This window comes from Massilia orientalis (assembly GCF_030411975.2).
GTDB lineage: Bacteria > Pseudomonadota > Gammaproteobacteria > Burkholderiales > Burkholderiaceae_D > Telluria > Telluria orientalis.
Genome location: NZ_JASNRB020000009.1, coordinates 1 through 57,136 on the forward strand (window position 1 = coordinate 1; position 57,136 = coordinate 57,136).

50 protein-coding genes (1 of these 50 cut by a window edge) are annotated in these 57,136 nt (G+C 66.5%); 36 read left to right on the forward strand and 14 right to left on the reverse strand.

The genetic code is table 11. The annotated features are described in order from the left end of the window. Positions 1-352: 352 nt before the first annotated feature. The 4 genes from QPK29_RS15565 to QPK29_RS15580 all read right to left on the reverse strand — a co-directional run bounded on the left by QPK29_RS15565 (position 353) and on the right by QPK29_RS15580 (position 6,108). On the reverse strand, positions 353-1,765 hold the full coding sequence (locus QPK29_RS15565) for an OmpP1/FadL family transporter (RefSeq protein WP_371767997.1): 1,413 nt from the start codon (positions 1,763-1,765) through the stop codon (positions 353-355). 123 nt (positions 1,766-1,888) lie between these two features. Continuing rightward, entirely contained in the window at positions 1,889-3,085 is a 1,197-nt protein-coding gene (locus QPK29_RS33540) for an SGNH/GDSL hydrolase family protein (protein WP_449820407.1), read from the reverse strand. 70 nt (positions 3,086-3,155) lie between these two features. Beyond that, on the reverse strand, positions 3,156-4,391 hold the full coding sequence (locus QPK29_RS15575) for a chemotaxis protein CheW (protein WP_371767998.1): 1,236 nt from the start codon (positions 4,389-4,391) through the stop codon (positions 3,156-3,158). Between the two features lies 1 nt (position 4,392). Continuing rightward, positions 4,393-6,108 (reverse strand): methyl-accepting chemotaxis protein, encoded by a 1,716-nt coding sequence (locus tag QPK29_RS15580; protein WP_371767999.1) that lies wholly within the window; start codon positions 6,106-6,108, stop codon positions 4,393-4,395. A 214-nt stretch (positions 6,109-6,322) separates the two neighbouring features. On the opposite strand from QPK29_RS15580, the gene QPK29_RS15585 reads away from it, so the two are divergent. Next, positions 6,323-7,753, forward strand: coding sequence for a carboxylesterase/lipase family protein (locus QPK29_RS15585; RefSeq protein ID WP_371768000.1), 1,431 nt, complete (start codon positions 6,323-6,325; stop codon positions 7,751-7,753). On the opposite strand, the gene QPK29_RS15590 is transcribed toward QPK29_RS15585, so the two are convergent. From QPK29_RS15590 to QPK29_RS15610, 5 genes are read right to left on the reverse strand one after another with little or no spacing between them, the layout of a single operon-like run. After that, the gene (locus QPK29_RS15590; RefSeq protein WP_371768001.1) at positions 7,747-9,084 is read right to left on the reverse strand and encodes a sulfite reductase subunit alpha; all 1,338 of its coding nucleotides are present in this window, start codon (positions 9,082-9,084) and stop codon (positions 7,747-7,749) included. The genes QPK29_RS15585 and QPK29_RS15590 overlap by 7 nt on opposite strands. Continuing rightward, entirely contained in the window at positions 9,081-10,088 is a 1,008-nt protein-coding gene (locus QPK29_RS15595) for an FAD:protein FMN transferase (RefSeq protein WP_371768002.1), read from the reverse strand. The genes QPK29_RS15590 and QPK29_RS15595 overlap by 4 nt, the downstream gene beginning before the upstream one ends. After that, complete coding sequence (locus QPK29_RS15600; RefSeq protein WP_056132174.1) at positions 10,085-10,897, reverse strand: DUF4198 domain-containing protein; 813 nt, start codon at positions 10,895-10,897, stop codon at positions 10,085-10,087. Before QPK29_RS15600 ends, QPK29_RS15595 begins: the two co-directional genes overlap by 4 nt. Before the next feature lie 10 nt (positions 10,898-10,907). Next, positions 10,908-11,420 carry a DUF2271 domain-containing protein gene (locus QPK29_RS15605; RefSeq protein WP_056132177.1) on the reverse strand — a complete coding sequence of 171 codons (513 nt, stop codon included), beginning with the start codon at positions 11,418-11,420 and terminating at the stop codon, positions 10,908-10,910. A 25-nt stretch (positions 11,421-11,445) separates the two neighbouring features. Continuing rightward, positions 11,446-12,105: a PepSY-associated TM helix domain-containing protein gene (locus QPK29_RS15610; RefSeq protein ID WP_371768003.1), complete on the reverse strand. Its 660-nt coding sequence runs from the start codon at positions 12,103-12,105 to the stop codon at positions 11,446-11,448. A gap of 299 nt (positions 12,106-12,404) precedes the next feature. Here QPK29_RS15610 and QPK29_RS15615 point away from each other — a divergent pair, with 299 nt between their 5' ends. The 6 genes from QPK29_RS15615 (at position 12,405) to QPK29_RS15640 (ending at position 20,496) form a co-directional block, all read left to right on the forward strand. Continuing rightward, positions 12,405-15,260 (forward strand): 2-oxoglutarate dehydrogenase E1 component, encoded by a 2,856-nt coding sequence (locus QPK29_RS15615; RefSeq protein WP_056132186.1) that lies wholly within the window; start codon positions 12,405-12,407, stop codon positions 15,258-15,260. A gap of 70 nt (positions 15,261-15,330) precedes the next feature. After that, positions 15,331-16,590 (forward strand): 2-oxoglutarate dehydrogenase complex dihydrolipoyllysine-residue succinyltransferase, encoded by a 1,260-nt coding sequence (gene odhB / locus QPK29_RS15620; protein ID WP_371768004.1) that lies wholly within the window; start codon positions 15,331-15,333, stop codon positions 16,588-16,590. A gap of 61 nt (positions 16,591-16,651) precedes the next feature. Next, positions 16,652-16,993, forward strand: a complete 342-nt coding sequence (locus tag QPK29_RS15625; protein ID WP_056132559.1) for a PspC domain-containing protein — start codon at positions 16,652-16,654, stop codon at positions 16,991-16,993. A gap of 203 nt (positions 16,994-17,196) precedes the next feature. Continuing rightward, a complete protein-coding gene (lpdA, locus tag QPK29_RS15630; protein ID WP_056132193.1) occupies positions 17,197-18,630 on the forward strand; it encodes a dihydrolipoyl dehydrogenase in 1,434 nt (477 codons plus the stop codon). A 79-nt stretch (positions 18,631-18,709) separates the two neighbouring features. Continuing rightward, positions 18,710-19,807: a cell division protein ZapE gene (gene zapE, locus QPK29_RS15635; protein ID WP_056132195.1), complete on the forward strand. Its 1,098-nt coding sequence runs from the start codon at positions 18,710-18,712 to the stop codon at positions 19,805-19,807. A 17-nt stretch (positions 19,808-19,824) separates the two neighbouring features. Then, on the forward strand, positions 19,825-20,496 hold the full coding sequence (locus tag QPK29_RS15640) for a hypothetical protein (RefSeq protein ID WP_371768005.1): 672 nt from the start codon (positions 19,825-19,827) through the stop codon (positions 20,494-20,496). A gap of 29 nt (positions 20,497-20,525) precedes the next feature. Here QPK29_RS15640 and QPK29_RS15645 read toward each other — a convergent pair whose 3' ends face one another. Further along, on the reverse strand, positions 20,526-21,293 hold the full coding sequence (locus tag QPK29_RS15645; RefSeq protein ID WP_371766875.1) for a PP2C family protein-serine/threonine phosphatase: 768 nt from the start codon (positions 21,291-21,293) through the stop codon (positions 20,526-20,528). Positions 21,294-21,472: 179 nt separating this feature from the next. Between QPK29_RS15645 and QPK29_RS15650 the strand changes: the two genes are divergently transcribed. The 9 genes from QPK29_RS15650 to rlmD all read left to right on the forward strand — a co-directional run bounded on the left by QPK29_RS15650 (position 21,473) and on the right by rlmD (position 31,408). Continuing rightward, positions 21,473-21,673, forward strand: a complete 201-nt coding sequence (locus tag QPK29_RS15650) for a YdcH family protein (protein ID WP_056132203.1) — start codon at positions 21,473-21,475, stop codon at positions 21,671-21,673. Between the two features lie 44 nt (positions 21,674-21,717). Then, positions 21,718-23,769: an ATP-dependent DNA helicase gene (locus QPK29_RS15655; RefSeq protein WP_400189777.1), complete on the forward strand. Its 2,052-nt coding sequence runs from the start codon at positions 21,718-21,720 to the stop codon at positions 23,767-23,769. 240 nt (positions 23,770-24,009) lie between these two features. Further along, positions 24,010-24,618, forward strand: coding sequence for a toll/interleukin-1 receptor domain-containing protein (locus QPK29_RS15660; protein WP_056132211.1), 609 nt, complete (start codon positions 24,010-24,012; stop codon positions 24,616-24,618). An 8-nt stretch (positions 24,619-24,626) separates the two neighbouring features. Further along, positions 24,627-26,138: a hypothetical protein gene (locus tag QPK29_RS15665; protein ID WP_371768007.1), complete on the forward strand. Its 1,512-nt coding sequence runs from the start codon at positions 24,627-24,629 to the stop codon at positions 26,136-26,138. Positions 26,139-26,231: 93 nt separating this feature from the next. Then, on the forward strand, positions 26,232-26,969 hold the full coding sequence (gene surE, locus QPK29_RS15670; RefSeq protein ID WP_371768008.1) for a 5'/3'-nucleotidase SurE: 738 nt from the start codon (positions 26,232-26,234) through the stop codon (positions 26,967-26,969). After that, positions 26,966-27,820, forward strand: a complete 855-nt coding sequence (locus QPK29_RS15675) for a protein-L-isoaspartate(D-aspartate) O-methyltransferase (RefSeq protein ID WP_371768009.1) — start codon at positions 26,966-26,968, stop codon at positions 27,818-27,820. The genes surE and QPK29_RS15675 overlap by 4 nt, the downstream gene beginning before the upstream one ends. A gap of 32 nt (positions 27,821-27,852) precedes the next feature. Next, entirely contained in the window at positions 27,853-28,758 is a 906-nt protein-coding gene (locus QPK29_RS15680) for a peptidoglycan DD-metalloendopeptidase family protein (RefSeq protein WP_371768010.1), read from the forward strand. A gap of 9 nt (positions 28,759-28,767) precedes the next feature. Beyond that, entirely contained in the window at positions 28,768-29,781 is a 1,014-nt protein-coding gene (gene rpoS, locus QPK29_RS15685) for an RNA polymerase sigma factor RpoS (protein ID WP_056132226.1), read from the forward strand. A 196-nt stretch (positions 29,782-29,977) separates the two neighbouring features. Then, positions 29,978-31,408 (forward strand): 23S rRNA (uracil(1939)-C(5))-methyltransferase RlmD, encoded by a 1,431-nt coding sequence (gene rlmD, locus QPK29_RS15690; RefSeq protein ID WP_371768011.1) that lies wholly within the window; start codon positions 29,978-29,980, stop codon positions 31,406-31,408. On the opposite strand, the gene QPK29_RS15695 is transcribed toward rlmD, so the two are convergent. The 4 genes from QPK29_RS15695 to QPK29_RS15710 all read right to left on the reverse strand — a co-directional run bounded on the left by QPK29_RS15695 (position 31,382) and on the right by QPK29_RS15710 (position 37,808). Further along, on the reverse strand, positions 31,382-34,030 hold the full coding sequence (locus QPK29_RS15695) for a hybrid sensor histidine kinase/response regulator (protein ID WP_371768012.1): 2,649 nt from the start codon (positions 34,028-34,030) through the stop codon (positions 31,382-31,384). The genes rlmD and QPK29_RS15695 overlap by 27 nt on opposite strands. Positions 34,031-34,360: 330 nt before the next feature. After that, positions 34,361-36,361 carry a TonB-dependent receptor gene (locus tag QPK29_RS15700; RefSeq protein ID WP_371768013.1) on the reverse strand — a complete coding sequence of 667 codons (2,001 nt, stop codon included), beginning with the start codon at positions 36,359-36,361 and terminating at the stop codon, positions 34,361-34,363. 79 nt (positions 36,362-36,440) lie between these two features. After that, on the reverse strand, positions 36,441-36,791 hold the full coding sequence (locus QPK29_RS15705) for a hypothetical protein (RefSeq protein ID WP_371768014.1): 351 nt from the start codon (positions 36,789-36,791) through the stop codon (positions 36,441-36,443). 333 nt (positions 36,792-37,124) lie between these two features. Next, entirely contained in the window at positions 37,125-37,808 is a 684-nt protein-coding gene (locus QPK29_RS15710) for a Bax inhibitor-1/YccA family protein (protein WP_056132240.1), read from the reverse strand. 267 nt (positions 37,809-38,075) lie between these two features. Between QPK29_RS15710 and ndk the strand changes: the two genes are divergently transcribed. From ndk to QPK29_RS15810, 20 genes are all read left to right on the forward strand, one after another. Continuing rightward, on the forward strand, positions 38,076-38,501 hold the full coding sequence (gene ndk, locus QPK29_RS15715; protein WP_047824070.1) for a nucleoside-diphosphate kinase: 426 nt from the start codon (positions 38,076-38,078) through the stop codon (positions 38,499-38,501). A 117-nt stretch (positions 38,502-38,618) separates the two neighbouring features. Next, positions 38,619-39,791, forward strand: coding sequence for a 23S rRNA (adenine(2503)-C(2))-methyltransferase RlmN (gene rlmN, locus QPK29_RS15720; protein ID WP_156404002.1), 1,173 nt, complete (start codon positions 38,619-38,621; stop codon positions 39,789-39,791). Next, a complete protein-coding gene (pilW, locus tag QPK29_RS15725; RefSeq protein ID WP_056330492.1) occupies positions 39,791-40,600 on the forward strand; it encodes a type IV pilus biogenesis/stability protein PilW in 810 nt (269 codons plus the stop codon). The genes rlmN and pilW overlap by 1 nt, the downstream gene beginning before the upstream one ends. A 10-nt stretch (positions 40,601-40,610) precedes the next feature. After that, on the forward strand, positions 40,611-41,633 hold the full coding sequence (locus QPK29_RS15730; protein ID WP_371768015.1) for a helix-turn-helix domain-containing protein: 1,023 nt from the start codon (positions 40,611-40,613) through the stop codon (positions 41,631-41,633). 15 nt (positions 41,634-41,648) lie between these two features. Further along, positions 41,649-42,929: a flavodoxin-dependent (E)-4-hydroxy-3-methylbut-2-enyl-diphosphate synthase gene (gene ispG / locus QPK29_RS15735; protein ID WP_371768016.1), complete on the forward strand. Its 1,281-nt coding sequence runs from the start codon at positions 41,649-41,651 to the stop codon at positions 42,927-42,929. A gap of 94 nt (positions 42,930-43,023) precedes the next feature. Further along, on the forward strand, positions 43,024-44,370 hold the full coding sequence (hisS, locus tag QPK29_RS15740; protein WP_160409983.1) for a histidine--tRNA ligase: 1,347 nt from the start codon (positions 43,024-43,026) through the stop codon (positions 44,368-44,370). 30 nt (positions 44,371-44,400) lie between these two features. Continuing rightward, a complete protein-coding gene (locus tag QPK29_RS15745; protein WP_371768017.1) occupies positions 44,401-45,054 on the forward strand; it encodes a YfgM family protein in 654 nt (217 codons plus the stop codon). Positions 45,055-45,199: 145 nt separating this feature from the next. Beyond that, positions 45,200-46,345 (forward strand): outer membrane protein assembly factor BamB, encoded by a 1,146-nt coding sequence (gene bamB / locus QPK29_RS15750; protein WP_056132263.1) that lies wholly within the window; start codon positions 45,200-45,202, stop codon positions 46,343-46,345. Between the two features lie 6 nt (positions 46,346-46,351). Further along, on the forward strand, positions 46,352-47,689 hold the full coding sequence (der, locus tag QPK29_RS15755) for a ribosome biogenesis GTPase Der (protein ID WP_371768018.1): 1,338 nt from the start codon (positions 46,352-46,354) through the stop codon (positions 47,687-47,689). A gap of 213 nt (positions 47,690-47,902) precedes the next feature. Next, positions 47,903-48,139, forward strand: coding sequence for an RNA chaperone Hfq (gene hfq / locus QPK29_RS15760; RefSeq protein WP_036168820.1), 237 nt, complete (start codon positions 47,903-47,905; stop codon positions 48,137-48,139). 29 nt (positions 48,140-48,168) lie between these two features. Continuing rightward, on the forward strand, positions 48,169-49,332 hold the full coding sequence (gene hflX, locus QPK29_RS15765; protein WP_082577657.1) for a GTPase HflX: 1,164 nt from the start codon (positions 48,169-48,171) through the stop codon (positions 49,330-49,332). Between the two features lie 3 nt (positions 49,333-49,335). Beyond that, positions 49,336-50,724, forward strand: a complete 1,389-nt coding sequence (gene hflK / locus QPK29_RS15770; RefSeq protein WP_371768019.1) for an FtsH protease activity modulator HflK — start codon at positions 49,336-49,338, stop codon at positions 50,722-50,724. Next, complete coding sequence (gene hflC, locus QPK29_RS15775; RefSeq protein WP_056132272.1) at positions 50,724-51,602, forward strand: protease modulator HflC; 879 nt, start codon at positions 50,724-50,726, stop codon at positions 51,600-51,602. Before hflK ends, hflC begins: the two co-directional genes overlap by 1 nt. Positions 51,603-51,764: 162 nt before the next feature. Continuing rightward, complete coding sequence (locus QPK29_RS15780; protein ID WP_371768020.1) at positions 51,765-52,919, forward strand: ATP phosphoribosyltransferase regulatory subunit; 1,155 nt, start codon at positions 51,765-51,767, stop codon at positions 52,917-52,919. Further along, the gene (locus QPK29_RS15785) at positions 52,919-54,232 is read left to right on the forward strand and encodes an adenylosuccinate synthase (RefSeq protein WP_371768021.1); all 1,314 of its coding nucleotides are present in this window, start codon (positions 52,919-52,921) and stop codon (positions 54,230-54,232) included. Before QPK29_RS15780 ends, QPK29_RS15785 begins: the two co-directional genes overlap by 1 nt. Positions 54,233-54,309: 77 nt before the next feature. Then, positions 54,310-54,852, forward strand: a complete 543-nt coding sequence (locus QPK29_RS15790; protein ID WP_371768022.1) for a phosphoribosyltransferase — start codon at positions 54,310-54,312, stop codon at positions 54,850-54,852. A gap of 252 nt (positions 54,853-55,104) precedes the next feature. Beyond that, positions 55,105-55,701: a MarC family protein gene (locus QPK29_RS15795; protein ID WP_371768023.1), complete on the forward strand. Its 597-nt coding sequence runs from the start codon at positions 55,105-55,107 to the stop codon at positions 55,699-55,701. 15 nt (positions 55,702-55,716) lie between these two features. Continuing rightward, positions 55,717-56,169: an FKBP-type peptidyl-prolyl cis-trans isomerase gene (locus tag QPK29_RS15800; RefSeq protein WP_371768024.1), complete on the forward strand. Its 453-nt coding sequence runs from the start codon at positions 55,717-55,719 to the stop codon at positions 56,167-56,169. A gap of 5 nt (positions 56,170-56,174) precedes the next feature. Continuing rightward, positions 56,175-56,984 (forward strand): helix-turn-helix domain-containing protein, encoded by an 810-nt coding sequence (locus QPK29_RS15805; protein ID WP_400189778.1) that lies wholly within the window; start codon positions 56,175-56,177, stop codon positions 56,982-56,984. A gap of 69 nt (positions 56,985-57,053) precedes the next feature. Then, positions 57,054-57,136: the beginning of a glycosyltransferase gene (locus QPK29_RS15810; protein ID WP_371768026.1), read on the forward strand. It continues 1,162 nt past the right edge of the window; 83 of the gene's 1,245 nt are visible here — the first part of the coding sequence; its start codon is at positions 57,054-57,056; the stop codon falls past the right edge of the window.

Consider the following 57,136-nt stretch of genomic DNA (forward strand, 5'->3'; position numbering starts at 1 on the left):
AATTTGCACGCGCCATCGCTGCGCATGCAGAACCTGGATCCCCGCCTGCGCGGGGATGACGTTCGGGGTGTGGGGTGCGGTGCGGGTCCGGTTCGATTCGTCGAAACTCTAGAATCCCGTCGTTCGCGGGCAGGCGGGAACCCAATTTGCACGCGCCATCGCTGCGCATGCAGAACCTGGATCCCCGCCTGCGCGGGGATGACGTTCGGGGTGTGGGGTGTGGGGTGCGGTGCGGGTCGGATTCGATTCGTCGACACTCTGGAATCCCGTCGTTCCCGCGCAGGCGGGAACCCATAATGAAGCACCGAAGTCACTCAGCATGGATTCCCGCGTGCGCGGGAATGACGGGTGGTCAGAACTTGTAGTTGTACGCCAGGCCAAGCAACTGCATGCGCGTCTTCCACGTGCCGCGCGTCGTCTCGCCGTTGCCGGTGCAGCCCGTCATCACGGGATTGCAGTTGTTCGTGTAGTTGCCGCTCGCGTCGTTGAAGTGCAGCCAGCTGTAGGCCAGGTCCAGCGACGACGCCGGAGTCAGCTTCCAGTTCGCGCCGAACGACAGTTGCAGGCGGTCGGCGTCCGGCAGCGCCGCGTGGCGCAGCGTGTCGCCGCGGACCGGGGCGTCGTCGTGGGCGATGCCGCCGCGCAGGGTCACGGCGTCGTTCAGCGCATAGTTCGCGCCCAGCGCCACGCGCACGGTGTTCTTCCACTGCTGGCGGATCACGAGGTCGCCCTCGTTGGTGCCGACGAACTGGATGTTGATGTCCTGCATGCGCGAGTTGCGCGTCCACGTCACGTCGGCCATGCCGGCCCATTTCGCATCGAACTGGTGGAAGGCGTTCAGCGACAGCGTCTCCGGCGTGCTGACGTCCACGCGCGCGGCGGAATTCACGTGGTGCGAGGCGCCCTGTAGCACCTTGTTGACCACGGCGTCGCTCGTCACCGTCGAGAAGTCCCACACCGCGCCGCCTTTCAGTTCATGCTTGATCGACGAGCGGTAGGCGATGCCGAAGCGGGTATCCGGCGTCGGCGAGTACATGTAGCCCACGTTGAAGCCATAACCCCAGTCCTTGCCCTCCACGCCCGCGTGCGCGTCGCCCGCGGTCGCGAGTGCGGCCGGGTTGCCGCCCAGGGAAGCGATCTGGCGCACCAGCGCGGCGCCGCTGCCCGCGGCCTGCGCGGCGGCGATCGAGCCCGGCACGTCCACGCCCTGGCGCAGGCTCGCCTTCATGTGTTCGACGGAGATGCCGAAACCGAAGCTGTGCTGCTCGGAGAGCCTGAAGGCCACCGACGGGTTGATGTTGATGGACTCCAGCTTGATGTTGGTGAGCGAGTAGCGGCCCGACCAGTTGTCGTCGTAATCCAGCTTGGTGCCGTATGGGACGAACACGCCGACGCCGGCGGTCCACTGCCTGTCAATTTTCTGGCTGTAGTACAGCGTCGGCGCGGCCACGACGCCCGGCGCGTAGTCGTCCTGCGATTTCACGCCGCCGGTCGAGGTCTTCGTGAAGCGGGTCGAGCCGGCATCCTGGAACGTCGAATGCGGGACGACGGCGGTGATGCCGCCGACGATCTGGCGGCCTTCCAGGCGCGACAGGCCGGCCGGGTTGGCGAAGATGGTGGATGCATCGGCGGCTTCGGCGCCGTTGGCTTCCGCCGTGCCCTGGGCGGACACGCTCTGGGAGCCGAAGCGGTAGCCGGAAGCGGTCGCGTCGAGCGACGCGCCCAGGGCCAGGGCGACGAGCAGGGTCAGGTGTTTCTGGTTCATCGGTCTCACTCCAAGTATCGATTCGTAGCCCGCCCCCCGGACCGGAAGGGCCGGAGGCGGCGGGAGCCGAAGCATACACTATTTCGTACGACCGTTCTATTTCTGTTGTGTGGAGAACGCGGGTCAGGGATGGAGCAGGCTCAGGTCGACCTGCTGCGCCATCACGCGGTAGCCGGCGTCGTTCGGATGCAGGTGGTCGCCGCTGTCGTAGGCGGGATTCAGGCGGGAGGGTTGTTCCGGGTCGCGCAGGGCGGCGTCGAAATCGACGACGGCATCGAACACGCCGGCCGTGCGGATCCACGCGTTCAGCGCCAGGCGGTCGCGCTCCGCGTCTGCCGACCAGAAGTCCTTCGTGCCGGCGAACGGAAGCAGGGTGCCGGCCCAGATTTTCACGCCGCGCGCGCGGGCCCGCCCGGCCAGCTTGCGCATGCCGGCCTCGATCTGCCCGACCGTGACCCGGTCGGCCGGCGCAGCCAGCAGGCGCGCGGCCGTGATGTCGTTGACGCCTTCGTGCAGCAGCACCCAACGCACGCCGGGCTTGTCGAGGGTGTCGCGGTCGAAGCGGGCCAGCACGCTGGGGCCGACGTACGGTGTCGACGCATCGTTCAGGATGCGGTTGCCGGCGATGCCCTCGTTCGCGATGCCGATGGTAGCCAGCGCCGGCTCGGCCTGCAGGCGGGCGGCCAGCGCGTCCGGCCAGCCCGCCTCCTCGGCGCCGACGCCGTCCGCGATCGAGTCGCCGATGACGGCCAGCGTGCGGCCAGTGTCCGGTCCGAGAACCTCCACGTCGCTGAGCAAATAGAGGTTGTCGTCCGTGGCGGCCGAGGGGAAGTCGGCGGCACCGGTGACGTCGCCGGCCGCCTTCAGGTACGTCGGCCGCAGCACGAAGCCGTGGACCGTCGATACGGGCACCGGCGCCGGCAGGTACAGGCTGACCGCGAGCGGCTGCAGCGCGGCCACGGCGAGGTCGACGGGATCCGACAGCGCGCTCGAACCCGCCGCGATCGTGACCGCCGGCCGGCCGCCGAACAGCAGCGGGCGATCGCTGCCCGCCGCCACGCGCGCGCCGCCCGCGGACAGTCCCACGTGCGCCGCGCCCACGTGCAGCGGCTGCGTGCCGAACAGGTTCGACAGGCGGATGCGCATGCGGGTGCCTTTCGTGGTCGTGCGCACGACCTGGCGCAGGGTCTGCGCGGGCAGCGCCGGTCCCGCGGAGTCGGGCGCGGACGACCAGCCGGTGCGCCAGCCTTCGTCCGCTGCGGTGGCGGTGGTGGCAAGCAGGGCGGAAAAGAGCAGGGCGGCGAGCGCGCGTCCGGTCATGGTGACTCCAGCGAGAGGGGGGTACAGCGATGCTGGCATCGGCCTCCCGCTGGCGCAACTGACACTTGTGTTAGCAATACGTCGTCAGGTCGACGATGCGGTAGCTGGCCCGTTCGCGGCCATCGTCCGTCATGATGAACGCGCCGGCACCGAGGCGGTACAACTGCCCGCCGCCGGCCGGGATCATCACGTGCACGCGCGCGGCCACGCACGCCACGCGGCGCTCGCCCGCGCGCACGACCAGCACCTGGCCTTGCTCCGCCGGCACGTGGTTCGGACGGCGCAGGTCGACGACGGCAATGGCCTGGTCACCCCAGCGCATCGTCGCGCCGGGCGTGTCGACCAGCGGCAGCACGCGTTCCAGCGCGTCGAGCGGCGTGGCGGCGAGGCCGTCCGCGTCGAACACGACGTACGCGGCGTCGTTCGGCTTGCCGGCACGCGCCTGCGCCGGGGCGGCGGCGTGCGCGGACCGCGACAGATCCGCCTCGGGACGGCGTGCGAACAGCGCCGCCACGTCGACCAGCCGGACCTCGGCGCCATCGTCGTCGTAGACCGTCGCGGCCGGAACGAAATCCGCCAGGCGCAGGGTTGCGCGCACGGGCACGCCGAGGGCGAGGCCGTCGTGTTCCAGCACGGCGAGCAGGCCCGCGCCGACGCCCCCGAGGGCGGGATCGACCGCGGCCGGCGGCACGATGGCCAGGTGCCGGCCGCGCCACGTGCACCACGCGCCGTCGCCGATCGCCGCGCGTGACGGCATCGCGATCACTTCGGCGAGCGCGCCGGCCGGCACGCCCAGGCGCAGCGTGCCCGCATCGAGCACGGCATACGTGCGCCTGTCGTGCGCGGCCGGTGGCGGAGGCGACCCGGACGCCATTGCCGCGCCGCCGTGCCACGCGCAGGCCAGCGCGGCGAGCCGGCCGACGTCCAGCACGTTCAGGACACGTCCCGTCTCCGGCGAGCGCGCCACGCTGTGGAACACCTCGTCCGCATCGTCGTCGTGATGCAGCCGCGTCACCGCATCGGATGCCACGTCGACCAGCCCGCCGACGGCCGACACGCGCAGCCCCAGCAGGCGTCCGCCGTCGCGCAGGATCAGGATGCGCCCGTCCTGCCGTTCGCCCGTCTCGACCCAGCGCGCGAGGTCGACGACGGGCACCAGCACGCCGCCGTGGTCCACGACGCCGGCCAGCGCGCCCGCGCGGCGGGGCGGGGCGGCCAATGCGTCCGGCTGCGGCAATGCCTGCACGACGGCGTCCGCCGCGATGCCCACGTCCACGGCGTCGATGCGCACTTCTGCCAGACGCATGTCAGTGCTCCGTGGCCACGCGTTCCAGCTCGGCCAGCAGCGTGGACGCGTCGCGCGTCGCGTTGGCCTGCGCGCTCGTCGACGCGTGGATGCGGGCGATCGATTCGCTCGTCGCCGCGACCGAGCGCACGATGCGGCCAAATGCGTCTTCCACGTCGCCGGCGAGGCGCGTGCCTTCGCCCACGCGGGCGGCCGTCTCGTTGATCAGCTTCGCGATCTCGCGCGCCGCCAGCGCGGATTTCTCGGCCAGCTTGCGCACCTCGTTGGCGACGACGGAAAAGCCCGTGCCGTGTTCGCCCGCGCGCGCCGCCTCGATCGCCGCGTTGAACGCGAGGAGGTGCGTCTGGCTGGCGATGTCGCTGATCGTGTCGATGATCTCGTGCACGTCGTCGGAGGATTTCTGGATCGCGAGGATCGCATCCTTCGAGCGCGCCAGCAGCGTGCTGCCTTCGGCCGCCTGGTCGCGCGTCTGCACCGCCAGGCCGGCCGACTGCTGCGAACCCTGGGCGATGGAGGCGATCGATTGCGACAGGTCGGCCAGCACGGCGGACATCGCCTTGATCTTGGCGCCGAGCTGCTCCTCGCGGTGCACCTGCTCCGTCACGTCCATCGCGAACTTGATGACTTTATAGGGCTTGCCGTCGGCGTCGAGGATCGGGTTGTACGTGGCCTGGATCCAGATGTCGGCGCCGTGCTTGCCGCGGCGGCGGAAGCGGCCGGACTGGAACTGGCCGCGCGCCAGGTCGGACCAGAAGTTGCGGTACGCGGCGCTCTGGATGAGCGCCTCGTCGCAGAACATGCTGTGATGGCGGCCGACCACCTCGTCCGCGAGATAACCCATCGTGCGCAGGAAGTTGTCGTTCGCGGCCAGCACGTTGCCGTGCAGGTCGAACTCGATCACGGCCTGCGAGCGGCCGATGGCGTCCAGCTTGCCGCGGCTCTCGGCGGCGAGCGCCTTGCGCGCCGTGATGTCGGTGGCGAACTTGACGATCTTGACCGGCTTGCCGTCCGCGTCGAGGATCGGGTTGTACGCGGCGAGGATCCACACGGTGCGGCCGTCCTTCGTCACGCGCCGGTACTCGCCGCTGTCGGCCTGCCCGCGCCCGAGCCGCTCCCAGAACGCGAGGTACCCGGCCGAGCGCGCGTGCTCCGGCAGGCAGAACATGCGGTGGTGGCGGCCGCGCACCTCGTCGAGCGTATAGCCCGTCACGGCGAGGAAGTTGGCGTTCGCGTGCAGCACATTGCCCTGCAAATCGAATTCGATGACGGCCTGGGTCCGGTCGATCGCGGCCATCTTGCCCTCGAAGTCGATGTTGCGCAGCTTGGCCGCCGTGATGTCGGTGGCGAACTTGACGACCTTCGCGGGCTTGCCGTCCGCATCGAAGATCGGGTTGTACGTGGCGTGGATCCACACCGGGCTGCCGTCGCGGGCCACGCGTTTGAACTCGCCCGCGTGGTATTCGCCGGCGGCCAGGTGCTTCCAGAAATCGCGGTACGCCTGCGAGCGCACGTACTCCGGTTCGCAGAACATCGCATGCGGCTGCCCGACGACGTCGTGCAGCTCATAGCCGAGCGCGTCGAGGAAGTTCTGGTTGGCGTGCAGGATGCGGCCGTCGAGACCGAATTCGATCACGGCCTGGGCGCGGTTGATGGCATCCAGCGCGGCGTGGGCAAGGTCATCCCGGGAGGTGACCGGGGCAGGGGCGATCATATGCATGGCTTCTCGTGGTGGCGTCATGATGTTCATAATATTTCCGTGCGGAAATCTATTTGGCGATTTAATCATTTTTATCGTGAGAATGCGAGATAATTTTGATGATTTCGATTATTTGTTGCTGAGTACTTACGGCACAAGGCGAGGTTTCCATTGACGGGTTGCCATACGGTCATTAGCATCGGAATGCATTCCATACCCACAACAAGGAGACACCATGCCACGTCCGACCCTGCCATCCCTGCTCGTGTTAGCGCTAACTACCATCGCCTCCACCGCGTATGCCGCCAGCGGTCCCGTCGTGACCACGGACACCGGCAAGGTCCAGGGCGCCGTCGACAAGGGCGTCGCCAGCTGGAAGGGCATCCCGTTTGCCGCGCCGCCGGTCGGTGAGCTGCGCTGGCGCGCGCCGCAGCCGGCGGCTGCCTGGTCCGGCGTGCGCGCGGCGACGGAATACGGCCATGACTGCATGCAGCTGCCTTTCCCCAGCGACGCCGCGCCGCTCGGCACGCCGCCGGCCGAGGATTGCCTGTACGTGAACGTGTGGCGTCCCGCGAAGGCGAAAGCGTCCGCGCAGCTGCCCGTGGTCGTGTGGATCTATGGCGGCGGCTTCGTCAACGGCGGGTCGTCGCCGCCGACCTATTCCGGCGCCGCGCTGGCGAAGCAGGGCGTCGTGCTGGTCAGTTTCAATTACCGGCTGGGGCGCTTCGGCTTTTTCGCGCATCCGCAGCTGACGCAGCATGCAAAGGACGAACCGCTTGGGAATTACGGGTACATGGACCAGCTGGCCGCGCTGCAGTGGGTCAAGCGTAACGTGGCGGCGTTCGGCGGCGATGCGTCCAACGTGACGATCATCGGCGAATCGGCCGGCGGCATGTCCGTCAACGCGTTGCTGACGTCACCGCAGGCGCAGGGCCTGTTCGCGAAGGCGGTCGTGCTGTCCGGCGGCGACGGCAAGTCGGCCGATCCGGGGCTGGCAAGCGTGGAGCAGATCGGCGTGAATTTCGCGACGGCCAAGGGCATCGCGGCGGACGATCCGCAGGCACTCGATAAACTGCGCGCGCTGCCGGCCGAGCAGGTCGTCGACGGCATGAACCTGGCCAACCGCGCGCCGCAGAATCCGGCGACGTACGCGGGACCGTTCGCGGACGGCAAGGTAGCCGTCGAGACGGGCGCCGCGTTCGCGTCAGGCCGCTTTGCGAAAGTCCCCGTGATGATCGGCGCGACGAGTGCCGACATCGGCGGCAAGACGGGCTTCATGGTCGCGGGCGCGCGCAGCCTCGCCGGCCGCCTCGCCGCGCAGGGCGTGCCCGTGTACGCATACCGCTTCTCGTACGTGGCCGACAGCATCGGCAGGACGGGCGCGCAGCACGCGAGCGACATCCCGTATTTCTTCGACACGGTCGACGTCAAGTACGGCGCTGCCGTCACGAAGAAGGACGTGGCGATGGGCCGCGCGATGAGCGCCTACCTCGTGAACTTCGCGAAGAAGGGCGATCCGAACGGCCGCAAGCTGCCCGCGTGGCCGCGCTATGCGGGCGACAGGGACGTGATCATGGATTTCGCCGAAGACGGCAAGCCGGTCGCGCTGCGCGATCCGTGGGGATCGGAGATCGACGCCACGACCGTCGCGGCCGGCGGTCAATAAACGTCCCTGCGGTAGCGGCCCTCGGCCGCAAGCTGTTCCAATCGCGGCGCGCCGAGGATGGCTTGCAAGGCCTCGTGCACGCCGCCGGCCATGCCCTGCAGGCTGCCGCAGACATAGATCGCGGCGCCGCGCTCCACCCACTCGCGCAGCCGGTCGGCCCGGTCGCGCAGCACGTCCTGCACGTAGCGGCGCTCGGCCTGGTCGCGCGAGAATGCGAGGTCGAGGTGCGCCAGTCGGCCGCCGTCTCTCCATGCCTGCAGCTCGTCGCGCAGCAGGAAATCGTGGATCTGGTTGCGCTCGCCGAACAGCAGCCAGTTATCCATCCGGCCCGCGGCGATGCGCGCCTTGAGCAGGCCGCGCAGGCCGGCCAGGCCGCTGCCGTTGCCGATGGCGACCAGGGGCCGCTGCGCATTCGCGCCGAGGCGGAAGCGCTCGTGCGCGCGCAGGCGCAGGCGCACGAGGTCGGCCGCGGCGGCTTGAGCGCACAGCCACCCGGACGCCGCGCCGGCACTTCCATCTTCGCGCCGCTGCAGGCGCACGAGCAGTTCGAGCCGGCCTTCCATCGGCAGCGAGGCGATCGAGTATTCGCGCGGGTGCCCGGGATCCGCCGGCGGGCTGACCTGGGCGAGGTCGCCCGCTTCCCACTCCGGCAGCGCGCCGCCGACGGGTTCGAGCGCGACGCGGTACAACGGCGCGCCCGCGCTGCCGGGATTTTCCAGCGTGCGCGCGACGATGCGCCAGTTGCCGTAGGCCGGCGCGTCCCAGTCCGGTGCGTCGTCCGTGCCCGCCAGGCGGCCCACGTGATGCTGCCATTCCGCCAGCGCCTTGGCATCGCCGCGGTCGACGTCGATGCGGTCGAACAGGCGCGTCGCGCCCTGCTGCGCGAGCCAGGCGTCCAGCGCGCGGCCGAAGCCGCAGTAATTCGCGTAGTTCCGGTCGCCCAGCGCGAGCACGGCGTAGTGCAGGTGGGACAGGTCGAGACCGGCCGCCATCAACCGGCCCGCGAACTGCGCCGCCGTGTCGGGCGCATCGCCTTCGCCGTACGTGCTGGCGATGAACAGCACGCGCGTGGCGGATGCGAGCCGGTCGCGGTCGAGCGCGGAGATGCACACGGCGCGCGCGGCCAGGCCGCCCGTCGCCAGCAGCTCCGCGCTGCGTTTCGCGAGCCCTTCCGCGCTGCCCGTCTGGCTGGCGTGGACGACGAGCCAGTCCGCGCCCTTGACGTCCAGGGCGGTACTGTTGCGGTGGGTGCGCCACATGGTGAACGACAGCCCGAGCCAGCCCAGGGACAGGGCCAGCGCACCCGCGAGGCGCAGCGGTTCCGTCGTCATTGCAGCAGCGCCTTCCACGCCGGCGTCACGATCTCGTCCAGCGTGCCCGCGCGCCGCACGAGGACCCGTGCGGCCAGCGCGCGCGCCTCCGCGAACGCGGCGCCGTCGTCGGGACCGAGCACGGCGAGGAGGGTCGACAGCGCGTCGGCTTCCATGCACGTGGGCGCCAGCACGGTTACGGAAGCGACGTCGTTGGCGACGGGCCGGCCCGTGCGCGGGTCCAGCGTGTGCGACACGCGGCGCGCGTCGTGTTCGAAATACTGGCGGTAGTCGCCGGACGTCGCGATGGACAGGCCGTGCAGCGCGACGACGGCCTGCGGCGTGGCGCTATCGGGCACGCCTTCGATCTCCACCCACCACGGATGTCCGTCCGGCTTGACGCCCGCGCCGCGCAGTTCGCCGCCCACCTCGACGAGGTAGTGGCGGAGTCCCCGCCGCTCCAGGCATTGCGCGAGGCGGTCGACGGCGTAGCCCTTCGCGATGGAGGACAGGTCGAGCCGCAGGCCGCCCGGCTGCAGCAGCCGGCGCCCGTCGCGGTCGAACGACAGGCGCGCCGCAGCGCGTTGCTCCATGACGCGCTCGATGGCGGCGTCGGTCGGCGCGTAGAACCCCGTGTGGTCGTAGCGCCGCGCGGCGCCGAAGCCCCACAGGTCCACGAGGGCGCCCGCGGCCGGATCGTACGCGCCGCCGCTGGCCATGTGCGCCCACAGCGCGTAGTCGATCACGTCGAAGAATTGCGCGGGCAGGTCGGCCCACGTGCCGGCCGGCGCGCGGTTGTAGCGCGACAGCAGCGAGTCGGGTTCCCAGTGGCTCATCTGGGCGACGATCGCATCCAGTTCGGCCTGCAGCGCCGGGCGCGGATCGTCGACGTCGCCGGCGGCGACGCTGACCGCCCACGTCGTCCCCATGCTCGCGCCTTCGAACGTGTGGATCCGGCTGCCCGGCGGCGGCACGGCCGGGTCGAGGTCGAGGGGAATGAGGACGGCGCGTTCGGTCAAGGTCATTCCGGCAGGATCTCGAACGTGGCCGAGTAGCTGTAGCGCTTCGCCGGGCCGTCCATGCCGCGCGGCGCGTTGGCCGGATACGCGGCGCTCAGCCAGTACATGTTCGGCGCGGGCAGGGTGAAGCTGGCGTCGCCGTTCGCGTCCGTGGTGAGGCGCACTTCGTTCAGCGTGCCGCGGTATTTCACGCCGCCCGGGATCAGGCTGAACGGGAAATTCGCGAGCGGCTTGCCGTCCAGCTGGAAGCGGAACTTCGCTTTCTCGCCGGCGCGCAGTTCGGTCGGATTCGTCAGCGCGACCAGTTCCAGGCCCGAGCCGGTGGGCTTCAGCGCGCCCGCCGTCGGCTTGTTCAGGGTGACGAACGTGTCCTGGCGCTGCACCATCGTCATGCTGCGCACTTCCGTGGCGCCGGCCGGGACTTCGTCCTTCACGGTCTGCTCGGTGGCGCGGAAGCGCTTCGTCTCGCCGTTCAGTTTATAGGCGCCCATCACGTTCACGGCGGCCAGGGTGACACGGTAGGTGCCGTCCTTCGGCAGGCGGATGTCGACGGTGGAGCGGTGCTTGCCCAGCGTCGCGGCCGGCGCCGGGGCCGTGTTGCCGTCCGGGTCGGTGACCGTGAGCCCGTCCAGCTTCTGCGGCATGAAGTCCGTCTCGAACAGGCCTTCCGAGATGGCGGCGTCGATGGTCGCCCACGCTTCGCCGCGGTCGGATTCGATGAGGCTCGTGTTCGGGATCATCCACGGACGGTGCGCCTGCGCGACGCAGGCGATGCCGGCCAGGGCGAGTGCGATGGCGATCTGCTTGATGTGCATGCTGGTCTCCTTACTTGATGCTGAGCGACACGGCGCCCAGTTCTTCCTTGCCGGCGAAGGCGGCGGCCACGTTCGATTTCGGCTCCCAGTGGAACGGCACGCGCACGAGTTCGCGGCCGCCGGCTTCGCGCGCGGCTTCGATCACGAGCTTGTAGTCGCCCGCCGGCAGCTTGTCCAGGCCGGCGCGGGCGGCCGGGAAGGTCAGCGTCTGCACGCCGGCCGTACGGGTGGCGCCGCTCACGCCGTCCATCGGCAGGGTGACGTCGCGGCCCGCTTTTCTCCACCACGTGCGCAGGTCCTTGACCCACTTGGTGCCCGCGTTGTCGCGCTTCTTGACGTCGTACAGCACGGCCAGCGTGTTGGCGACGCTCTGGTCCGCGCGTTCGATCCAGATCGCGACGTAGGGCTTGTGATACTCCGCCACGTTCAGCTGCGGCAGTTCGAACTTGACGGTGAGGTCGGCGGCCATCGCCCAGCTCGAGGCGAGCGGCAGGGTCAGGGCGAGCGAGTGGGACAGTTTCATGTGGGCTTTCGGGTCGGTAGATAATTCAGTGAACGAACAGCAGGGCCAGCACGATCGGCAGCACGATGCCGAGGCCGATCACGGGCCATGTCGACGGCCGGTTGGCCGCGTGGTATTTCAGGATCAGGAAACCGGTGACGCAGAACACGATGCAGGCGATGGCGAAGATGTCGATGAACCAGCCCCACACGGGACCGGCGTTGCGGCCCTTGTGCATGTCGTTCAGCCACGAGATCCAGCCGCGGTCCGTCGTTTCGTATTCGGCATTGCCGTCCACGCCGATGCGCAGCCAGGCGTCGCCGCCGGGGCGGGGCAGGGCCACGTAGGCATCTTCCTCGCTCCATTCGGCGCGCACGCCGCGCACCTGCACGGGGAACGTCTGCTCGGCCCAGTCGGCCAGCGGGGCGGGCAGGGGGACGTTGGCGTCGGCATGGCCGGCGGCGAATTCCTCGATCCGGGTGCGCAGCGCCGGGGGCAGGGCGGCCTTCTGGCGCGTGACGGCCGGCTTCGCTTCGATCTGGGACGCGTGATTCAAAGTAAAACCCGTGATGGCGAACAACAGCATGGCCATCAGGCACAGGGCGGAACTGATCCAGTGCCATTGATGCAACTGGCGGAGGAATGTGGCACGGCGCGCGGCGGGCGGCGCGGTGGAGGCGGGGGATGTGGAGCCGGTCGGGAGCATACGCAAATGATAACGATTATCATTTAGGCGGTCAACCGCTGGTTCATGATTGAGTTGACAATGTGGAAAAAAGTAATATCGGAATGAATAAAATGTCGGTGCGGGGTCAGCGGCGGCCGAATCCTTGCGTTACAATGTCGTGCGCCAATGGGCAGGTCGGCTGCATTGATTTGCCTTTAGAGTCCTTCCCCCACAACTTGATATGAAGTAAGTGCGATCCGCTAACCGGTCAGGCCGTGTCGCGGAAGGTTAGATTAACCCGCCCTAAAATCGCGAAACGCGAAGAAAGGTGAGCAAGAATGATGCAACAATATAACGCCAACTCGTACCTGTTCGGCGGTAATGCGCCGTACGTGGAAGAGTTGTACGAAGCGTACCTGAACAATCCGGGCTCCGTCCCCGATAACTGGCGCGCCTATTTCGACGCGATGCAGCACATGCCCGCCGTCGACGGTACCGCCAAGCCGGACGTGGATCACTCGTCCGTGATCGCTTCGTTCGCCGAACGCGCCAAGCAGGGCCCGATCCGCACCGTGACCGCATCGCCGGACGCTGAACTCGGCCGCAAGCGCGTCGCCGTGACCCAGTTGATCGCCGCTTACCGCTACCTCGGCTCGCGCTGGGCCAACCTGGACCCGCTGCAGCGCCAGGAGCGTCCGCCGATCCCGGAACTGGATCCGGCCTTCTACGGCTTCACCGAAGCCGACCTGGACACCAAGTTCAACATCAGCAACACCTATTTCGGCCAGGAAGACGCATCGCTGCGCGACCTGCTGAACATGTTGCGCGACACCTACTGCCGTTCCATCGGCGCAGAATTCATGTACGTCAGCGATCCGACCGAGAAGCGCTGGCTGCAGGAGAAGCTCGAGTCGATCCGTTCGACCCCGACCTTCACCGCTGAAAAGAAAAAACACATCCTCGAGCGCCTGACCGCGGCCGAAGGCCTGGAGCGCTACCTCCACACCAAGTACGTCGGCGCCAAGCGCTTCTCGCTGGAAGGCGGCGAATCGTTCATCGCCTCGATGGACGAAGTGATCCGCCGCGCCGGCGAGCACGGCGTGCAGGAAATCGTCATCGGCATGGCCCACCGCGGCCGCCTGAACGTGCTGGTCAACACGCTGGGCAAGGCCCCGTCCGACCTGTTCGAGGAATTCGAAGGCAAGCACGCCGACGACCTGCCGGCCGGCGACGTCAAATACCACCAGGGCTTCTCGAGCGACATCTCGACCCCGGGCGGCCCGGTCCACCTGTCGCTGGCGTTCAACCCGTCGCACCTGGAAATCGTCAACCCGGTCGTGGAAGGTTCCGTCAAGGCGCGCATGGAGCGCCGCGGCGACCGCCTCGGCAAGGAAGTCCTGCCGATCCTCGTGCACGGCGACGCCGCGTTCGCAGGCCAGGGCGTCGTGATGGAAACCCTGAACCTGGCGCAGACCCGCGGCTACGGCACGGGCGGCACGGTCCACATCGTCATCAACAACCAGATCGGCTTCACCACGTCCGACCCGCGCGACGCGCGCTCGACGCTGTACTGCACCGACGTCGTCAAGATGATCGAGGCACCGGTGCTGCACGTGAACGCGGACGATCCGGAAGCCGTCGTGCTGGCCTCGCAGCTGGCGATGGACTACCGCACCGAGTTCCATAAAGACATCGTCGTCGACGTGATCTGCTACCGCAAGCTGGGCCACAACGAGCAGGACACCCCGGCCCTGACCCAGCCGCTGATGTACAAGAAGATCGCCAAGCACCCGGGCACCCGCAAGCTGTACGCGGACAAGCTGGCCGCGCAGGGCACCATCGCCGCCGACGGCGGCGACCAGCTCGTGGCCGCGTACCGCGCCGCGATGGACGCCGGCAAGCACACCGTCGACCCGGTCCTGACCGACTTCAAGAACAAGTACGCCGTCGACTGGGCGCCGTTCCTGAACAAGAAGTGGACGGACGCCGCCGACACCGCCGTGCCGCTGACCGAGCTGAAACGCCTGGCCCAGCGCATCACGACCGTGCCGGAGAACTTCAAGCTGCACTCGCTCGTCGAGAAAGTGCTGGCCGACCGCGCCAAGATGGGCCAGGGCGAGCAGAACCTCGACTGGGGCATGGGCGAACACCTGGCCTACGCGTCGCTGCTGGCCTCGGGCTACGCCGTCCGCCTGTCGGGCCAGGACGCCGGCCGCGGCACGTTCGTGCACCGTCACGCCGTGCTGCATGACCAGAACCGCGAGCGCTGGGACCAGGGTATCTACCTGCCGCTGGCGAACGTGTCGGACAACCAGGCCAACTTCACCGTCATCGACTCCGTGCTGTCGGAAGAAGCGGTGCTGGGCTTCGAATACGGCTATTCGACCGCCGAGCCGAACACGCTGACGATCTGGGAAGGCCAGTTCGGCGACTTCGTGAACGGTGCGCAGGTCGTGATCGACCAGTTCATCGCGTCGGGCGAAGTGAAGTGGGGCCGCGCGTCGGGTCTCGTCATGATGCTGCCGCACGGCTACGAAGGCCAGGGTCCGGAGCACTCGTCGGCCCGTATCGAGCGCTTCCTGCAGCTGTCCGCCGACCACAACATGCAAGTCGTTCAGCCGACCACGGCCGCGCAGATCTTCCACCTGCTGCGCCGCCAGATGGTGCGCCAGTTCCGCAAGCCGCTCGTCATCTTCACGCCGAAGTCGCTGCTGCGTAACAAGGACGCCGGCTCGCCGCTGACCGACCTGGCCAAGGGCGGCTTCCAGACCGTCATCGGCGAACTGGACGACAAGATCGACGCCAACAAGGTCAAGCGCGTGATCGTCTGCTCGGGCAAGGTGTACTACGACCTGGTCAACGCACGCAAGACCCGCGGCACGACGGACACGGCCATCCTCCGCATCGAGCAGCTGTACCCGTTCCCGCACAAGGCGTTCCAGGCCGAACTGAAGAAGTTCCCGAACGCCACCGAAGTGGTGTGGACGCAGGACGAGCCGCAGAACCAGGGCCCGTGGTTCCAGATCCAGCACAACGTGTTCGAAAGCATGGAAGCAGGCCAGCGCCTGGCATACGCCGGCCGTCCGGCTTCCGCGTCGCCTGCCGTCGGCTACACCGACAAGCACGTGGCGCAGCAGAAGGAACTGCTGGACACCGCGTTCTCGAAGCTGAAGGGTTTTGTCCTGACCAAATAAGCAGCGCTCATTGACCCCGCGCCCGTGGTGCGGGGTTTTTTGCACAGAATACAAAAACGGAGTTTTCTAAATGGCACAAATCGAAGTCAAGGTCCCCCAATTGTCGGAATCGGTCGCCGAAGCGACCCTGCTGTCGTGGCACAAGAAAGTCGGCGAAGCCGTCTCGCGCGACGAGAACCTGATCGACATCGAGACCGACAAGGTGGTCCTGGAACTGCCGGCACCGGCTGCCGGCGTGATCGTGCAAATCATCAAGAACGACGGCGGTACCGTCGTCTCGGGTGAAGTCATCGCCATCATCGACACCGAAGCCTCGGCCGGCGTGAGCCCGCTGCAGGTGACTGCCGCCCCGGCTGCCGCCGCCGAAGCCGCTCCTGCCGCCCCGGCTGCAGGCGCATCGACGGGCGCCAAGGGCGACGTCGCGATGCCGGCCGCCGCCAAGATCCTGGCAGACAACAACATGACGGCCGCCGACGCGACCGGCACCGGCCGTGACGGCCGCGTGACCAAGGGCGATGCCCTGGCTGCCGTCGCCAACAAACCGGCTGTCGCCGCTCCGGCTCCGCTGCAGCAGGCCGCACCGAAGGCAGCCCTGCCGCAAGTGGCCGCGCCGGCCGTCAACCTGGGCGATCGCCCGGAAGAGCGCGTGCCGATGAGCCGCCTGCGCGCCCGTATCGCGGAGCGCCTGCTGCAATCGCAGTCGACCAACGCCATCCTGACGACGTTCAACGAAGTCAACATGGCACCGGTCATGGAAATGCGCGCCAAGTACAAGGACAAGTTCGAGAAAGAGCACGGCGTCAAGCTGGGCTTCATGTCCTTCTTCGTCAAGGCCGCCGTCGCCGCGCTGAAGAAGTACCCGATCCTGAACGCGTCGGTCGACGGTAACGACATCATCTACCACGGCTACTTCGACATCGGTATCGCCGTCGGTTCGCCGCGCGGCCTGGTCGTCCCGATCCTGCGCAACGCCGACCAGATGTCGATCGCCGAGATCGAGAAGAAGATCGGCGAATTCGGCCAGAAAGCCAAGGACGGAAAGCTGACGCTGGAAGACCTGACCGGCGGTACGTTCTCGATCTCGAACGGCGGCACCTTCGGTTCGATGCTGTCGACCCCGATCATCAACCCGCCGCAGTCGGCGATCCTGGGCGTGCACGCGACCAAGGACCGCGCCGTCGTCGAGAACGGCCAGATCGTCATCCGCCCGATGAACTACCTGGCGATGTCGTACGACCACCGCATCATCGACGGCCGCGAAGCCGTCCTGGGCCTGGTCGCGATGAAGGACGCGCTGGAAGATCCGGCCCGCCTGCTGCTCGACCTGTAATTCACGAACGGGGGGCGCGCCCGCCTGGTGCGCCCGTGCGTGTGTCTGATGGAAGGGAATGATCATGATCTCCGATGAAATCAAGCGTTTGCACGAACTGCACCAGGCCGGCGCTTTGACCGACGCCGAATTCGAACAGGCGAAGGCGAAGGTATTGTCCGGCGCCTCGTCGACCGTGAACCTGAACAAGAGCGCGAGTGCCGACGGTACGTTCGCGTCCGAGCTGAACACCTTGCGCCGCTCGCGCACCGACCGCTGGCTGGGCGGTGTCTGCGGCGGCCTGGCGAAAGTGTCGGGCGTGGATGCGTGGGTATGGCGGCTCGTGTTCGCGCTGTTCACCATCACGTTCGGATTCGGGATCGTGATTTACCTGTTGTTGTGGATTTTCGTGCCGGAAGAGTGAGTCTTCGGGCGAAGAACGAATACGAAACCCGAACGTCGTCGTTCCCGCGAAGGCGGGAACCCAAGGAAAGCGTACCGGAGTCGCCAACAGCTGCGGCTTCGCTTGGCCAGATTGGGTCCCCGCCTGCGCGGGGACGACGTTGGTTGAATGCACGAGCAACCCTGTGTTGTTCGGCACGTCGGGAACAAAAAGGAAAACGTTAGATGAGCACTGAAAAACAATTCGACGTCGTCGTGATCGGCGGCGGTCCTGGCGGCTACGTGGCCGCGATCCGCGCAGCGCAGCTGGGCTTCAAGACCGCCTGCATCGACGAATGGCAGAACGCCAAGGGCGGCCCGGCACTGGGCGGCACCTGCACCAACGTCGGCTGCATCCCGTCGAAGGCGCTGCTGCAATCGTCGGAACACTTCGAGCACGCCGGCCACGCGTTCGCCGAGCACGGCATCGACGTCGCCGGTCTGTCGCTGAACCTGGGCCAGATGCTCAAGCGCAAAGAGGGCGTCGTCAAGGCCAACAACGACGGCATCGTCTACCTGTTCAAGAAGAACAAGGTCACCTTCTTCCATGGCCGCGGCACGTTCGCCGGCAAGGCCGAAGGCGGCTTCACCGTCAACGTGTCGGGCCCGACCACCGATTCGATCAGCGCGAAGAACGTGATCATCGCGACCGGTTCGAACGCCCGCGAACTGCCGGGCGCGGCGTTCGACGAGAAAGTCATCCTGTCGAACACCGGCGCGCTGACCGTCGACGCCGTCCCGGCCAAGCTGGGCGTCATCGGCGCCGGCGTGATCGGCCTGGAGATGGGTTCCGTGTGGCGCCGCCTGGGTGCCAAGGTCACCGTGCTGGAAGGCCTGCCGACGTTCCTGGGCGCGGTCGACGAACAGATCGCCAAGGAAGCGCACAAGCTGTTCACCAAGCAAGGCCTGGACATCCAGCTGGGCGTGAAGATCAACAGCGTCACCAAGGGCGACAACAACGTCACCGTGGACTACGCCGACGCAGCGGGCGCCGCCAAGAGCGAAACGTTCGACCGCCTGATCATCTCGATCGGCCGCGTGCCGAACACCAACGGCCTCGGCATCGAGACCGTCGGCGTGCAGCTGGACGAGCGCGGCTTCGTGGCCGTCGACGACGAATGCCGCACCAACGTCCCGGGCATCTGGGCCGTGGGCGACGTCGTGCGCGGCCCGATGCTGGCGCACAAGGCGGAAGAAGAGGGTGTCGCCGTTGCCGAGCGCATCGCCGGCCAGCACGGTCACGTCAACTTCAACACGATCCCGTGGGTCATCTACACCTCGCCGGAAATCGCGTGGGTCGGCAAGACCGAGCAGCAGCTCAAGAAGGAAGGCGTCGCGTACAAAGCCGGCACGTTCCCGTTCATGGCCAACGGCCGTGCGCGCGCGCTGGGCGACACGTCGGGCATGGTGAAATTCCTGGCCGACGCGACGACCGACGAAATCCTGGGCGTCCACATCGTGGGCCCGGTCGCGTCGGAGCTGATCTCGGAAGCCGTCGTCGCGATGGAATTCCGCGCGTCGTCGGAAGACATCGCCCGCATCTGCCACGCCCACCCGTCGCTGTCCGAAGCGACCAAGGAAGCCGCGCTCGCCGTCGACAAGCGTTCGCTGAACTTCTAATACCTGTATGACCCGGGCTTCGGCCCGACTGGGGGTGGATGGCGTCGCTGTCCACCCCCATCTTTATGCGGCTCTTTTCATGAACGTCCAAGAGTACTACCAGCACGCGCTGACCGAGCGCGGATTCAAGTCCGATCCCGCGCAGCAGCGCGCCGTCGACCGCCTGCAGGCCGCCTACGACGACTGGGTCGGGTACAAGTCGCAGCGCTCGTCCGCGTTCAAGCGCCTGATCAACCGTCCCGACGTCCCGCAGGGCGTCTACATGTGGGGCGGCGTGGGGCGCGGCAAGTCCTTCCTCATGGACAGCTTCTACTCGGTGGTGCCGGTCGTGCGCAAGACGCGCCTGCACTTCCACGAATTCATGCGCGCGGTACACCGCCAGCTCGACGAGCTGAAAGGTGTCGAAGACCCGCTGATCGAGGTCGCCAGGCGCATCTCGAAGAAATACCGCCTGATCTGCTTCGACGAATTCCACGTGAGCGACGTGGCCGACGCGATGATCATGTACAACCTGCTGTCCGCGCTGTTCGCCAACGGCGTGTCGTTCGTGATGACGTCGAACTACGATCCGGACAAGCTGTACCCGGACGGCCTGCACCGCGACCGCATGCTGCCCACGATCGCGCTGATCAAGGACAAGCTGGACGTCATGAACGTCGACGCCGGCATCGATTACCGCCACCGCGCGCTGGAACAGGTGCAGGCCTATTACACGCCGCTGGGCGCGGCCTCCGACCACGCCTTGCGCGAGGCGTATGCGAAGGTCGCCGACACGGCCGACGAGGATCCGCGCGTCCACATCGAACAGCGCGAGCTGCGTGCGCTGCGGCGTGCGGGCGGCGTGATCTGGTTCGATTTCGCCACCTTGTGCGGCGGCCCGCGCTCGCAGAACGACTACCTGGAACTCGCCAGCCAGTTCCACACCGTGATCCTGTCGGGCGTGCCGCGCATGTCGGCCGCGATGTCGTCGGAGGCGCGCCGCTTCACGTGGCTGATCGACGTGTTCTACGATCACAAGGTCAAGCTGATCATGTCGGCCGAGGTCGAGCCGGAGCTGTTGTACACAGAGGGCGCGATGTCGAACGAGTTCCATCGCACGGTGTCGCGTATCATTGAGATGCAGTCGCGTGAATACATGCTCGCCGAGCGCCGCGGCGCGGCCGACTCGCTGGCCTGAACGATCAAAGGAACCGAATGAAAGCAGACTTCGTCACAGACTCCCGTACCCGTTTGCCCGCGCTCGCCATGGCGCTGTCCGCCATGCTGCTGGCCGCGTGCGCAAGCCAGGACGTGGTGCCGCGCGAGGTGCCGCCGCCGCCCGTGACGTCGGTCGCGCAGGCCGACCAGCAACTGGCCGCCGTCGCGCGCGAGCGCGCCGCGATCGAGGCCCGCTTCGCGGAACGGGAACGCGTCTGCTACGACAAGTTTTTCGTGAATAACTGCCTCGACGAGGCGAAGGAACGCCGCCGCAGCGCGCTCGCCGCCCAGCGCGCGATCGAGGTGCAGGCCGAACACTTCAAGCGCCGGGCGGTCGTCGAGGAGCGCGACCGCAACCTGGCCGAAGCGGAACGCCGCTTCAAGGAACAGGAGGCGCGTATGGCGGCCGAACCGCCCAAGCCCGCAGCGGAGCCGACGCCGGTGCCGGCGCAGCGCAAGGCGATCGCGCCCGAGCGCATGGCCGAGCGCGACGCCCGCCTGCGCGCGCAGAAGCAGCAGGAAGCGGCGAACGCCGGCAAGCGCGCGCAGAACGTGCGCGACTACGAGGAACGCAAGGCCCAGTCGGAAGAGCGCCAGCGCAAGGTTGCGCAGCGCAAGGCGGAGAAGGCGGCGAAGGCCGCGAAAGAGGCCGAGGACGCCAAGAAGTAGCGTTACGGGAGGGCGGAGGGCCGCCGGCCCTACGCAACCTGGGCCGGCTTGACCAGCTTCACGATGGCCATGCTGCAGTTCCCGCCCTTGCCCTGCGAGCGCTCGCCGGCCTTGTTGATCAGCATCTCGGACGCCTGACGGGGACTCGCCTTCGCGGTCACAGTGCCCAGCTCGGCATCCGTGAAGAAATGCCACAGGCCGTCCGAGCACAGCAGGAACACATCGTTCGCCGCGAGATCGAGGCGCTGGCCGAACGTAATGAAGGGCTCCTTGCGGCTATTGCCCATCACATTCAGCAACAGCTTGGACTTGCGGTGGTTCTTCGCGGCGTCCGGCGGCAGGCGGTCGCTCGACACGAGGTGCTCGACATAGGCCGCGTCGCTCGTGCGCGCCAGGCACTTGCCGTCGTGAAAGTAATACAGGCGCGAATCGCCCACGTGGGCCCAGACGGCCTCGCCATGCGGCGTCAGGACGAGGCCGACGAAGCTGGCGTGCGCATGGGCCTGTGTCGTGACGGCGTTCATGTTGATGACCAGATGGGTTTCCTGCACGATGTCACGCAACAATTGCTGCAGGCGCTCCACGGACGGGTGGTCGCCCGGCTTGAATTCGTCGAACACCTGCTTGGCGGTGTGCAGGACCTGTTCCGCGCCGGCCGCGCCGGCAATGCCGTCGGACAGCACGGCCAGGACGTAGCCGGGCGCGCGGGCGCCCGTCATGAGCGCGACCCGGTCGTTCTGCTGGGGGCGGTTACCGATATGCTGGGCGGTTCCCGCTTCTAACTTGTATGAGGTCATAAACGTGGCTTTCCGATGCCGCCATGCCGGACTTTGTTGGCGGCAACGACGGTGTAGTTTAAACTATGCACCGGTTTGCACTGGAGTTGCAAGCCGTAACAATGAATAGCGCGCCGCCCCGAGCCAGCGGGCATGCGTCTTCCCACCCCTTTACGCTTAACTGTTCGGAAATGCCTAACATGATCGACGTCCAGGAGATCCACCGCCGTATTATCGAACTCGACGTGGAACATCGCGACCTCGACGCTGTCATCGACATGCTGACCCGCGACGGTCACGCCGACCAGTTGCAGTTGCGACGTCTGAAGAAGCGCAAGCTGCAGTTGAAGGACCACATCACACTGCTGAAAATGCAGTTGGTGCCGGACGTTCCGGCATAAGCCCACGTTTTTTAAGCAGTCTCATTTTGACCGATCACCTCCCCTTGTCCGAGTCCGACCTCGACGCCGACCTCGACGCCGCGCCCGCGCCTTCCGAACCTGCCGGCAAGTACGACGCCGAAGTGGACCGCATCTTCGGCGCCGGCGGCCCGCTCGCGCCCGCCGTCGGCACGTTCAAGCCGCGCCAGTCGCAGACCGAGATGGCGAAGGCGATCGCGCATGCAATCAGCGAGCAGGGCACGCTGATCGCCGAGGCCGGCACGGGCACGGGCAAGACCTTCGCCTACCTCGTTCCCGCGCTGCTGTGGGGCGGCAAGACGATCATCTCGACCGGCACCAAGAACCTGCAGGACCAGCTTTTTTCGCGCGACATCCCGACCGTGCGCGCCGCGTTGCGCGCCCCGGTCTCGGTGGCGCTGCTGAAAGGCCGTTCGAACTACCTCTGCCACTACCACCTGGAACGCACGCTGTCGAACGGCCGCCTGACATCGCGCGACGACGTGGGCCATCTGCGCGAAATCTCGCGTTTCATCAAGATGAGCCAGTCGGGCGACAAGGCCGAGCTGACGAAGGTTCCGGAAACCGCGTCCGTGTGGAATCTCGTGACGTCCACCCGCGAAAACTGCGTGGGCCAGGAGTGCCAGTACTACCAGGACTGTTTCGTGATGAAGGCGCGCCGCGAGGCGCAGCAGGCCGACGTCGTCGTCGTCAACCACCACCTGTTCTTCGCCGACGTGGCGCTGAAGGAAGGCGGCATGGCCGAACTGCTGCCGTCCGCCAACACGATCATCTTCGACGAGGCGCACCAGTTGCCGGAAGTGGCCACGCTCTTCTTCGGCACGACGGTGTCGACGGGCCAGGTGCTGGAACTGTGCCGTGACGTGCTGGCCGAAGGCCTCGCGCATGCGCGCGGCGGCGTGGACTGGGCGAAGGTCGTGACCGTCGTCGAGAAGGCCGCGCGCGACCTGCGCCTGACGTTCCCGGAAGGCAGCACGCGCTTGTCGCTGCCGCAGATCCCGCCCAGCTCGGAATTCTTCCCGGCGCTGGACAAGCTGAAGGAAGAACTGGAAGGCCTGATCGACGTGCTGGAAGCCCAGGCCGAGCGCGCCGAGACGATCGAGCAGTGCCGCGTGCGCGCCGTCGAGCTGCTGGAGCAGTACAAGGCGTGGAAGTCTGAGCCGAAGAAGGGCAAGGAAGTCGAGGGGGACGATGCCGTGCTGTGGGTCGAGGCGTTTTCCTCGTCGCTGCAGCTGCACAAGACGCCGCTGTCGATTGCGCCGATCTTCGCCGGCCAGCGCGCCGGCACGCCGCGCAGCTGGATTTTTACTTCCGCGACCCTGGCGGTCAAAAACGACTTCAAGCATTTCAGCGCACAGCTGGGCATGACGGGCGAGCCGGCCCAGAGCTGGCCGAGCCCGTTCAACTACCAGGAGCAGGGCATCCTGTACGTGCCGACCGGCCTGCCGGAACCGAACACGTTCGGCTACACGGACGCGGTCGTCGACATGGCGCTGCCCGTGATCGAAGCGGCGGGCGGCCGCTGCTTCTTCCTGTGCACGACGATCCGCGCCGTCAACCGCGTCGCCGAACGCCTGCGCGAGGAATTCGCCGCGCGCGGCCTCGACTTCCCCCTGTTCGTGCAGGGCGAACGGGGCCGCACGGAATTGCTGGATTCGTTCCGCAACGCGGGCAACGCCGTGCTGGTCGGCAGCCAGAGTTTCTGGGAAGGCGTCGACGTGCGCGGCGAGGCGCTGTCGCTCGTCATCATCGACAAGCTGCCGTTCGCGCCGCCCGACGACCCCGTGCTGGCCGCGCGCATCGAAGTGATGGAAAAGAAGGGCATGAACGGCTTCGTTCACCACACCTTGCCGGAAGCCATCATCAACCTGAAGCAGGGCGCCGGGCGCCTGATCCGTGACGTCGAGGATCGGGGCGTGCTGATGCTGTGCGATCCGCGGGTGATCAGCAAGCCTTATGGGCGGCGCATCTGGCAGAGTTTGCCGCCGTTTCGGCGGACGCGGGTGCAGGCGGAGGTGATCGAGTTTTTTGCGACTTCGAATCTGCCGCGGGGTAAGGATTCGGGGTCAGAGCCCTAACAAAGCAAATTCGGGCTCTGACCCCCGGCTTCGGGCCGCGGGCTGAGAACCGGGGTCAGAGCCCTTTTAAAAGCAACACCGGGCTCTGACCCCTCCGCTCCGTTATACGCTACCTTTCCGCCCGTCTGCCGATACTCGGCGCAGCGGCTCCGCTTTCGCTTGTGCTCCCACAACATGCAGGATGGGTGACTTGTTTAGAGTCACACAGGCCCGGCCGGTGGCAGACTTCAAGGGGGAGCAATGGCGATACGTTATGGCTGCTTTTTCAGCTATGCCCATGGGCGGCATGAGCTGATGCAGCGCTTCAAGGCCACGCTGGCCGATGCACTGCGCTGCTACCTCGAACCGTATTTCGACAACGAAGACGAACTCTTCATCGACACCGAACAACTCGGCGGCGGTGACGACCTCGACCGCAAGATCGCCCGCGCGCTGTGCGAAAGCGCATGCATGGTGCTGATCTACACGCCCAAATACGAAGCCCATCCCTACACGCGGCGCGAGTACGCGGCGATGCGCCTGATCGAAGCCGAGCGCAGCACGTGGTACACGCTGCCCAGCCAGCTGATCATCCCCGTGATCATGACGCAGCACCCCGTCAGCCTGCCGCCGCAGATCAGCGAATCCACGTTCTACGTCGACTTTTCGCGCTTCACGATGGCCACGGCCGACCTGAAGTCCAACCCTGATTTCTTGCCGGACATCGACAAGATGGTCCGGCGTATCGTCACGCATTACCAATACCAGAAAAAAACCATGCCGCCGGCGCATGACTGCAACCAATTCGTCCTTCCCGCTGTCCCACCCGCATGGCGTGAGTTACCGGATCCAACCTTCCCAAAAAAATGAGGAGCCTTATGGAAACCAACCGCATCACCGCAGTACCGGCCGGTCAGGCCGGCGAGGTGACGACGTTCTACTCCTACGACAGCGCACCCGTGCGCAGCCTTGCGCTGGCCCATGCCGCCTGGCTGCTTGCCGGGCGCGCGCATGCGAAGACACCGGTGCTGATGATCGACTGGGACCTGGAAGCCCCCGGTCTGCATCACTACTTTCCCCGCACGGACGATGGGCGGCACGCCAGCGGCCTGCTCGAACTGTTCGAGAGTTGCCGCGAACAATTGCACGGCAATACGTCGAACGACGACGCCGAGGCGCTGGCCGGGCGCGTGCTCGACACGCTGGACTGGGACGACTACATCGTCCGCGTCGACGACAGCCGTCCGCTGTACCTGATGCGCGCCGGCCGCTTCGACGACAGCTATGGCGAGCGCGTCGACCGGCTCGACTGGGACGCGCTGTTCTGCGCGTGCCCCGCGCTGTTCCGCACATTCGCGGCGCAGGTGGCACGGCGCTTCGCCCACGTGCTGATCGATTGCCGCAGCGGCCGCTCGGCGGCGGCCAGCATCTGCACGGCGCTGTTGCCGGACAAGATCGTCGGCGTGTTTACGCCCGACGCGCGCAGCCTGGACGGCCTGCAGGGCGTCGTCGCGCGCGCGCTCGATTACCGCTGCAGCCATGAGGACGAACAGCGGCCGCTGCTCGTCTATCCGCTGCCCTGTCCGGTCGACGGCACGGGCGAAGGGCGGTTGCGCTGGCGCTTCGGCGACGCGCCGCGGAGTCCGTCCGGCTACCAGGCCCGGCTGGAACGGATGCTGGCCGAGTGCTATGGCCTGTCCAGCGTCGTGCTCGACAGCTACCTCGACGAAGTGCAGCTGCCCCAGGCGGCCGTCAGCGGCATGGCACCGGCCGGCGGCCGGGCCCAGGCGGGCGAGCACGACCGGCTGGGGCCGCAGCGCGCCGTCGAAGCGCTGCTCGAATGGCTAGCACCCGGCCATTTCCCATGGCGCCCGTTGCCCGAGGTGCGGCTCGTGCAGGCCGTCGAATCGCTGCGCGAACGGGCCGCCGATCCGCAGGCCCCGAGCCTCGTGCGCGAACTGGCCCGGCTGGCGCAATTGTATTTAGGGCAACAAAGCGAACTGGAAGCCGCACGCCGCATCGAGCAGCACGTGATCGCGCTGGAGCAGGGCCTGCACGCGATGGAGGAGGGCAAGCGCGGCCACGGCGCGCCGCGCCGCGCCGGCGAACCGTCGCCGGATGCGCTGGACGACAAGCTGTCGCGCCTGCAGGAACTGATCGACAGCCGCAGTCCGCGCGAGGCGCGGGCACTGGCGGACAGCCTGCGCTCGACGATCCTGCGGCCGAGTGTGGCGCATCCGCTACGACGGCGCGGCGCCGCGATGATCAAGCAGGTCTACCTGCAGGAAGGCGACAAGGACGCGCTGCTGGCCTTCACCCTGGACGAGGTCTCGTCCCTCGAAGGCGCCCTGATCCAGGCGGCGGAAGGGCGTCCGCTGGTGGCGGGCTGACGCCGTGGCGGGACGTGCGGAGGCACGTCCGGGGGGCAATAAATGTGGCGTCAGATTGGTCGATCTCGCCGTTGCTTCAGGTAAAATCGCAGGATGCGTATCCTTATCAGTAACGACGACGGCTATCTCGCCCCCGGCATCAACGCCCTGGCCGATGCGCTCGCGACAGTCGCCGACATCGTGGTCGTCGCGCCCGACAGCAATCGCTCGGGCGCGTCGAACTCGTTGTCGCTGGACCGTCCGCTGTCGGTGTCGAAGGCTGCCAATGGGTTTTATTTCGTCAACGGCACCCCCACCGACTGCGTGCACATCGCGTTGACGGGGATGCTCGACGTACGCCCGGACCTGGTCGTCTCCGGCATCAACAACGGCCAGAACATGGGCGACGACACGCTGTACTCCGGCACGGTGGCCGCGGCGACGGAAGCCTATCTGTTCGGAATCCCGGCCATCGCTTTTTCCCAGGTGCATGGCGGCTGGGCGGAGGTGGAAACCGCCGCGCGGGTGGCGCGCGACATCGTGCTGCGCCGTTTCGAGATGCTGGACGCGCCGTTTTTGCTGAACGTAAATATTCCGAACTTGCCGTACGAGCAGATGGGACCGCTCGTGCCGACCCGCCTGGGCCGGCGTCACCAGTCCGAGCCCGTCATCCGCGGCCAGGATCCGCGCGGGCGCGAGATCTTCTGGATCGGGGCGCCGGGCGCCTGCCGCGACGCGGGCGAGGGCACGGATTTCCACGCGACGAGCCAGGGCTGCGTGTCGGTGACGCCGCTGCAGGTCGACCTCACGCACCGCGACCAGCTGGACCAGCTGCGGCGAGGGCTCGGATGAGCGAGAAGCGCAGCCAGTTTCCTCTGCCGCTCTCGTCCGTGACGGGCGGCGGCACCCGAAAGCCCGCTGCGCCGGCGCCGGTCGCCACCCCGCAGACGGCGACCCAGAACGCGCGCGAGAACAGCCAGGCGCAGCCGCGCGGTGGCGCGCCGGCCGGCGTGCCGGGCACGACCAAACCGGCCCAGCCGCAGCAGACCGTCGTGCGGTCCGACCTGGCGGCCACGGAAGCGCCGCGCCGCGCGATGGCGGCCCGGGCCGCGCGCCAGGGCGTCAAGGACCCGCAGGTGCTGGCCGCGCTGGAAATCGTGCCGCGCCATATGTTCGTCGAGCCGGGCATGCTGGCCCAGGCGTATGTCGACATCTCGCTGCCGATCGGCCACAACCAGACGATTTCGCAGCCGTACATCGTCGCGCGCATGATCGAGTTGCTCAACGACAGCAAGCAGCCGCTGCGCCGCGTGCTCGAGATCGGCACGGGTTGCGGCTACCAGGCCGCGGTGCTGTCGTGCGTGGCGCAGGAGGTGTATTCCATCGAGCGCATCAAGCCGTTACATGAGCTGGCGAAGGCCAATCTGCGCCCGTTGCGTATCGCCAATCTGCGCTTGCAGTACGGAGATGGTATGCTAGGGCTCCCGCAGGTGGCCCCGTTCGACGGCATCATCCTGGCGGCGGCCGGTCTCGAGGTGCCGCGTGCATTGCTCGAGCAGATGGCCATTGGCGCCCGCCTGGTGGCGCCCGTCGGTGCTCAGGTCCAGCACCTGCAGCGCATTACCCGTACCGGCAAGGCGGAATGGACCAGTGAAACGCTGGAAGCCTGTCATTTTGTCCCGCTGCGGCCAGGCATCGCTTGAATGCCAGTTGTTGTAAAAGAATTATAGAGAGAATGAAACTTACGCCCCGCTTAGCCCTGTTGACCCTCAGTCTCGGCATCCTGTCCGCCTGCAGCACCGAGACCCGCGTAGCCCCCGTGATCGACCGTCCGGCTCCGACCGCATCCAGCTTCCGCCCCCGCCCGCAGCCGGCGCCGGCGCCGGCCGCCGAGGAGTCGAAGCCCGACGCGCGCGGTACCTATACCGTGCGGCGCGGCGACACCCTGCTGCGCATCGCCCTCGACCACGGCCAGAACTACCGCGACCTCGTCGCCTGGAACAACCTGGCCGATCCGGACGACATCAAGGTCGGCCAGCTGCTGAAAGTGGCGCCGTCCGAACGTAACGGCAACGGCAACGGCGTCGTGACGTCGCCGATCGCGATGCCGGGTGCCGAGAAGGCGCCGGCCGTGCCGAAGAAGACGGAACCGAACGGCGCCAAGAAGCCGTACAGCGAATCGAACCTGGCCGCGAAAGAAGACAATCCGAAGGCGGAGAAAGTGATCTCGGCGGGCGTGACCCCGGGCACCACCGTCACCGCGAACGACGACGAGAAACTGAGCTGGATGTGGCCGTCCGACGGCAAGATCATCGCCACCTTCGACGAAGGCAAGAACAAGGGCATCGACATCGCCGGCAAGATGGGCCAGCAGGTGATGGCCGCGGGTTCCGGGAAGGTGATGTATGCCGGCAGCGGCATCCGCGGATATGGTAATCTCGTGATTGTTAAGCACAGCAACAGCCTGCTGTCGGCATATGCGCACAACCGCACCATCCTGGTGAAGGAAGGTCAGAACGTGACCAAGGGCCAGGCGATCGCGGAGATGGGCGATTCCGATGCCGACACCGTCAAACTGCATTTCGAGATACGCCAGCAGGGCAAGCCGGTCGACCCGGCCAAGTTCCTGCCCAGTCGCTAGAGAGAGCCGATGACCTTGCCCCCCGACCCGTTGGACAACGACACGCCGGAAGAGAATCCGGATGAACCGCTGGACGACGGCGAGTTCGGGGCGGACGGCGTCGACCGCGCCGAGCTGCTGCCGGAAGGCGCGGCGACGGCCGTCGTCGACACCGTCGACGAGCTGAAAAGCGTGCTGCAGGCCGAGCTCTCGACGGACACCACCCAGCACTACCTGAACCGCATCGGCGCCAAGCCCCTGCTCACGGCCGAACAGGAAGTGCATTACGCGACCCTCGCCAAGGCGGGCGACTTCAATGCGCGCCAAAAGATGATCGAGCATAACCTGCGGCTCGTCGTCTCCATCGCCAAGCACTACATCAACCGCGGCGTCGTGCTGCTCGACCTCATCGAGGAAGGCAACATCGGCCTGATGCGCGCGATCGACAAGTTCGAGCCGGAGCGCGGCTTCCGCTTTTCCACGTACGCGACGTGGTGGATCCGCCAGAGCATCGAGCGCGCGATCATGAACCAGGCCCGCACCGTGCGCCTGCCCGTGCACATGGTGCGCGAGCTGAACCAGGTGCTGCGCGCGAAATACCACCTGGAGGCCCAGCACCACGACGGCAAGGAAGCGAGCGCGGAAGACATCGCCAGCCTCGTCGGCCGGCCCGTGGAAGAAGTGCAGGACATCCTCGCGCTGTCCGAACACGCGACGTCGCTCGACGCCCCGCTCGACAACGATCCGCAGAGCAGCCTGATGGACATGCTGCCGGACGAGGGCGACGTCAGCCCGGACGCCCACGCGGAGCAGCACGAAATGACGGTGCTCGTGCGCGACTGGCTGCAGAAGCTGCCGGACAAGCAGCGCCTCGTCGTGATGCGCCGCTTCGGCCTCGACAACGACGATCCGGCCACGCTGGAAACCCTGGCCGAGGAGATGGGCGTGACGCGCGAACGCGTGCGCCAGATCCAGCAGGAAGCCCTCGTCAAACTGAAACGGGCGATGGCCGCCCGTGGCGTCGTCCGCGATTCCTTGTTATGATGCCCGGCTGGCCGGAATAGGCCACGAATCGTCGTTCCCGCGAAGGCGGGAACCCATACTGAGCACCCGCAGTCGATACGCTGACATCCCGGCTTCGCGAAACTCGGCATGGATCCCCGCCTGCGCGGGGATGACGCTGTTTTGATGGTGCGGGTATGCACCGGCCGTTATTCCCGATTCTGCTTTCTTCTATCCCATGCAAGAAACCTTCATCAACATCAAATCCCTCGACATGGACGCGCGCGGCGTCGGCCACCTGGAGAACGAGGACGGCACGCAAGGTAAAGTGATCTTCGTCGAAGGCGCGCTGCCGGGCGAGCGCGTCAGCTTCGAGACCCTGCGCAAGAAGAAGAACTGGGAATCGGGCCGCATGGTCACGCTGCAGAAGGCGTCGAGCATGCGCGTCGAACCGAAATGCCCGCACTTCTGGCATTGCGGCGGCTGCTCGATGCAGCACCTGGAGCCGTCGGCGCAGGTCGCGATGAAGCAGCGCGTCCTGGAAGACAACCTGTGGCACATCGGAAAGACGAAGGCCGAGAACATCATGCGCCCGATGTATGGCCCCACGTGGGACTACCGCTACCGCGCGCGCCTGTCGGTGCGCTGGGTGGCCAAGAAGGGCACGGTGCTGGTCGGCTTCCACGAGCGCCATTCGTCGTACGTGGCCGACATGACGAGCTGCGAGATCCTGCCGGACCACCTGTCCGCCATGCTCGTGCCCCTGCGCGAACTGGTGGGCGCGCTGTCGATCTACCAGCAGATGCCGCAGATCGAGATCGCCGTCGGCGAAGAGACGACCGTGCTCGTGCTGCGCATCATGGCACCGTTGAGCCCCGCCGACGAGACGCTGGTGAAAGCGTTCGCCGACCAATGGAACATCCAGTGGTGGCTGCAGCCGAAAGGCCCGGACACCGCCGCGCCGTACTATCCGCTCAAGGATGAGCCTAACTACAGGGAACTGTACTACACGCTGCCGGAATTCGGCATCAGGATGCCGTTCAAGCCGACCGATTTCACGCAGGTCAACCACCAGATCAACCGCCTGCTCGTGCACAAGGCGTTGACCCTGCTGGACGTGCAGCCGGGCGACCGCGTGGCCGACCTGTTCTGCGGCCTCGGCAACTTCACGCTGCCGCTGGCGACGCAGGCGCGCGAAGTCGTCGGCATCGAAGGCAGCACGGCGCTGACGACGCGCGCGCTGGAAAACGCCAGGGCCAACGGCTTGGCCGACAAGACGACGTTCTACACGCGCAACCTGTTCGAGGTGACGAAGGACGACCTGATCGCGCTGGGTAAATTCGACCGCATGCTGGTCGACCCGCCGCGCGACGGCGCCGTCGCGCTGGCGATCGCGCTGGCCGAACTGCGCCTGACGAATCCGGACCTGCTGCCGCAGCGGATCGTGTACGTGTCGTGCAGCCCGTCGACCCTGGCGCGCGATGCCGGCATCCTGACGCACCGCGCCGGTTACGTGCTCAAGAAGGCAGGCGTGGCGAACATGTTCCCGCACACGTCGCACGTGGAATCGATCGGTGTGTTCGAGCGGCTCGAGAACTTCCAGCCGCGCGAATTCGCGGCGCCGGACGTCGCCGACAACGCGTCAACGGGCGGCGACGCGGTCCAGTAACGCGAACAGGCCGGCCGGATCGACCGGCTTGACGAAATAACTGTCGAAGCCGGCATACGCCGCGCTGGCCTGGTCGGACTGCTGGCCATACCCCGTGATGGCGACGAGCGTCGCCTCGCTGCAGCCGGGCACCTTGCGCAGCCGGCGCGCCAGTTCGTAGCCGTTCATGCCGGGCAGGCCGATGTCGAGCAGGAACGCGTCGTAATGCGCTTGCGCGGCCCGTTCCAGCGCCTCGCCCGGGTGGTGCATCACCGTCACGTGGTGGCCGCCCGATTCCAGCAGCAGGCCCAGGGTCATGGCGGCGTCGACGTTGTCATCCACCAGCATCAGCGACAGCCCGCGTGCCGCGCCCGGTGCCGCGGGACCGGCCGCGGCCGTGCCGCCGGCGGGTGCGGTGGCGCTGTGCAGCCGCGGCAGGCGGATCGTGAATTCGCTGCCCAGGTTGCGGCCTTCGCTGGCCGCCGTCACCATCCCGCCGTGCAGTTCCACGAGACTCTTCACCAACGCGAGGCCGAGTCCGAGGCCGCCCTGCGAGCGGTCCGGCGTGCGCTCGGCCTGCGAGAACAGGTCGAACACGGTCGGCAGCAGTTCGGCGGAGATGCCGATGCCGTTGTCCGACACGGTCACGAGCACCTGCTCGGGCGTGATGCCCATCCAGATCGACAGCCGGCCGCCTTCGTGCGTGTACTTCGCCGCGTTGTTCAGGAGGTTCGCGAGCACCTGCACGAGGCGCTTCGGATCGCCTTCGACGATGGCCGGTTCCGTCGACAAATGCAGCGCCAGCTGGTGGCGGCGCGCCTCGATCAGCGGGCGCACCTGCTCCACCGCGTCGCCGATCACGCGGCGCAGGTCGACCTCCTCGCGCGTCAGCACGACGAGCCCGCGCGTGACGCGCGAGACGTCGAGCAGGTCGTCGATCAGGCCCGTCATGTGCGCCACCTGGCGCGCGATGATGGCGCTCGTGCGCTCCACGCGGACATTGTCCGGCGGGCCCAGGTTCAGCAGCTGCGCGGCGGCCGAGATCGGCGCCAGCGGGTTGCGCAGCTCGTGCGCCAGCATCGCGAGGAATTCGTCCTTGCGGCGGTCGGCGAGGCGCAGCGCGTCTTCCGCGCGCACGCGCTCGACGGCGCTCCACGCGCGCTCGGCGACGTCCTCGATCAGGCGCACGATGTCGGCGCTCCACACGCGCGGCAGGTTATCGTTGATGAACAGACAGCTCGTCAGCGCGCCATTGCGGTTCAAGGGCACGACGACGGCGGAGCGGATCTGCAGCGCCGCATAGTTCGGCCACACGTCGGGGCCGCTCGTGCGCGGGTCGCGCTGCAGGTCGCTCGACACCCACGTGCCCAGGCTCAGCGTGCTGAAATTCGCCACGCCGAACAGCGCGGCGGGGAAGGTGCCGTTCAGTTCGGCGACGATGCCGTCCGTGTAGTTCGAGTGGAAGGTGACGAGCTGCTTGTCGGCGTCGTAGTCGCCGTACAGCACGCGGCTGGCCTGCAGGAAGCGGCCCAGCATGGCGCCGGTCTGGACGAAGATCTGCGCCGGGTCGTTCAGGCGGCGCAGCAGGTCCGACACTTCGAGCCGGAATTCGTTCATGTCGAGCAGCGTCGTCTGGCGCGCGACGGCGTCGCGCAAGGCCTGTTCCGCGCGCACGCGGTCCAGCGCTTCCCAGCTGCGCTCGGCGATGTCGGTGGCGAGGCGCTGCGCTTCCTCGTCCCAGTCGCGCGTCTGGGTGGAATAGCCGACGAGGGCCGCCACGAGCTGGCCGCGCCTGACCTTGGGCACGACGAGGATCGCGCGCGCGCCCGCGGCCGCGTAGCGCTCGCCGCGCGCGGGGAGCCTCGGGTCGGCCGTCGCGTCGCGCACGGCCAGCGGCGAACCCGTGCGCAGCAGGGCCAGCGCCTGCGGGCCGAAGTCGTCCAGGCGGGCGCGCCGGCCGATGAGCGGCGCGCCCGCGTCGCGGGCCCAGTCATGCATCACTTCGAAGCTGCCGTCTTCCTCGTCCGTTTCGACATAGCAGGCGCGCTCGAGTTCCAGGTGCTTGCCGAGCAAGGTGCACGACCCTTCGATGATGTCGGACGGGTGGTGCAGGCGGCGCAGGCTGTCGACCACCTGCAGCTGCACGGCGTGGCGCCGTTCCAGCTGCACGCGCTGGGTCGTCTCGCTCGTCACGCACAGCATGCCGCGCACGGTGCCGGCATCGTCGCGCACCGGAGAATAGGCCAGCGTGAACCAGGCGTTGTACGGCTTGCCGTTGCGGTCGATCGGGCTCGGCACGTCCTCGCCGTACGTGGCGTGGCCCGCGAGAGCGCGTTCGACCAGCGGCTTCAGGCCGGGCCAGCGGTCGGGCCAGACCTGCGCCAGCGGGCGGCCGAGCGAAGCGGGATGGGTGCCGTCGAGGAGGGGAATGAAGGCGGCGTTGTACAGCAGCGCCAGGTGCGGGCCCCAGGCGAGGTACATGGGGAATTCGGATTCGAGGATCAGGCTGACCGCATTGCGCAATGCGGGACTCCAGCGGTCCGGCGGGCCGAGGGGGGACGCCGACCAGTCATGGACGTGGTAACCGGCGCGGACGGCGCCGGTGCTGCCGAGGAGATGAAAGTCGCGCGTTGCCGCTTCCATGCCGATCGCTTCCGAGTCCGAAAGCGGTCATTTTATGCGCAAATGCATAAGCTGGAACGGCTATGCAAAAAAATACATTTTCCGCGCGAGAAACTCCGTTGATACCTGGAGAATAAAATGTCTCCGAAGGACCATTTGTGGCGGCAAACGTACTGCTGATGCCGAGGGGATTGGGTTTGATGGCAAGACTATAACGGACGTCCCGAGCGCGTGGCGCACGGGACGTCAATATGGCACTAGCCGTCGTCCCCGCGGAAGCGGGAACCCATGCCGAGCCAAACGTGGACGCTCGGTATGGATTCCCGCGTGCGCGGGAATGACGGCGTCATGTCAGAACTTTGCTCTTACGCCGAACACGACATTCCGTCCCGGCAGCGGCGCAATGTCCTTCAGCAGCGACGTGGCCAGGCGGATGTCCTCGTTGAGCAGGTTCTTCGCCGTCACGAAGTACGTCAGGTCCAGGTGCTCGAGCCTCTGCGTGTACGAGACATTGGCGTTCACCTGGTTGTACGACGGCGTCGTGGACGTCTCGAACGCCGCGAGGCGGTCCTGGCCGCGGGCGTGTGTCCAGTCGAGGCCGGCGCGCCAGTGCGGCTGGCGGTAGCCGATCGCGGCGCCCACGCGGTCGGCCGGCTGTAGCGGCAGGTTGCCGGCGTCGTCGAGGTAGCCGCGCGAGGTGTCCGCGAACACGCGGCCGTTCCAGCCCATGCCGATCTGGTTCCACGTCATCTCCGCTTCCGCGCCCTGGACGTGCGCCTTGGCCTGCTGGAACAGGCGCTGGCGGAACTCGCCGCCCGGGTTGCCGTCCTCGTCGAACGACGCGTCCATGATGTGGCCGTAGATGAAGTTGTTGACGTTGTTGCGGTACGCGTTCACGCGCCAGCGCAGCAGGCCACTCGTCTTTTGCAGCGACAGCTCGATGTTGCGCGAGACTTCCTTTTGCAGGTTCGGATCGCCCACGTCGAACGTGAGCGTGGCGTCGTGCGGGCCGCCCGAATACAGTTCCTCCGTCGCGGGCGCGCGCTGCGCGTACGACACCGTCGCGCCGGCCGAATACCCCTTCGTGAACGGCCACAGCGCGCCGATCGAGCCGGAGCCCAGGTCGAAGGTACGTTCACGGTTGGAGACCGGCTTGCGGTCGACGTTTTCATAGCGCAGACCCGCGTTCCAGCGCAGCGGGCCCTGGCTCCATTCCTCGACGAGGAAGGCGGCCTGCGTCGTCGAATGCGTCACGGGCACGGTGTCCGGCCCGCCTGCCGCGCTCAGCGCCGAGAAATGCGTGTTTTCCGTCTGCACGCCGAACGTGCCGTGCAGGCCCAGGCTCGTGATCGGCTTGTGCGTCAGCTCGACGCGCGATTCGAACGATTTATTGGAGAACAGCGTGGCCGGCACGCCGTCGTCCAGCTCGGCGTGGTGGTAGTCCGTATAGCCGGCCTTCACGCGCGCGCTTTCGAGGCCGGCGAGCGGGTTCTTGACGACGCTGTCGAAGTCGTAGCGGTTCTGGCGCTGGTCGATGTGCGATCCCTCGTCGGTCGGGATGCCATAGAAATTCGTCAGGTGCGAGGCCGACAGGCCCGCATAGCCCCAGTCGTCGATGTACGAACCGCCGATGCCGATGTTGCGCTCCTTCGTGTCGGAATTCGGCAGGCGGTTCATGCGCGACGTGGGGTCGTTCACCACGCGCAGGTCGGGGATCTGGTAGTCGTCCGTGTTGCGCGCGTTGCCGTCCAGGTGCAGGCCGATCTTGCCGATGGAGCCGTCCAGCGTGCCGGACATGTCCTTGCCGTTGTCGACGGTGCTGAGGCGGGTCTCGACCTGGCCCGTCAACTTCGGTTCCAGCGCCGTCGGGATGCGTTCGTTGACGACGTTGACGAGGCCGCCGATGGCGCCTGAGCCGTACAGCAGGGCGGCGGGACCGCGCAGGATCTCGATCTGGCGCGCGATGGCGCCTTCGGACGCGACGGCGTGGTCGTTCGACAGGCCGGACACGTCCGACGTCGCCATGCCGTTTTCCAGCATTTTCACGCGCGAACCTTCCATGCCGCGGATGATCGGGCGCGACGCGCCCGCGCCGAACGCGGAGGCGGACACGCCCAGTTCGTTCTGCAGCGTTTCGCCCAGCGAGCTGCCGACCTTGTCGCGCAACTCGTCGCCGGCGAGCACTTTAGCCGGCGTGAGGATCTGGTCGCCTTCGCCGTTGCGCAGCGGGCTGGCGGTGACGACGACTTGCTGGATCTTGCCGTCGTTGATGATTTCCTGGTCGTCGGCGCGAACGGCCGGGTGGAAGGCGAGCAGGAGCGCGTTGGCGAGCAGCGTACGTTCGATTTTCATGGTTTTCTACAATCTCAAGCGAATGGATAACGGCCCATGCCGCCGGGACGCGCCGGGCGGTACGGGAAAAGCGGGAGCGTTATCGGGCTTGAGGTGGCGCGCGCGACTGGAACGGGCAGGCCGTGAGCAGGCAGATGCCCGGCGTGGCAGGCACGGCGGGCACGGCATAGGCCAGCTCGGCCGGAACGAATTGGCGCAGCGAAGTCGGCAGCGCAAACGCGATCTGGGCGCTGGCCGCGCACTGGCCGCACAGGTCGTGCAGGCCGGGCTTGGGCAGCTTGCCGGTGCCGTCATCGTCCGTGTCGGCGGCGACTTGCTGGACGAGCGTGTCGTCGGCCTCGGCCCAGTGGGTATAGCCGTGGGCGAGCGACAACTGCTGCGAAACGAGCAGCAGCAGCGACAGCAATACGTGGACCAGGCTACGGGACATGGGGGACGGAGTCGAAAGCGAACGGATATTGTACGCAGGGGCGTTCGGTTCTGACAATCATACTTTCAGTAAGATCCTTAAGCTCAATTAAATTCGGGGTCAGGGCACATTTCGGAACAAATTCGGGGTCAGAGCACTTTTTGACGCACAATCTTCGAGGCAAGTTTCCTCTGCGTGCTGCAGCTGGATTGCGGGCGGTCGCATGGCGGTGGCGTGGCTCGGCGTGACGGTTTCGTTGTGAACCAGGACATTGATCAGAAATGTGCTCTGACCCCGAATTGGGGCAATAAAAAAGCCGGCCCACAGGCCGGCTCTTCGATGCGAGCGGATGGATCAGTCGCGGTTGCCGAAGCCGATGCCCAGCAGTTGCAGCATGCTCGTGAACACGTTGTAGATGTCCAGGTAGATGGCCAGCGTCGCGCTGATGTAGTTGGTCTCGCCGCCGTTCACGATGCGGTTCACGTCGAACAGGATGAAGGCCGAGAAGATCACCATCGCGAGCACCGACACGACCAGCATCAGCGCCGGCAGGTGCAGGAAGATGTTGGCCAGGCCAGCCAGGATCACGACGATGGCGCCGGCGAACAGCCAGCTGCCCATGCCCGAGAAGTCGCGCTTGGACACGGTCGCGATCGTCGCCATCGTGGCGAACACGGCCGCGGTGCCGGCGAACGCGGTCATGATCAGCGTGCCGCCGTTGGAAAAGCCGAGCGTGAAGCGCAGCAGCGGCGTCAGCCACAAGCCCATGAAGAACGTGAAGGCGAGCAGGATCGGCACGCCGGCCGCCGAGTTCTTGGTCTTCTCGATCGCGAAGATGAAACCGAACGCGATCGCGAGGAACAGGATCACGCCCATGCCGCTGGCAAAGATCGGCAGGGCCATTTGCAGGCCGATATAGGCGCCGAACACCGTCGGGATCATGGACAGTGCCAGCAACCAGTAAGTGTTGCGCAGCACGCGGTGACGCGTGGCCTGGATGGCCGAGACGTCGTAGGTTTTCTGCAGGCTGGGAATCATAATGCCTCCGTTGGAAGAAATCGCTTTGCTCCCCATATGGGGACTGGACCCGGCGTCAACAGGGGTGAATATGCTGGAAGCGCAAGTTTTAAGTCTTGCCTAAGGGCCAGCACACACCCGGGTATGGACCAGGTCGAACCGATGTCACTGTATCATCCGCGGTCGGCCCGACGCAATATCGGTGGCATCCAGGATGTATGGTAAAATAGAAGGTTGATTGAGTTCCCAAATCTCGATTTAAACCTTTCTTTTTATTGGAGTTTTTAAATGGCAATCGAACGCACCCTGTCGATCATCAAACCTGACGCAGTCGCTAAAAACGTGATCGGCCAAATCTACAGCCGTTTCGAAGGCGCAGGCCTGAAGATCGTCGCTGCCCGTATGGCCCAGCTGTCGCGCGCCGAAGCCGAAGGTTTCTATGCTGTCCACAAAGAGCGTCCGTTCTTCAAGGACCTGGTCGACTTCATGATCTCGGGCCCGGTCATGATCCAGGTGCTGGAAGGCGAAGGCGCGATTGCCAAGAACCGCGAACTGATGGGCGCAACCGATCCGAAGAAAGCCGACAAGGGCACCATCCGCGCCGACTTCGCCGATTCCATCGACGCCAACGCCGTGCACGGTTCGGACGCTGCCGAGACCGCAGCTGTCGAGATCGCTTACTACTTCCCGGCACTGAACGTCTACTCGCGTTAATCTTAGTAGCAATTTTTTGTGTTGATCGGCCTGGTGCCGGTTTAACATTGCAATATCCCGCTCGCCCATGCTCGAAGAGCCCGGCGGGCGGGACTTATTTTGAAGGCACAGGATTCAATCATGGCAACTCTCACCAACTTGCTGGACTTCGATCCCGCGCAGCTCGTCGCTTACTGCGCCGAGTTGGGGGAGAAGCCGTTCCGCGCGAAACAGCTGCAGCGCTGGATCCACCAGTTCGGCGTCGCCGATTTCGACGACATGACCGACCTGGCGAAGTCGCTACGCGAAAAGCTCAAGACGCGCGCCGAAGTCCGTGCGCCGGCGATCATCAGCGACCACACGTCGAGCGACGGCACCCGCAAGTGGCTCGTCGACGTGGGCAACGGCAACGCCGTCGAAACCGTGTTCATTCCGGAAGAGACGCGCGGCACGCTGTGCATCTCCACGCAGGCCGGCTGCGCCGTCAATTGCCGCTTCTGCTCGACGGGCAAGCAGGGCTTCAACCGCAACCTCTCCGTGTCCGAGATCATCGGCCAGCTGTGGATGGCGGAGTTCGAGCTGCGCCGCACGAAGGGCATCGAGCCGGGCCCGAAGGGCGAGCGCCAGATCACGAACGTCGTCATGATGGGCATGGGCGAGCCGCTGCTGAACTTCGACCCGACCGTCACCGCATTGAAACTGATGCTGGACGATAACGCGTACGGCCTGTCGCGCCGCCGCGTGACCGTGTCGACGTCGGGCGTCGTGCCGAACATGGACAAGCTGTCGCAGGAATGCCCGGTGGCGCTGGCCGTCTCGCTGCACGGTTCGAACGACCCGCTGCGCGACATGCTCGTGCCGCTGAACAAGAAATACCCGCTGCGCGAATTGATGGCTGCGTGCAAGCGCTACCTGGAATTTGCGCCGCGCGACTTCATCACGTTCGAATACTGCATGCTGGACGGCGTCAACGACACGGACGAGCATGCGCGCGAACTGGTTGCCCTCGTCAACGATCCGGTCGTCGGCGTGTCGTGCAAATTCAACCTGATTCCGTTCAACCCGTTCCCGGAATCCGGCCTCGTGCGTTCGAAGAACCCGCGCATCAAGGCGTTCGCGCAGGTGCTGATGGATGCCGGCCTCGTCACGACGATCCGCAAGACGCGCGGCGACGACATCGACGCCGCCTGCGGCCAGCTGGCGGGCGAGGTCAAGGACCGTACCCGCGTAAACGAGCGCATGAGCAAGATGGCTGAATACCAGCAGAAATTCGGGCCGAACTTCGGCAAGATCGTGGAGATCTCGTCCTGATGCCGCGGCTGTCCGGACGCCTGGCTTGCGCGCTCGCCCTCCCGTTGCTGCTGGCGGCATGCGCCGGCAATGGCGGCATGGCGGGCGAATCGCATGAGCTCAAGACGCTGTCCGACCAGACGGCCGCGGAAAAACGCGCCCAGATTCGCCTGCAACTGGCGGTGGGCTATTACCAGGAGCGCAAGTACGAGATCGCGCTGGACGAGGTGAAGCAGGCTATCGCCGCGGACCCGGACGATGCGGATGCGTACGGCGTGCGCGCCCTGATCTACACGGCGATGAACGAAAATCGTCTCGCCGACGAGAACTACCGGCACGCGCTGCGCCTGGCGCCGCGCAATCCGGACCTGTCGAACAATTACGGGCTGTTCCTGTGTGACGCCGGCGGCAAGCCGGCCGAGGCCATGGGCTATTTTGACGCCGCGCTGAAGAATCCAAATTACGCGACGCCGGTCAAAGCCATGGTGAACGCAGGTAACTGCAGCCTGAAGATGAAGAACGTCGACGCGGCCGAGCGCTATCTGCTCGACGCCCTGCGTTACGATCCCGACCTGGCGGCGACGAGCGCCGGCCTGGCCCGGGTGTATTTCGAGCGGCGCGATTACACCCGCGCCGGGTTTTTCATTAACCGCCTGACGGAGACAGCGAAGCTCGATACGCTGTCGGCCGACGTGCTGTGGCTGGCCATCCGGGTCAAGCACATGCTCGGCGACCGGGCCACGGAAGCTTCGCTGGCGGCGCAGTTGCGCAAGCGCTTCCCCGGCTCGTCCGAGTACGCGGCCTTCGAGCGCGGTGCATTTAATGAGTGAGACAACGACAATGAGTTCCGAGCGTGCAGATCAGCCGGCGACGCCCGACAACCAACCGCCTGTGCACGGTGTTCCCGGCCAGGTCCTGGCCAGGCAGCGCGAGGCGATGGGGTGGTCGGTCGAGCAGGTGGCCGACCAGTTGAAACTGGCGGTGCGCCAGGTCATCGCCCTGGAGGCGGGCGATTACGCGTCCCTGCCGAGTCCGGCCGTGACCCGCGGTTTCGTGCGGGCCTACGCCAAGCTGGTGAAGGTCGATCCGGCGCCGCTGGTGGCCCAGATCGCCATGGAGACCGAGCCCGCGCCCGATACGAGCGCCGTCACGGCGAACCGCCGTCCGACGCCGACCTCGTTCTCCCAATCGAAATTCCCGAGCCATGGCAAGCGTTCGTCCCTGCCGCTGGGGATGATCGCGGGCGCCGTCGTGGTCGTCGTGGCTGCCGCTGCCGCGGCGTGGCATTTCGGCTTCGTGCCGGGCGGCCAGCATGCCGAAACGGGTACCACCGTGGCCACGCCGGCCGCGACCGGTGCCTCGACCGAGGCCGCCAACGGCAGCTCCGTCGAGGTCCTGCAGAATCCGGCCGTGCCGCTGATTTCCGTGCCGGGTCCGAGCGCGAGCGCATCGGCGCCGGCAACGACTGCTGCCCCGGGTGCTGTCGTCAATGTTCCGGGTACGACCGCGACCGGCGCGCCGCCGACCACTGTTCCCACGGCCCCGGCCGCCGCGCCGGGCGCCACGTCGCCCGCGACGCCGGCTCCGGCCGCGACCGCGCCGGCTGCCCCGGCCGCCGCCGGCGCCAACGCGCTCGTGCTGAACGTGCGCGAAGATTCGTGGATCGAAGTGCGTCCGGCGAAGGGCGGCGCGCCGCTGTTCTCGCGCCTCGTCAAGGCCGGCAGCACGGAGACCGTCAATGTCGAGCAGCCCGTGCGTGTGACCGTCGGCAATCCGGGCGGCGTCACGGCCATGCTGCGCGGTACGGCCGTCGCTTTGCCGCCGGTACCCGGCAAGACGCTGTCCCGTGTGAATTTGCAGTAAGAACGGAATAAACAGATGACTTTCTCGAACAACGCCAACGACCCGATCGGTTCCGGCCCGCTGCCGCGCCGCGCCAGCCGCGGCGTGGTCGTGCAGCATGGCGCGCGCAAGGTGATCGTCGGCGGCGACGCCCCGGTCGTCGTGCAGTCGATGACGAACACAGACACGGCCGACGTGATCGGCACCGCCATCCAGGTCAAGGAACTGGCGCGTGCCGGTTCCGAGATCGTGCGCATCACCGTGAACACGCCGGAAGCGGCGGCTGCCGTGCCGGCGATCCGCGAACAGCTCGACAGGATGGACGTCGACGTCCCTCTCGTCGGCGATTTCCACTACAACGGCCACCTGCTGCTGCGCGATTATCCCGAGTGCGCGCAGGCGCTGTCGAAATACCGCATCAATCCGGGCAACGTGGGGCAGGGCGCCAAGCGCGACACCCAGTTCGCCCAGATGATCGAAACCGCGATCCGCTACGACAAGCCGGTGCGCATCGGCGTCAACTGGGGCAGCCTGGACCAAGCACTGCTCGCGCGCATCATGGACGAGAATGCCGCCCGCGCCCAGCCGTGGAGCGCGCAGTCCGTCATGTACGAAGCGCTGATCACGTCGGCGATCGAGAACGCCCAGCGCGCCGAGGAGCTTGGCATGCGGCGCGACCAGATCGTCCTGTCGTGCAAGGTGTCGGGCGTGCAGGACCTGATCGCCGTCTACCGCGAACTGGGCAAGCGCTGCGACTACGCGCTGCACCTGGGCCTGACGGAAGCGGGCATGGGCAGCAAGGGTATCGTCGCGTCGACGGCCGCGCTGTCCGTGCTGCTGCAGGAAGGCATCGGCGACACGATCCGCATCTCGCTGACGCCGGAACCGGGCGGCGACCGCACGAAGGAAGTCGTCGTCGGCCAGGAAATCCTGCAGACGATGGGCCTCCGTAAATTCACGCCGATGGTCATCGCGTGCCCCGGCTGCGGCCGCACGACGTCGACCGTGTTCCAGGAACTGGCCGACAACATCCAGACCTTCCTGCGCGAGCAGATGCCGGAATGGAAGAAGACCTATCCGGGCGTCGAAGCGATGAACGTGGCCGTGATGGGCTGCATCGTGAACGGTCCGGGCGAGTCGAAGCACGCGAACATCGGCATCTCGCTGCCGGGGACGGGCGAATCGCCGGCGGCTCCGGTCTTTGTGGATGGGCAAAAGGTCGCTACACTGCGGGGCGAGCGGATCGTGGATGAGTTCAAGACGATCGTGCTCGAATACGTACAGAAGAATTACGGTAAGCAAACCGAAACAATATAACGTCGCCCCCGCGCAGGCGGGGGCCCATGCTGAGCGGGCTGAAGATGCTCAGTATGGGTTCCCGCTTCCGCGGGAACGACGGCGAGGAATCAGAATGTCCGAGAAAAAAGAGAAAATCGTCGCCATCAAAGGCATGAACGACATCCTGCCGGCCGACGCGCCGCTGTGGGAGCTGTTCGAGAACACCGCGGAATCCGTGCTGAAGAGCTACGGTTACCAGAAGATCGTCACCCCGATCGTCGAGGAAACGGGCCTGTTCGCGCGCGCCATCGGCGCCGTCACCGACATCGTCGAGAAGGAGATGTATTCCTTCACCGATTCGATGAACGGCGACCAGCTGACGCTGCGTCCGGAAGGCACGGCCGGCGTCGTGCGCGCCGTCATCGAGCACAATCTCGCGTACGACGGTCCGAAGCGCCTGTGGTACAAGGGCCCGATGTTCCGCCACGAGCGTCCGCAGCGCGGCCGCTACCGCCAGTTCTTCCAGTTCGGCGCGGAAGCCATCGGCTTCTCCGGTCCGGACATCGACGCGGAACTGATCATGCTGTGCCGCCGCCTGTGGGATGACCTGGGCCTCGACAACATCCGCCTCGAACTGAACTCGATCGGCAACGCGGAAGAGCGCCAGCGCCACCGCGCCGACCTGATCGCCTACTTCGAAGCGAACATCGACGTCCTCGACGCGGAAGCGAAGCGCCGCCTGCACGCGAACCCGCTGCGCATCCTGGACACGAAGAACCCGGCGATGCAGGACCTCGTCAACAACGCGCCGAAGCTGCTGGACTACCTGGGCGGCGAATCGCTCGCGCACTTCGAGGGCCTGAAGAAGATCCTCGATGCGAACAACGTCCAGTACACCGTCAACCCGCGTCTGGTGCGCGGCCTCGATTACTACAACCGCACCGTGTTCGAGTGGGTCACCGACATGCTGGGCGCGCAGGGCACCGTCTGCGCGGGCGGCCGCTACGATCCGCTGATCGAGACCTTCGGCGGCAAGCCGACGCCGGGCATCGGCTTCGCGATGGGCATCGAGCGCCTGATCGAGCTGATGAAAGAGCAGGGCGAACCGGCCACGCCGGCCCAGTGCGACGTCTATCTCGTGCACCAGGGTGAAGACGCGCAGACGAAGGCATTCATCCTCGGCGAGCGCATCCGCGACGCGGGCCTGGACGTCGTCCTGCACTGCGCCACCCCGGCCGGCGCGGGCAGCTTCAAGAGCCAGATGAAGAAGGCCGACGGTTCCGGCGCCGCGTTCGCCGTGATCATCGGCGAGGACGAGGTCGAGAACGGCGTCGTCGCCGTGAAATCGCTGCGTGACAGCGAAGGCGGCCAGCAGCAGACGAGCGTGCCGTTCGACGAAGCCGTCGACTTCATCGTCGACCAGATCGTCGGTGGCCATGACCACGACCACGATCACGACCATGTGCACTACCATCCCTAATCCGACCAACCATAACAAACACTGACGTCCATGGCATACGATCTCGAAGAACAAGAACAGATAGCCAATTTCAAGGCCTTCTGGGACCGCTTTGGCAACCTGATCACCTGGGTGCTGATCATCGCTCTGGGTGGCTATGCCGCCTACAACTTCTGGGGCTCGCACCAGCGCTCGCAGGCCGCGGAGGCGTCCGGCCTGTATGACGGCCTGACCGAAGCGATCGAAGCGAAGGATGCGGCGAAGGTCCAGCGCATCACGGGCGACATCGAGAACAAGTTCGGCTCCACCGCCTACGCCCCGATGGCCGCGCTGGCCGCCGCCAAGGCCGCGTTCGACGCGAACGACCTGAAAACGGCGAAAGCCCAGCTGCAATGGGCGGTCGACCATGGCGACGACGAGTACAAGGCCATCGCGAAGCTGCGCCTGTCCGGCGTGCTGCTGGACGAGAAAGCGTTCGACCAGGCGCTGGCGCAGCTGAACGGCGAGTTCCCGGCGCAGTTCGCGGCCGAGGTGCAGGACCGCAAGGGCGACATCCTCGTCGCGCAGAACAAGCTGGCGGAAGCCCGCACGGCCTACCAGGCCGCGCTCGACAAGATGGAGAAGAACCATCCGGGCCGCCAGGTCGTGCAGGTTAAGCTGGATGCCATCGGCGGTTCGGCGCCGGTACAGAAAGCGGCAGCGTAAAATAACAACTCCGTCATTCCCGCGCAGGCGGGAATCCATACTGAGTTTCAGAATTCGATACGTCGCACATGTCGCGACTTCGGTAAATCAGCATGGGTTCCCGCCCCCGCGGGAACGACGTATTTAAGAACAAGGTAAATAAGACATGCGTATTACCCGGAAGCTCGTTGGTGTCGGTATGTTCGCCCTGATGGCGGGCTGCTCCTCGCTCAATCCGTTCGCGTCCAAACCGAAGGGCAACCAGCCCACGCCGCTGGTCGACCTGAAAGGTTCGATGGCCGTGCGCACGGCGTGGAAGCTGGAAGTCGGCAAGTCGCAGAGCTACATGTTCTCGCCCGCCATCGCCGACAACACCATCGTCGCGGCCGGGGCCGACGGCACCATCGTGCGCGCGGAAGCGGCCACCGGCCGCCAGATCTGGCGCACCAAGGCCGGCACGGACCTGACCGCGGGCGTCGGCACGGACGGCAGCGTCATCGTGCTGGGCGGCGCCAAGGGCATGCTGCTGGCGTTCGACATGGATGGCAAGAAGCTGTGGGATGCCCAGCTGTCTTCCGAGATCCTGTCGTCGCCGGTCGTGGGGCAGGGCATCGTCGTCGCGCGCAGCATCGACAACCGCATCGTCGGCTACGACGCCAAGACGGGCCAGAAGAAATGGACCGTGCAGCGCACCGCACCGGCGCTCACGCTGCGCCTCGCGCCAGGCATGGTCATCCACGACAAGGACGTGCTGGTCGCCCAGCCGGGCGGCAAGCTGATGTCGCTGATCCTCGCCACCGGCGCGCCGCGCTGGGAGATCGAGGTCGGTGTCGCCCGCGGCGCGACGGAACTGGAGCGCGTCACCGACATGGGCGGCACGCCGGTCATCATCGAGAACGACGTGTGCGCCGTGTCGTACCAGGGCCGCGTCGGCTGCTTCGACCTGGCCACGGGCAGCCCGCGCTGGACCCGCGACCTGTCGTCGGAAGTCGGCGTCGCCGCGGACCAGCGTTTCGTGTTCGTCCCGGACGACAAGGGCGCCGTCTACGCGTACAACCGCGACAGCGGCACGAGCGCGTGGAAGAACGACAAGCTGGCCTACCGCCGCCTGTCCACGCCGGTGTCGTACGGCCGTGCCGTCGCCGTCGGCGACTACCAGGGTTACGTGCACTTCCTGTCGCGCGAGGACGGCTCGTTCCTGTCCCGCGCCGCCACGGACGGCAGCGCCATCGAATCCACGCCACTGGTCGTCGGTTCGAACCTGATTTTTCAAACACAAAATGGAACCGTGACCGCCATCGCGGTCGAATAAGATTCAATGAAGCCGGTAATCGCACTCGTAGGTCGTCCCAACGTCGGAAAGTCGACCTTATTCAATCGCATGACCCGCTCGCGCGACGCGCTGGTGGCGGACTTGCCCGGCCTGACGCGCGACCGCCACTATGGCGAAGGGCGCATGGGCGAACGTCCGTTCCTGGTCATCGATACCGGCGGTTTCGAGCCGGTCGCCAAGGAAGGCATCATGCACGAGATGGCGCTGCAGACGCGCCAGGCCGTCGCCGAGGCGGACATCGTCATGTTCATCGTCGACGGCCGCCAGGGTCTCACGCCGCACGACAAGACCATCACGGACTTCCTGCGCAAGTCGGGCCGCAAGGTCATGCTCGTCGTGAACAAGAGCGAGGGCATGAAGTACACGTCCGTCACCGCCGAGTTCTATGAGCTGGGCATGGGCGACCCGTACGTGATCTCCGCCGCCCACGGCGACGGCGTGCTGGACCTCGTCAACGAGGCCATCGACGTCGCCGTCCAGCAGCGTCCGGAGGAAGCCGAGGAGTTCGATCCCGCCGACTACGGCGTCAAGATCGCGCTCGTCGGCCGTCCAAACGTGGGCAAGTCCACCTTGATCAACACCCTCGTGGGCGAGCAGCGCGTGATCGCGTTCGACATGCCGGGCACCACGCGTGATTCGATCGAGGTCCCGTTCGAAAAGGGCGGCAAGCACTACACGCTGATCGACACGGCCGGCATCCGCCGCCGCGGCAAGGTGTTCGAGGCCATCGAAAAATTCTCGGTGGTGAAGACCCTGCAGTCGATCTCGGAAGCGAACGTCGTCGTGCTGATGCTGGACGCGCAGCAGGACATCTCCGAGCAGGACGCGCACATCGCCGGCTTCATCCTGGAGACGGGCCGCGCGCTCGTCGTCGCCGTCAACAAGTGGGACGGTTTGACGTCCGACGTGCGCGACCAGGTCAAGAACGACATCGACCGCAAGCTGAACTTCCTCGACTTCGCGGAAACGAAATTCATCTCGGCGCTGAAGGGCAGCGGCATCAACCACCTGATGAAGGCGATCGACACGGCGTATGCCGCGGCGACCGCGAAGCTGTCCACGCCGCGCCTGACGCGCGCGCTGCAGGAAGCGATCGAGAAGCAGGAGCCGAAGCGCAAGGGCAGCACGCGTCCGAAGTTGCGCTACGCGCACCAGGGCGGCCAGAACCCGCCCATCATCGTCATCCACGGCAATGCGCTGGATGGCATCACGGAACCGTACAAGCGTTACCTGGAAAAGCATTTCCGCGATACGTTCGATCTCATCGGCACGCCGCTGCGCATCGAACTCAAGAGCGGCAAGAATCCGTTCGCCAAGGAATAACCGTAACGCGTGAAATTCATTTGTGTTAAATGTTTTTCACGCGTGCGAAGGCACTTTTTAAGCCAGCTTTAACCATAGCAGTACGACAAAAAAGAGCAAAACAGGTTACAGTTAGCTTGGGCGAACATTCACAGCTTGAGAATGTTGGCGCAGCCACTTGAAATCCGGCATCCCGCCACAATTTTTATACGACAACAACATCACGGAGCTGTCATGAGCAACAAAGGGCAACTGTTACAAGACCCATTCCTCAACGCCTTGCGCAAAGAGCACGTCCCCGTCTCGATCTACCTGGTCAACGGGATCAAGCTTCAGGGCCACATCGAATCCTTCGACCAGTACGTCGTCCTCCTGCGTAACACCGTCACCCAGATGGTGTACAAGCATGCGATCTCTACCGTCGTTCCGGCCCGTGCGGTCAATCTCAACCTCGAACAAGACGCCGAGTGAGGTCGATGGCTGACGTTTCCGGCAACACCATGCGCGCCGCCTTGGTCGGTATCGATTTCAACGCTGGCGATTTCAAAGCCAGCCTGGAAGAACTGGCCCTGCTGGCGCGCTCGGCCGGGGCCGAACCGATCAGCACGATCACAGCAAAGCGCAACAGTCCCGATCCTGCGTATTTCGTCGGCAGCGGCAAGGCCGACGAAATCGCGCAGGCCGTTCTCGCCGACAAGGTCGAGATCGTCATTTTCAACCACGCCCTGTCGCCCGCCCAACAGCGTAACCTGGAGCGGCGGCTCAATGTACGCGTGGTCGACCGTACCAGCCTGATCCTCGACATCTTCGCGCAGCGCGCGCAGAGCCACGAGGGCAAGCTGCAGGTCGAACTGGCCCAGCTGCAGCACCTGGCCACGCGCCTGATCCGCGGCTGGACCCACCTGGAGCGCCAGAAGGGCGGTATCGGCCTGCGCGGTCCCGGTGAAACCCAGCTCGAGACCGACCGCCGCCTCATCGGCGAGCGCGTCAAGATGCTGCGCACCCGTCTTACCAAGCTGCGCAAGCAGCACGAGACCCAGCGCCGTTCGCGCGGGCGCAACCAGACATTTTCCGTGTCGCTCGTCGGCTATACCAACGCCGGCAAGTCGACCCTGTTCAACACCCTGACGAAGGCCGGGGTGTACGTCGCGAACCAGTTGTTCGCAACGCTCGACACGACGTCGCGCCGTCTGTACCTCGGTCCGGACGTCGGCAACGTGGTCGTGTCCGATACCGTCGGTTTCGTGCGCGAACTGCCGCACCAGCTGGTCGCCGCATTCCGCGCCACCTTGGAAGAAACCATCCACGCCGACCTGCTGCTGCACGTCGTCGACGGCGCTTCTCCCGTGCGGATGGAGCAGATCGAGCAGGTCAACGAGGTCCTGCGCGAAATCGGCGCCGACCACATCCCGCAGATCCTGGTCTGGAACAAGATCGATGCGGCCGGCCTCGAGCCGGGGATCGAGCGTGATGAATATGGTAAGATCAGCCGCGTTTTCATCAGCGCCAGGAGCGGCGCCGGCCTCGATCTGCTGCGCGACGCGATCGTCGAGGCGGCCACCCGCGGCGCCGGCGTGGCGCCCGCTGACGTGCAGGAACGCGAAGTCGCCGATTTCGCGCACGCCGACCTGCTGCCCGCGACTCCCCATCCCGGACCACACTAGTCTATGCCTGTTTCTCTGATCAAACGGATCGGCGCGCGGCTCGCGCCGACCGGTCGTCACGCCGGCGCGCGCAAGGCCGGCGTGCCGCTGTTTTCCCTCAATGATCCTCGCTGGGGCCACAACCCCAAGTCGAACGAGGGCCGCCGCCCGAACAATAACAACAAGAACGACAGCGACGGTCCACCTGACCTCGACCAGCTGTGGCGCGATTTCAACCAACGCCTCAACAAGCTGTTCGGCGGCAAGCGCGGCGGCGACGGCGGCCCGTTCCGCCCGGACGCGCGCGGCGTCGGCCTGACGGCCACCGTCGTCGGCGCCATCGCCCTGCTGATCTGGCTCGCCAGCGGCGCGTTCATCGTGCAGGAGGGACAGGTCGGCATCGTCACGACGTTCGGCCGGCTGTCGCACGTGACGGGCGCCGGCTTCAACTGGCGCTGGCCCGCGCCGTTCCAGTCGCACGAGACTGTCAACACGGCCCAGGTGCAGACGACCGAGATCGGCTACCGCGCCAATGTGCGCAACAAGCAGCCGGGCGAAGCGCTGATGCTGACGGGCGACGAGAACATCGTCGACGTCCAGTTCTCCGTCCAGTACAAGATCAAGGATCCGGTCGCGTGGGTATTCAACAACCGCGACCAGGTCGAGACCATCCGTGACTCGGCCGAGACCGTGGTGCGCGAACTCGTCGGCCAGAACAAGATGGACACCGTCCTGTACACGGGCCGCGACAAGCTGGCGATGGAAGCGCGCGAAGCGATCCAGCGCCTGGCCGACCGCTACAAGATGGGCGCGGAGATCGTCGGCGTGACGATGCAGTCCGTGCAGCCGCCCGACCAGGTCGCCGCCGCGTTCGAGGACGCCGGCAAGGCGCAGGAAGAGCGTGTGCGTGCGCGCAGCGAAGCGCAGGCGTTCGCCGACGAGGTCATCCCGCAGGCGAAGGGCAAGGCCGCGCGCCTGTTGCAGGATGCCGAAGCGTACCGCGCCAGCGTGGTGAGCGTCGCGACCGGCAACGCCGCGCGCTTCGACAAGATCGTGGCCGAGTATGCGAAGGCCCCGGCCGTCACGCGCGACCGCATGTATATCGAGACGATGCAGCAAATTCTTTCCAGTACCAGCAAGGTCATGATCGACGCCAAGACCGGCAACAACACGATCTACCTGCCGCTCGACCGCCTGCTGGCCCAGTCGACGGCCAACGAGGCGGCGCGCGGCGCCAATTCCGGTCCGGTGATGGCGCCGCAGCAGAACCCGGCGCAGCCGCAAGCGCAGCAACCCGCGGCGACGCCGGCCCAGGCGCAACCGCAGGCGCAGACGGAAGTCTCGGCCGGCGAATCGAACCGCACGCACGACCTGCGCAGCCGCGACACGGGCCGCGAACGGGAGAGCCGCTGATGAGCCGCCTGTTAGCCAGCCTGATCGGCGCCGCCATCGCGGTGGCGCTCGTGTCGTCGTCCGTGTTCGTCGTCGACCAGCACCGTTACGCCGTCGTGTACGCACTCGGCGAGCTGCGCGAGGTCATCCAGGAACCGGGCCTGAACATCAAGGCGCCGCCGCCGTTCCAGAACGTCGTCTTCCTGGATAAACGCCTGCAGACGCTCGACACGCCCGACGGCGAGCGCTTCCTGACGGCGGAAAAGAAGGACCTGCTCGTCGACGCGTTCGTGAAATGGCGCATCGTGAATCCGCGCCAATACGTGATCGCCATCGGCAGCAACGCCGACCGCGGCGGCGAGCGCCTGAACCAGCTCGTGCGCAATGCGCTCACGGCCGAGATCGGCAAGCGCAACCTCGCCGACGTGCTGACGGGCGGCAAGCGCACTGACGTGGCGAATGCCGTGCGCGCCGACCTGGCCCCGGAAGCGAAAGACCTCGGCGTGGAAGTCGTCGACGTGCACCTGAAGCGCATCGACTTCATCGACCAGGTCAACAACGCCGTGTACGAACGCATGAAGGCCGACCGCGTGCGCGTGGCGAACGAACTGCGCGCGACGGGCGTGGCCGAGGCGGAGACGATCCGCGCCGACGCCGAGCGCCAGCGCAGCGTGATCCTCGCCGACGCCCAGCGCGACGCCGAGACGATCAAGGGAGAAGGCGATGCGCAGGCGTCGCAGATCTATGCCCAGTCGTTCGGCAAGAATCCGGAGTTCTACCGGTTCTACCGCTCGATGGAAGCGTACAAGGCCACCTTCAAGGGACGCAACGACGTGATCGTGATCGACTCGAACTCCGAGTTCTTCAAGTATTTCAAGGGTCCTGGCGCAGGCAAGTGAGCGCCTTGGTCGTGGAGTATCGGCAACGTTGGCATTCGTTTCATCGCCAACCGCCCCGCGTTTTCGGTTAAAATCGTCGATTCGGCGGAATGAACGCGTGCAAAGCCGCGTTCATGCTGCCCGAATGTTGCCCGACTTTTAATAACCCGACCCGCTTTGCCCATGCCCACCTGGCTCCTGCCCGAGAATATCGCCGACGTCCTGCCGTCCGAAGCGCGCAAGATCGAAGAGCTGCGCCGCTTGATGCTCGACACCTTCCGTACCTACGGCTACGAACTCGTGATGCCGCCGCTGCTCGAATACGTCGATTCGCTGCTGGCAGGCGCCGGACAGGACACCGATCTCCGCACCTTCAAGCTCGTCGATTCGATGAGCGGCCGCCTGCTCGGCCTGCGCGCCGACATGACGACGCAGGTCGCCCGCATCGACGCCCACCTGCTGAACCGCGATACCGTCACCCGCCTGTGCTATGCCGGCAGCGTGCTGCACACGCAGCCGTCCGGCCTGCACGCGACGCGCGAGCCGCTGCAGATCGGCGCCGAGATCTACGGCCACGCCGGCCTCGAAGCGGATGCGGAGATCCAGGAACTGGCGCTGGCATCGCTCGCGCTGGCCGGCTTCGAACAGCCGCGCCTCGACCTGTCGCACGTCGGCGTGCTGCGCGCGATCCTCGCCGAGGATGCCGCCGCCAAGCGCGACGAGCAGCTGCTGTACACGTTGCTGCGCTCGAAGGACGTGCCGGGCCTGATCGATGCGACGGCGAACTACCACGAACAAACCCGCGCCGCGCTGCTGGCGCTGCCGAACCTGTACGGCGACATCGACGTGCTCGCGCGCGCCAAGGACGTGCTGCCGGCGCTGCCGGGCATCGCCCGCGCGCTGGCGGAACTCGCCGCGCTGGCCGGCTCCGCGCTGGGCCGCGCCCAGATCGCGATCGACCTCGCCGACCTGCGCGGCTACCAGTACGAAAGCGGCGCCATGTTCGCGCTGTACGTGCCGGGCCTGCCGAACGCCGTCGCGCGCGGCGGGCGCTACGACCACGTGGGCGAAGCCTTCGGCCGCGCGCGTCCGGCGACGGGCTTCTCGCTCGACCTGCGCGAACTGGCCCGTCTGCTGCCGACGGCCGAGCGCAAACACTCCATTCGTGCCCCCTGGGGCAACGCGCCCGAGCTGCGCGAAAAAATCGCTGAACTGCGCAAAGCGGGCGAAGTGGTGATCCAGTCGATGCCGGGTCACGACAATGTACAGGACGAGTTCGAGTGCGACCGTGTGCTCGTCCTCGAACAAGGAAATTGGATTCTCAAAAACTTAGGTTAATGATGTCAAATACTGCTAAGAACGTCGTTGTCATCGGCACCCAGTGGGGCGATGAAGGCAAGGGTAAGATCGTCGACTGGCTGACCGACCATGCCGCCGGCGTGGTGCGTTTCCAGGGCGGCCACAACGCCGGCCACACGCTGGTGATCAAGGGCCAGAAGACCGCGCTGCAACTGATCCCGTCGGGCATCATGCGCGAAGGCGTGGCCTGCTACATCGGCAACGGCGTCGTCGTCTCCGTACCGGACGTGATGCGCGAGATCGACAAGCTGGAAGCGGCCGGCGTGGAAGTCGCGTCGCGCCTGAAGATCTCGGAAGCCTGCCCGGTCATCCTGCCTTATCACGTCGCCATCGACGTCGCCCGCGAAGCGAAGCGCGGCGTCAACAAGATCGGCACGACGGGCAAGGGCATCGGCCCGGCCTACGAAGACAAGGTCGCGCGCCGCGCGATCCGCATCGCCGACCTGCTGAACGAAACCCGTTTTGCCGAGAAGCTGCGCGAAAACCTGGAATACCACAACTTCGTGCTGACCGGCTTCCTGGGCGGCCAGGCGCTGGACTTCCAGAAAGTGTACGACGACGCGATGGCCCTCGTGCCGCGCCTGCGTCCGATGGTCGGCGACGTGTCGTCCGCGCTGTACGCGACGCACAACGCCGGCGGCCACCTGCTGTTCGAAGGCGCGCAAGGCTCGCTGCTGGACGTCGACCACGGCACGTACCCGTTCGTCACCTCGTCGAACTGCGTGGCCGGCAACGCCGCCGCCGGTTCGGGCGTCGGTCCGGGCATGCTGCACTACATCATGGGCATCACCAAGGCCTACACGACCCGCGTGGGTTCGGGCCCGTTCCCGTCGGAGCTGCCGACGGACGCCGGCGTCGGCGAACACCTGTCGCGCATCGGCCACGAGTTCGGCACCGTGACGGGCCGTGCCCGCCGCTGCGGCTGGTTCGACGCCGCGCTGCTGCGCCGCTCCGTGCAGATCAACGGCGTGTCCGGCATGTGCCTGACCAAGCTGGACGTGCTGGACGGCCTGGACACGCTGAAGCTGTGCACCGGCTACAAGATCGACGGCCGCGACGTGGACATCTTCCCGGTCGGCGCGGAAGAAGCCGCGGCCTGCGTGCCGGTGTACGAAGAGATGCCGGGCTGGACGGGCACCACCGTCGGCGCCAAGTCGATGGACGAGCTGCCGGCCAACGCGCGCGCCTACATCAAGCGCATCGAAGAACTGGTCGGCGTCCCGGTGGACATGGTGTCGACCGGTCCGGACCGCGAAGAAACCATCGTGCTGCGCCACCCGTTCGCAGCCTGATATCGAAGCCCGGTCCCTGCCGCGCCACCCGCGGGGCAGGGACGTCAGCCACAAGCAGAAACTAGGAAAATCTGAACATGACGACGCCTCCATCGACCGACAAGGACCTGTGGGTCTCCTGGGATGAATACAACCGCCTGATCGAGCGCCTGGCGCTCAAGGTGTACGAATCGAACTGGAAGTTCGACATGGTGCTGTGCCTCGCGCGCGGCGGCGTGCGCCCGGGCGACGCGATCTCGCGCATCTTCGACGTGCCGCTGGCGATCCTGTCGACCAGCTCGTACCGCGAAGAAGCGGGCACGAAGCAGGGCGACCTGGACATCGCCAAGTACATGACGATGACCAAGGGCCCGCTGGCCGGCCGCATCCTGCTGGTCGACGACCTGGCCGATTCGGGCGTCACCCTGATGCGCGTGCGCGAGCACCTGCAGGCGAACTACCAGGACGTCACGGAAGTGCGTTCGGCCGTCATCTGGGTCAAGGGCACGTCGTCGATCAAGCCGGATTACCACCTGGTCGACCTGCCGCACAATCCGTGGATCCACCAGCCGTTCGAGGATTACGACGGGCTGCGTCCGCACCAGCTGTCGTCGTGGCTGAAGAAGTTCGAACAGAACTGATCCGCGAGCGGATGCAAGAAGAGGGCGGTGCCAATGGCGCCGCTTTTTTTTTGCCACGGACTCAAACAACGTCATTCCCGCGCACGCGGGAATAGTGCCCCTGGCACTATTCCCTCCATGCTGATCCAATCGAAGCCGGGATGCCGGCAATATGACTTCGGTAATTCAGCATGGGTTCCCGCCTTCGCGGGAACGACGGGAGTGCGTGCAGATCGGTTAAGATCACACCTGCCATAACAATAACAACGCCCCATGACCCAGAGCTTCTTCCAGACCTTCATCCTGCTGCTGCTGGTCACCGACCCCTTCGGCAACGTCCCCCTGTTCGTGACGGCGCTGAAGGACGTGGCCCCGGCCCGCCGCCCGCGCATCGTCGTGCGCGAGTGCGCCATCGCCTTTCTCCTGCTGCTGCTGTTCATGTTCTTCGGCCGCCACTTCCTCGCGGCGCTGCAACTGACCGACATCTCGCTGCGCATCGGCGGCAGCGTCATCCTGCTGATCATCGCGATCCGCATGATCTTCCCGCACCCGGACGGCGTGCTCGGCCGCAGCGAAGGCGGCGAGCCGTTCATCGTGCCGCTCGCGATCCCCGCGCTGGCCGGGCCGTCCGCGCTGGCCACCGTGCTGCTGTTCACGTCGCAGTCAGTGGAGGAGGTGATGGTGCACGTGGCCGCGCTGGCGGCCGTCGCCGCCATCTGGCTCGCCGTCTTCCTCGGCGCCGAGCGCCTGCAGAAGGTGCTGGGCACCCAGGTCATGACCGCGTTCGAGCGCCTGATGGGGCTCATCCTGACCGCGATGTCGATCGAGATGCTGCTGGGCGGCGTGCGCGCCTTCGTCAAGACTTTATAACCTCAAGGATTCAACATGACCCCGATGATCCGCGCCGGCTTCCTCGGCCTCGCACTCGCGCTGTCCCTCGCCGCCTGCAAGCGCCGGGAAGAGGCTCCGGCCGCCCCGGTGAAGGCCGACACCTCCACCATCAGCTTCCAGAAGATCGACACGACCGCCGGCACGGGCGCCGAAGCGAGGGCCGGCTCCCACGTCACCGTCAACTACACGGGCTGGCTGTACCTGCCGGACGCGCCCGACCACCACGGCGAGAAGTTCGACAGCTCCATCGGCCGCAAGCCGTTTACGTTCCGCCTCGGCAGCGGCATGGTGATCCCGGGCTGGGACCAGGGCGTCGACGGCATGAAGGTGGGCGGCAAGCGCACGCTCGTCATTCCCGCCGCGCTGGGCTATGGCGCGGACGGCGCGGGCCCGATCCCGCCGAACGCCAACCTGATCTTCGACGTCGAGCTGCTCGACGTGCAATAAACGCCGTGAAGGCCTGGATGCACCACCCGCAGGGCGAGCTGGCCGAGGCCCTGCACGGCATCGGTTTCTATTCGACCGTGGACGAGCCGTGGCCGCCGGCGCAGCCGCAGCTGAACCGGTTCCCGGCGATGGTGTACTGCAGCCTGAATTTCTTCACGGAGGGCGCCGCCGCGCTGCCCGGTGACGACGGCGAACTGCGCGCCATGTCCGACCTGATCGTGTCCGGGCCGCGCACGCGGCCGATCGCGTCGCTCACGCTCGCGCCGCTGCGCACGGTGGGCATCGTGCTGTATCCGGATGCCTTCGCGTTGCTGACGGGGCTCGCCCCGGCGGCGCTCCAGGACCGCAACGACCCCGCCGACGGCCTGCTCGACGACACCTGGGCGGACTGGCCGCAGGCACTGCGCGCGTGCGCCGACGACGCCGCACAAGCGGCGTGGATCGAAGCGCGGCTGGGTGAACGCTGGCGCGCCGTGCGCGGACGCTGGGATGCGGAGCTCGGCGCGAGCCTGCGCAGCATCGCCGCCAGCGCGCCCGAGCTGGGTGTCGGCGCGCGCCAGACGCAGCGGCAATACCGCGCCCGCGTGGGCCTGAGCCCCGCGCAGGCGCGCCGCCTGCAGCGCATGAACGCGGCCGTGTACGCGTTGCGCGACCCGCATGCGCCCGCTCGTTCGCTCGCGGACCTGGCCGCGGAACTGGGCTATGCCGACCAGGCCCACATGGCGCGCGAACTGCGCGAGCTCGCCTTCCTGCCGCCGTCGCGGCTGGAAGCGCACATCGAGACCGATCCCGAATACTGGCCCTATCGGCTGTGATGTCGGGTTTATACAAGCCGGGCTGACGTCCGCTGGCGACAATCGTGCCTTTCCGAACGAGGCACGACCATGAAGATCACCTTTCTCACCTACGGCACCGAGGGCGATACCCGGCCGCTGCTGGCGCTGGCGCGCGAAGTCGCCGACCGGGG

What these genes read in the sequence shown, in the direction of transcription:
- QPK29_RS15565 (WP_371767997.1), bottom strand. Translation starts at nt 1,765, where the DNA reads ATGAACCAGAAACACCTGACCCTGCTCGTCGCCCTGGCCCTGGGCGCG.
- QPK29_RS33540 (WP_449820407.1), bottom strand. Translation starts at nt 3,085, where the DNA reads ATGACCGGACGCGCGCTCGCCGCCCTGCTCTTTTCCGCCCTGCTTGCC.
- QPK29_RS15575 (WP_371767998.1), bottom strand. Translation starts at nt 4,391, where the DNA reads ATGCGTCTGGCAGAAGTGCGCATCGACGCCGTGGACGTGGGCATCGCG.
- QPK29_RS15580 (WP_371767999.1), bottom strand. Translation starts at nt 6,108, where the DNA reads ATGCATATGATCGCCCCTGCCCCGGTCACCTCCCGGGATGACCTTGCC.
- QPK29_RS15585 (WP_371768000.1), top strand. Translation starts at nt 6,323, where the DNA reads ATGCCACGTCCGACCCTGCCATCCCTGCTCGTGTTAGCGCTAACTACC.
- QPK29_RS15590 (WP_371768001.1), bottom strand. Translation starts at nt 9,084, where the DNA reads ATGACGACGGAACCGCTGCGCCTCGCGGGTGCGCTGGCCCTGTCCCTG.
- QPK29_RS15595 (WP_371768002.1), bottom strand. Translation starts at nt 10,088, where the DNA reads ATGACCTTGACCGAACGCGCCGTCCTCATTCCCCTCGACCTCGACCCG.
- QPK29_RS15600 (WP_056132174.1), bottom strand. Translation starts at nt 10,897, where the DNA reads ATGCACATCAAGCAGATCGCCATCGCACTCGCCCTGGCCGGCATCGCC.
- QPK29_RS15605 (WP_056132177.1), bottom strand. Translation starts at nt 11,420, where the DNA reads ATGAAACTGTCCCACTCGCTCGCCCTGACCCTGCCGCTCGCCTCGAGC.
- QPK29_RS15610 (WP_371768003.1), bottom strand. Translation starts at nt 12,105, where the DNA reads ATGCTCCCGACCGGCTCCACATCCCCCGCCTCCACCGCGCCGCCCGCC.
- QPK29_RS15615 (WP_056132186.1), top strand. Translation starts at nt 12,405, where the DNA reads ATGATGCAACAATATAACGCCAACTCGTACCTGTTCGGCGGTAATGCG.
- odhB (WP_371768004.1), top strand. Translation starts at nt 15,331, where the DNA reads ATGGCACAAATCGAAGTCAAGGTCCCCCAATTGTCGGAATCGGTCGCC.
- lpdA (WP_056132193.1), top strand. Translation starts at nt 17,197, where the DNA reads ATGAGCACTGAAAAACAATTCGACGTCGTCGTGATCGGCGGCGGTCCT.
- zapE (WP_056132195.1), top strand. Translation starts at nt 18,710, where the DNA reads ATGAACGTCCAAGAGTACTACCAGCACGCGCTGACCGAGCGCGGATTC.
- QPK29_RS15640 (WP_371768005.1), top strand. Translation starts at nt 19,825, where the DNA reads ATGAAAGCAGACTTCGTCACAGACTCCCGTACCCGTTTGCCCGCGCTC.
- QPK29_RS15645 (WP_371766875.1), bottom strand. Translation starts at nt 21,293, where the DNA reads ATGACCTCATACAAGTTAGAAGCGGGAACCGCCCAGCATATCGGTAAC.
- QPK29_RS15650 (WP_056132203.1), top strand. Translation starts at nt 21,473, where the DNA reads ATGATCGACGTCCAGGAGATCCACCGCCGTATTATCGAACTCGACGTG.
- QPK29_RS15660 (WP_056132211.1), top strand. Translation starts at nt 24,010, where the DNA reads ATGGCGATACGTTATGGCTGCTTTTTCAGCTATGCCCATGGGCGGCAT.
- QPK29_RS15665 (WP_371768007.1), top strand. Translation starts at nt 24,627, where the DNA reads ATGGAAACCAACCGCATCACCGCAGTACCGGCCGGTCAGGCCGGCGAG.
- surE (WP_371768008.1), top strand. Translation starts at nt 26,232, where the DNA reads ATGCGTATCCTTATCAGTAACGACGACGGCTATCTCGCCCCCGGCATC.
- QPK29_RS15675 (WP_371768009.1), top strand. Translation starts at nt 26,966, where the DNA reads ATGAGCGAGAAGCGCAGCCAGTTTCCTCTGCCGCTCTCGTCCGTGACG.
- QPK29_RS15680 (WP_371768010.1), top strand. Translation starts at nt 27,853, where the DNA reads ATGAAACTTACGCCCCGCTTAGCCCTGTTGACCCTCAGTCTCGGCATC.
- rpoS (WP_056132226.1), top strand. Translation starts at nt 28,768, where the DNA reads ATGACCTTGCCCCCCGACCCGTTGGACAACGACACGCCGGAAGAGAAT.
- rlmD (WP_371768011.1), top strand. Translation starts at nt 29,978, where the DNA reads ATGCAAGAAACCTTCATCAACATCAAATCCCTCGACATGGACGCGCGC.
- QPK29_RS15695 (WP_371768012.1), bottom strand. Translation starts at nt 34,030, where the DNA reads ATGGAAGCGGCAACGCGCGACTTTCATCTCCTCGGCAGCACCGGCGCC.
- QPK29_RS15700 (WP_371768013.1), bottom strand. Translation starts at nt 36,361, where the DNA reads ATGAAAATCGAACGTACGCTGCTCGCCAACGCGCTCCTGCTCGCCTTC.
- QPK29_RS15705 (WP_371768014.1), bottom strand. Translation starts at nt 36,791, where the DNA reads ATGTCCCGTAGCCTGGTCCACGTATTGCTGTCGCTGCTGCTGCTCGTT.
- QPK29_RS15710 (WP_056132240.1), bottom strand. Translation starts at nt 37,808, where the DNA reads ATGATTCCCAGCCTGCAGAAAACCTACGACGTCTCGGCCATCCAGGCC.
- ndk (WP_047824070.1), top strand. Translation starts at nt 38,076, where the DNA reads ATGGCAATCGAACGCACCCTGTCGATCATCAAACCTGACGCAGTCGCT.
- pilW (WP_056330492.1), top strand. Translation starts at nt 39,791, where the DNA reads ATGCCGCGGCTGTCCGGACGCCTGGCTTGCGCGCTCGCCCTCCCGTTG.
- QPK29_RS15730 (WP_371768015.1), top strand. Translation starts at nt 40,611, where the DNA reads ATGAGTTCCGAGCGTGCAGATCAGCCGGCGACGCCCGACAACCAACCG.
- ispG (WP_371768016.1), top strand. Translation starts at nt 41,649, where the DNA reads ATGACTTTCTCGAACAACGCCAACGACCCGATCGGTTCCGGCCCGCTG.
- hisS (WP_160409983.1), top strand. Translation starts at nt 43,024, where the DNA reads ATGTCCGAGAAAAAAGAGAAAATCGTCGCCATCAAAGGCATGAACGAC.
- QPK29_RS15745 (WP_371768017.1), top strand. Translation starts at nt 44,401, where the DNA reads ATGGCATACGATCTCGAAGAACAAGAACAGATAGCCAATTTCAAGGCC.
- bamB (WP_056132263.1), top strand. Translation starts at nt 45,200, where the DNA reads ATGCGTATTACCCGGAAGCTCGTTGGTGTCGGTATGTTCGCCCTGATG.
- der (WP_371768018.1), top strand. Translation starts at nt 46,352, where the DNA reads ATGAAGCCGGTAATCGCACTCGTAGGTCGTCCCAACGTCGGAAAGTCG.
- hfq (WP_036168820.1), top strand. Translation starts at nt 47,903, where the DNA reads ATGAGCAACAAAGGGCAACTGTTACAAGACCCATTCCTCAACGCCTTG.
- hflX (WP_082577657.1), top strand. Translation starts at nt 48,169, where the DNA reads ATGCGCGCCGCCTTGGTCGGTATCGATTTCAACGCTGGCGATTTCAAA.
- hflK (WP_371768019.1), top strand. Translation starts at nt 49,336, where the DNA reads ATGCCTGTTTCTCTGATCAAACGGATCGGCGCGCGGCTCGCGCCGACC.
- hflC (WP_056132272.1), top strand. Translation starts at nt 50,724, where the DNA reads ATGAGCCGCCTGTTAGCCAGCCTGATCGGCGCCGCCATCGCGGTGGCG.
- QPK29_RS15780 (WP_371768020.1), top strand. Translation starts at nt 51,765, where the DNA reads ATGCCCACCTGGCTCCTGCCCGAGAATATCGCCGACGTCCTGCCGTCC.
- QPK29_RS15785 (WP_371768021.1), top strand. Translation starts at nt 52,919, where the DNA reads ATGATGTCAAATACTGCTAAGAACGTCGTTGTCATCGGCACCCAGTGG.
- QPK29_RS15790 (WP_371768022.1), top strand. Translation starts at nt 54,310, where the DNA reads ATGACGACGCCTCCATCGACCGACAAGGACCTGTGGGTCTCCTGGGAT.
- QPK29_RS15795 (WP_371768023.1), top strand. Translation starts at nt 55,105, where the DNA reads ATGACCCAGAGCTTCTTCCAGACCTTCATCCTGCTGCTGCTGGTCACC.
- QPK29_RS15800 (WP_371768024.1), top strand. Translation starts at nt 55,717, where the DNA reads ATGACCCCGATGATCCGCGCCGGCTTCCTCGGCCTCGCACTCGCGCTG.